The 57671-nt window shown below is 70.7% G+C and carries 47 protein-coding genes, 1 tRNA gene and 1 riboswitch (1 of these 49 running past the window's edge); of the genes, 28 read left to right on the top strand and 20 right to left on the bottom strand.

The window, feature by feature from the left end; all coding sequences use genetic code 11:
* From DN771_RS25390 to DN771_RS25375, 4 genes are all read left to right on the top strand, one after another.
* The coding region annotated (locus tag DN771_RS25390) for a cytochrome b5 domain-containing protein (protein ID WP_162942404.1) crosses the window boundary (this coding region is incomplete at its 5' end): on the top strand, positions 1-286 show 286 of its 1859 nt. Its footprint begins 1573 nt before the window's first position.
* 115 nt (positions 287-401) lie between these two features.
* Complete coding sequence (locus tag DN771_RS25385) at positions 402-2519, top strand: ABC transporter ATP-binding protein (RefSeq protein ID WP_117000372.1); 2118 nt, start codon at positions 402-404, stop codon at positions 2517-2519.
* 151 nt (positions 2520-2670) lie between these two features.
* Positions 2671-9015, top strand: a complete 6345-nt coding sequence (locus DN771_RS25380; protein ID WP_117000371.1) for a neuraminidase-like domain-containing protein — start codon at positions 2671-2673, stop codon at positions 9013-9015.
* Positions 9016-9037: 22 nt separating this feature from the next.
* Positions 9038-12553 (top strand): Tc toxin subunit A-related protein, encoded by a 3516-nt coding sequence (locus DN771_RS25375; protein ID WP_117000370.1) that lies wholly within the window; start codon positions 9038-9040, stop codon positions 12551-12553.
* A gap of 15 nt (positions 12554-12568) precedes the next feature.
* On the opposite strand, the gene DN771_RS25370 is transcribed toward DN771_RS25375, so the two are convergent.
* A complete protein-coding gene (locus tag DN771_RS25370; protein ID WP_162942403.1) occupies positions 12569-13138 on the bottom strand; it encodes an ester cyclase in 570 nt (189 codons plus the stop codon).
* A gap of 97 nt (positions 13139-13235) precedes the next feature.
* On the opposite strand from DN771_RS25370, the gene DN771_RS25365 reads away from it, so the two are divergent.
* The 5 genes from DN771_RS25365 to DN771_RS25345 all read left to right on the top strand — a co-directional run bounded on the left by DN771_RS25365 (position 13236) and on the right by DN771_RS25345 (position 18630).
* Positions 13236-16001 (top strand): ATP-binding protein, encoded by a 2766-nt coding sequence (locus DN771_RS25365; RefSeq protein ID WP_117000369.1) that lies wholly within the window; start codon positions 13236-13238, stop codon positions 15999-16001.
* 222 nt (positions 16002-16223) lie between these two features.
* On the top strand, positions 16224-16490 hold the full coding sequence (locus DN771_RS25360; protein ID WP_117000368.1) for a hypothetical protein: 267 nt from the start codon (positions 16224-16226) through the stop codon (positions 16488-16490).
* A 288-nt stretch (positions 16491-16778) separates the two neighbouring features.
* The gene (locus DN771_RS25355) at positions 16779-16979 is read left to right on the top strand and encodes a HypC/HybG/HupF family hydrogenase formation chaperone (RefSeq protein WP_162942402.1); all 201 of its coding nucleotides are present in this window, start codon (positions 16779-16781) and stop codon (positions 16977-16979) included.
* Positions 16976-17905 (top strand): DMT family transporter, encoded by a 930-nt coding sequence (locus tag DN771_RS25350; protein ID WP_117000366.1) that lies wholly within the window; start codon positions 16976-16978, stop codon positions 17903-17905. The genes DN771_RS25355 and DN771_RS25350 overlap by 4 nt, the downstream gene beginning before the upstream one ends.
* On the top strand, positions 17902-18630 hold the full coding sequence (locus DN771_RS25345; protein ID WP_117000365.1) for a DUF6390 family protein: 729 nt from the start codon (positions 17902-17904) through the stop codon (positions 18628-18630). Before DN771_RS25350 ends, DN771_RS25345 begins: the two co-directional genes overlap by 4 nt.
* Here DN771_RS25345 and DN771_RS25340 read toward each other — a convergent pair.
* From DN771_RS25340 to DN771_RS25300, 9 genes are all read right to left on the bottom strand, one after another.
* The gene (locus DN771_RS25340) at positions 18593-19063 is read right to left on the bottom strand and encodes a hydrogenase maturation protease (protein ID WP_162942401.1); all 471 of its coding nucleotides are present in this window, start codon (positions 19061-19063) and stop codon (positions 18593-18595) included. The genes DN771_RS25345 and DN771_RS25340 overlap by 38 nt on opposite strands.
* The gene (locus DN771_RS25335) at positions 19056-20390 is read right to left on the bottom strand and encodes a Ni/Fe hydrogenase subunit alpha (RefSeq protein WP_117000363.1); all 1335 of its coding nucleotides are present in this window, start codon (positions 20388-20390) and stop codon (positions 19056-19058) included. Before DN771_RS25335 ends, DN771_RS25340 begins: the two co-directional genes overlap by 8 nt.
* Complete coding sequence (locus DN771_RS25330; RefSeq protein ID WP_420810940.1) at positions 20387-21166, bottom strand: NADH-quinone oxidoreductase subunit B family protein; 780 nt, start codon at positions 21164-21166, stop codon at positions 20387-20389. Before DN771_RS25330 ends, DN771_RS25335 begins: the two co-directional genes overlap by 4 nt.
* Before the next feature lie 57 nt (positions 21167-21223).
* Positions 21224-22081, bottom strand: a complete 858-nt coding sequence (locus tag DN771_RS25325; protein WP_117000361.1) for an FAD/NAD(P)-binding protein — start codon at positions 22079-22081, stop codon at positions 21224-21226.
* Positions 22078-23229 (bottom strand): 4Fe-4S dicluster domain-containing protein, encoded by a 1152-nt coding sequence (locus DN771_RS25320; protein WP_117000360.1) that lies wholly within the window; start codon positions 23227-23229, stop codon positions 22078-22080. Before DN771_RS25320 ends, DN771_RS25325 begins: the two co-directional genes overlap by 4 nt.
* 123 nt (positions 23230-23352) lie before the next feature.
* Positions 23353-23425 (bottom strand) — tRNA-Gly (locus DN771_RS25315).
* Positions 23426-23494: 69 nt separating this feature from the next.
* A complete protein-coding gene (locus DN771_RS25310) occupies positions 23495-23713 on the bottom strand; it encodes a hypothetical protein (protein WP_117000359.1) in 219 nt (72 codons plus the stop codon).
* Between the two features lie 36 nt (positions 23714-23749).
* A complete protein-coding gene (locus tag DN771_RS30580; RefSeq protein WP_117000358.1) occupies positions 23750-24364 on the bottom strand; it encodes a hypothetical protein in 615 nt (204 codons plus the stop codon).
* A gap of 19 nt (positions 24365-24383) precedes the next feature.
* Entirely contained in the window at positions 24384-25169 is a 786-nt protein-coding gene (locus DN771_RS25300; protein WP_162942399.1) for an Fpg/Nei family DNA glycosylase, read from the bottom strand.
* A 46-nt stretch (positions 25170-25215) separates the two neighbouring features.
* Here DN771_RS25300 and DN771_RS25295 point away from each other — a divergent pair, with 46 nt between their 5' ends.
* Complete coding sequence (locus tag DN771_RS25295; protein WP_117000356.1) at positions 25216-25749, top strand: hypothetical protein; 534 nt, start codon at positions 25216-25218, stop codon at positions 25747-25749.
* Positions 25742-26500 (top strand): SDR family NAD(P)-dependent oxidoreductase, encoded by a 759-nt coding sequence (locus DN771_RS25290; protein ID WP_117000355.1) that lies wholly within the window; start codon positions 25742-25744, stop codon positions 26498-26500. The genes DN771_RS25295 and DN771_RS25290 overlap by 8 nt, the downstream gene beginning before the upstream one ends.
* A 112-nt stretch (positions 26501-26612) precedes the next feature.
* Here the strand turns inward: DN771_RS25290 and metX are convergent, their stop codons facing one another.
* Positions 26613-27833: a homoserine O-acetyltransferase MetX gene (gene metX / locus DN771_RS25285; protein WP_227462476.1), complete on the bottom strand. Its 1221-nt coding sequence runs from the start codon at positions 27831-27833 to the stop codon at positions 26613-26615.
* Between the two features lie 42 nt (positions 27834-27875).
* Positions 27876-27999: riboswitch (SAM-I-IV-variant riboswitch) on the bottom strand.
* Between the two features lie 91 nt (positions 28000-28090).
* Between metX and DN771_RS25280 the strand changes: the two genes are divergently transcribed.
* Positions 28091-29368 (top strand): saccharopine dehydrogenase family protein, encoded by a 1278-nt coding sequence (locus DN771_RS25280; RefSeq protein ID WP_117000353.1) that lies wholly within the window; start codon positions 28091-28093, stop codon positions 29366-29368.
* Positions 29369-29390: 22 nt separating this feature from the next.
* Here the strand turns inward: DN771_RS25280 and DN771_RS25275 are convergent, their stop codons facing one another.
* The 3 genes from DN771_RS25275 to DN771_RS30195 form a co-directional block, all read right to left on the bottom strand.
* Positions 29391-29879 carry a DUF4262 domain-containing protein gene (locus tag DN771_RS25275; RefSeq protein WP_117000352.1) on the bottom strand — a complete coding sequence of 163 codons (489 nt, stop codon included), beginning with the start codon at positions 29877-29879 and terminating at the stop codon, positions 29391-29393.
* 40 nt (positions 29880-29919) lie between these two features.
* On the bottom strand, positions 29920-31164 hold the full coding sequence (locus tag DN771_RS25270; RefSeq protein WP_117000351.1) for a lipase family protein: 1245 nt from the start codon (positions 31162-31164) through the stop codon (positions 29920-29922).
* Positions 31165-31283: 119 nt separating this feature from the next.
* Complete coding sequence (locus DN771_RS30195) at positions 31284-32015, bottom strand: hypothetical protein (RefSeq protein ID WP_117000350.1); 732 nt, start codon at positions 32013-32015, stop codon at positions 31284-31286.
* A 279-nt stretch (positions 32016-32294) separates the two neighbouring features.
* On the opposite strand from DN771_RS30195, the gene DN771_RS25260 reads away from it, so the two are divergent.
* Together DN771_RS25260 and DN771_RS25255 are read left to right on the top strand one after the other, a co-directional pair.
* On the top strand, positions 32295-33074 hold the full coding sequence (locus DN771_RS25260; RefSeq protein ID WP_117000349.1) for an SURF1 family cytochrome oxidase biogenesis protein: 780 nt from the start codon (positions 32295-32297) through the stop codon (positions 33072-33074).
* A gap of 9 nt (positions 33075-33083) precedes the next feature.
* Positions 33084-33827 carry a hypothetical protein gene (locus tag DN771_RS25255; RefSeq protein ID WP_117000348.1) on the top strand — a complete coding sequence of 248 codons (744 nt, stop codon included), beginning with the start codon at positions 33084-33086 and terminating at the stop codon, positions 33825-33827.
* 4 nt (positions 33828-33831) lie between these two features.
* Here the strand turns inward: DN771_RS25255 and DN771_RS25250 are convergent, their stop codons facing one another.
* Together DN771_RS25250 and DN771_RS25245 are read right to left on the bottom strand one after the other, a co-directional pair.
* The gene (locus DN771_RS25250) at positions 33832-34956 is read right to left on the bottom strand and encodes a GMC family oxidoreductase N-terminal domain-containing protein (protein WP_117000347.1); all 1125 of its coding nucleotides are present in this window, start codon (positions 34954-34956) and stop codon (positions 33832-33834) included.
* A gap of 8 nt (positions 34957-34964) precedes the next feature.
* Positions 34965-35666, bottom strand: a complete 702-nt coding sequence (locus DN771_RS25245; RefSeq protein ID WP_162942398.1) for a histidine phosphatase family protein — start codon at positions 35664-35666, stop codon at positions 34965-34967.
* 88 nt (positions 35667-35754) lie between these two features.
* On the opposite strand from DN771_RS25245, the gene purL reads away from it, so the two are divergent.
* From purL to DN771_RS25190, 10 genes are all read left to right on the top strand, one after another.
* Positions 35755-39471 (top strand): phosphoribosylformylglycinamidine synthase subunit PurL, encoded by a 3717-nt coding sequence (gene purL / locus DN771_RS25240; RefSeq protein WP_162942397.1) that lies wholly within the window; start codon positions 35755-35757, stop codon positions 39469-39471.
* A gap of 7 nt (positions 39472-39478) precedes the next feature.
* Positions 39479-40465, top strand: a complete 987-nt coding sequence (locus tag DN771_RS25235; RefSeq protein ID WP_117000344.1) for a phosphoribosylaminoimidazolesuccinocarboxamide synthase — start codon at positions 39479-39481, stop codon at positions 40463-40465.
* Positions 40462-41934, top strand: coding sequence for an amidophosphoribosyltransferase (gene purF, locus DN771_RS25230; protein WP_117000343.1), 1473 nt, complete (start codon positions 40462-40464; stop codon positions 41932-41934). The genes DN771_RS25235 and purF overlap by 4 nt, the downstream gene beginning before the upstream one ends.
* A 130-nt stretch (positions 41935-42064) precedes the next feature.
* Entirely contained in the window at positions 42065-44245 is a 2181-nt protein-coding gene (gene purD / locus DN771_RS30190) for a phosphoribosylamine--glycine ligase (protein WP_205528767.1), read from the top strand.
* A gap of 42 nt (positions 44246-44287) precedes the next feature.
* Complete coding sequence (locus DN771_RS25215) at positions 44288-45025, top strand: alanyl-tRNA editing protein (protein WP_117000342.1); 738 nt, start codon at positions 44288-44290, stop codon at positions 45023-45025.
* A 77-nt stretch (positions 45026-45102) separates the two neighbouring features.
* Positions 45103-45759 (top strand): TetR/AcrR family transcriptional regulator, encoded by a 657-nt coding sequence (locus DN771_RS30185; protein WP_193615411.1) that lies wholly within the window; start codon positions 45103-45105, stop codon positions 45757-45759.
* Positions 45759-47489 carry an ABC transporter ATP-binding protein gene (locus tag DN771_RS25205; RefSeq protein WP_117000341.1) on the top strand — a complete coding sequence of 577 codons (1731 nt, stop codon included), beginning with the start codon at positions 45759-45761 and terminating at the stop codon, positions 47487-47489. The genes DN771_RS30185 and DN771_RS25205 overlap by 1 nt, the downstream gene beginning before the upstream one ends.
* A complete protein-coding gene (locus DN771_RS25200; RefSeq protein ID WP_117000340.1) occupies positions 47486-49474 on the top strand; it encodes an ABC transporter ATP-binding protein in 1989 nt (662 codons plus the stop codon). The genes DN771_RS25205 and DN771_RS25200 overlap by 4 nt, the downstream gene beginning before the upstream one ends.
* Positions 49475-49516: 42 nt before the next feature.
* Positions 49517-50848, top strand: coding sequence for an MFS transporter (locus tag DN771_RS25195; RefSeq protein WP_117000339.1), 1332 nt, complete (start codon positions 49517-49519; stop codon positions 50846-50848).
* A 29-nt stretch (positions 50849-50877) separates the two neighbouring features.
* Positions 50878-51324 (top strand): ester cyclase, encoded by a 447-nt coding sequence (locus tag DN771_RS25190; protein WP_162942396.1) that lies wholly within the window; start codon positions 50878-50880, stop codon positions 51322-51324.
* Between the two features lie 15 nt (positions 51325-51339).
* Here the strand turns inward: DN771_RS25190 and DN771_RS25185 are convergent, their stop codons facing one another.
* Complete coding sequence (locus DN771_RS25185) at positions 51340-52011, bottom strand: dihydrofolate reductase family protein (RefSeq protein WP_117000337.1); 672 nt, start codon at positions 52009-52011, stop codon at positions 51340-51342.
* A gap of 110 nt (positions 52012-52121) precedes the next feature.
* Here DN771_RS25185 and DN771_RS25180 point away from each other — a divergent pair, with 110 nt between their 5' ends.
* The gene (locus tag DN771_RS25180) at positions 52122-52607 is read left to right on the top strand and encodes a winged helix-turn-helix transcriptional regulator (protein WP_117000336.1); all 486 of its coding nucleotides are present in this window, start codon (positions 52122-52124) and stop codon (positions 52605-52607) included.
* 6 nt (positions 52608-52613) lie between these two features.
* Here DN771_RS25180 and DN771_RS25175 read toward each other — a convergent pair whose 3' ends face one another.
* Positions 52614-53111, bottom strand: a complete 498-nt coding sequence (locus DN771_RS25175; RefSeq protein ID WP_162942395.1) for a MarR family winged helix-turn-helix transcriptional regulator — start codon at positions 53109-53111, stop codon at positions 52614-52616.
* Positions 53112-53181: 70 nt separating this feature from the next.
* On the opposite strand from DN771_RS25175, the gene DN771_RS25170 reads away from it, so the two are divergent.
* Entirely contained in the window at positions 53182-54216 is a 1035-nt protein-coding gene (locus DN771_RS25170; RefSeq protein ID WP_117000334.1) for an LLM class F420-dependent oxidoreductase, read from the top strand.
* 123 nt (positions 54217-54339) lie between these two features.
* Positions 54340-54780, top strand: coding sequence for a hypothetical protein (locus DN771_RS25165; protein ID WP_117000333.1), 441 nt, complete (start codon positions 54340-54342; stop codon positions 54778-54780).
* Positions 54781-54789: 9 nt separating this feature from the next.
* Here the strand turns inward: DN771_RS25165 and DN771_RS25160 are convergent, their stop codons facing one another.
* The gene (locus tag DN771_RS25160; RefSeq protein ID WP_117000332.1) at positions 54790-55074 is read right to left on the bottom strand and encodes a DUF4031 domain-containing protein; all 285 of its coding nucleotides are present in this window, start codon (positions 55072-55074) and stop codon (positions 54790-54792) included.
* Between the two features lie 26 nt (positions 55075-55100).
* On the opposite strand from DN771_RS25160, the gene DN771_RS25155 reads away from it, so the two are divergent.
* Positions 55101-55775, top strand: a complete 675-nt coding sequence (locus tag DN771_RS25155) for an HD domain-containing protein (RefSeq protein ID WP_205528766.1) — start codon at positions 55101-55103, stop codon at positions 55773-55775.
* Positions 55776-55808: 33 nt separating this feature from the next.
* Here DN771_RS25155 and DN771_RS25150 read toward each other — a convergent pair whose 3' ends face one another.
* Complete coding sequence (locus DN771_RS25150) at positions 55809-57044, bottom strand: NAD(P)-dependent malic enzyme (RefSeq protein ID WP_117000331.1); 1236 nt, start codon at positions 57042-57044, stop codon at positions 55809-55811.
* Between the last annotated feature and the right edge of the window lie 627 nt (positions 57045-57671).

The following is a 57671-nucleotide window of genomic DNA, read 5'->3' as shown; positions in this document are numbered from 1 at the left end:
ACCTGTGAGGGAGGCGTGTGAGCGGGCCGGCATCCCCTGGCAGCGCCCCCGGAACCTGATCTTCGATCGCTTCCCGAAGGTCATCAAGCACTACCTGTTCTGCCCGGCCAAGGTCACCCCGGCCGCGCCGGCAGTGGCGCCACCTGCACCCGGCAACGGACCAACACCGCCGCCCGTACCCCCGACACCGGCCGAGCCGGCCGCTCCGTCCCGCCTGACTGTCCGCAGCCAGCTCGGCGAGTTCGTCCGCTACGCCGCCGGCGGTTTCCGTGGCGTCGGAGTCTGACCTCCGATGCGACACGACACGACACGCCACAACCCCTACGCCCACCCACGACGCCCACACCACTCACGAGGAGATGACTGACATGCCACCTGGCCCCGGCCCCGGCGGTCCCGGAATGCAACAGATGATGCACGGATTCGACGGCGAAGACGAGATCACCAAACAACAGATCAAGCGAGGCACGCTGCGGCGCATCGTGAGATACGCCCGGCCCTACCGCTGGCAGCTCCTCGTGTTCGTCCTGGCCGCGGCGGTCGATGCCGTGATCACCGTGGCGATCCCCATCCTGCTCGGCGTCGTCATCGACCGCGGCGTCATCCCCCACAAGCTCGACGTCGTCGTGTGGGTCGCCGCCCTCGTGGCCGGCCTCGCCATCCTCGACGCCGGGATGCAGTTCATCCAGCGTTGGTACACCGCACGCGTCGGCGAGGGGCTCATCTACGACCTCCGCACCGAGGTGTTCACCCACGTCCAGCAACAGCCGATCGCCTTCTTCACGAGGGCCCAGACCGGCTCGTTGGTCAGCCGGCTCAACGGAGACGTGATCGGCGCGCAGCAGGCACTGACCTCGACACTCGTGACCATCGTGTCGAGCACGCTCCAGCTGATCCTCGTGCTGGGCGCGATGCTGTACTTCTCCTGGCTGGTGACCGTCATCGCACTGGTGCTGATCCCGATGTTCGTGATCCCGGCTCGACTGGTCGGCCAGCGGCTCCAACGCCTGACCCGGGAGTCGATGCAGCTCGACGCAGCGATGGGGTCGACGATGACCGAGCGGTTCAACGTCTCGGGCGCCATGCTCGCCAAGCTCTTCGGCCGGCCGTCGCAGGAGGCCGAGCTGTTCTCCCAGCAGGCCGGCAAGGTTCGCGACATCGGTGTGGTGCAGGCCATGCACGGCAGCACGCTGTTCATCGTCTTGACGCTCCTCGCGTCGCTCTCCACGGCGATGGTCTACGGGCTGGGCGGCTCGCTGGTCATCCACGACGTGTTCGAGGTCGGCACGCTGATCTCGCTCGCCATGCTGCTCGGCCGGGTGTACGGGCCGATCACCTCTCTGTCCAACGTCCAGGTCCACGCGCTGACCGCGATGGTGAGCTTCGACCGGGTCTTCGAGGTGCTCGACCTGAAACCGCTGATCGAGGACCGGCCCGACGCCGTGCCGCTGGCAATCGCCGCACCGGGAGACACGTCCGCGACCGCTCCCGAGATCGTCTTCGACAACGTGTCGTTCCGGTACCCAACGGCGTCCGAGGTCTCCCTCGCCTCGTTGGAGTCGATCGCCCTGACCTCGCCCGAACACACCGATGCCAAGCAGGTGGTGTTGCGCGACGTCAGCTTCACGGCACCGGCCCGGAAGATGACCGCCCTGGTCGGACCATCGGGCGCCGGCAAGACGACGATCACCCATCTCGTCTCCCGGCTCTACGATCCCGAAGCCGGCGCCGTGCGCATCGCCGGGTCGGATCTCCGGGACGTCACGCAGCAGTCGATCCACGACACGGTCGGCGTCGTCTCCCAGGACTCGCACCTGTTCCACGACACGCTCCGGGCGAACCTCGAGTACGCCCGCCCAGGAGCCACCGAGGCCGAGCTGATCGAGGCCTGCCGCGCCGCCCAGATCTGGGACGCCATCGCCGCCCTGCCCGACGGCCTCGACACGATCGTCGGGGACCGCGGCTACCGCCTCTCGGGAGGCGAGAAGCAGCGCGTGGCGATCGCCCGCCTCCTGCTCAAGGCACCGGCCGTCGTCGTGCTCGACGAAGCCACCGCCCACCTCGACTCCGAGTCCGAGCTCGCCGTCCAGCAGGCGCTGCGAACGGCCCTGTCCGGGCGCACGTCACTGGTCATCGCCCACCGGCTGTCGACGATCCGCGAGGCGGATCAGATCCTGGTGATCGATGACGGACGGGTCGTCGAGCGCGGTGGACACGACGAGCTGCTGGCGGCCGGAGGGCTGTACGCCGACCTCTACCGCACGCAGTTCTCCCGCCAGTCCGGAGGCACCGATCGTGCTGATCACCCGGAGCGTGCGGATCACGCGGAGCGTGCTGAGCACCCGGATCGTGCTGAGCATCCCGATCGTCCGGATCGTCTCGATCGTCGGGACCGTCCCGATCATCCGGAGCGTCCGGGTCAGCACCATCCGCCGCACCCGCCACGAGGGGATCACCGTCCCCCGGTGCCGAACGGCCCCCGCCGCGAGCCGGCGCCCGTCGGGCTCCGCAACACGTAGTCCGGCCGGGCGGCGGCGAATATTCGATCGCGACGTCGGGAGTGCATCGGTACCGTGCGAGCCAGCTCCCAACGGACGGCAGGTCAGTCGCCGACTCCTCCTCCCGCCCGCGTCCCGGTGACATCGGTGCGAGCGCGACGAGGAGGATTCGATGGCTGAGATCACGGGCCAGGTGCGCACGACGAACGGGCTGGCGGCACCGGGCCTGGCATTCACGTTCGTCCGCGAACGGTTCGGGGCGGACCCCGAACCGCTCGCCGAGGTCGTCACCGCCGACGACGGCACCTACGTCGTCACCGACGTCGAGGTCGACAGCGGCTCGACCTTGCTCGCCCGGACCATCCGTGTGGGTGGCGACGAGATCACGCTGACTCCGTTGAGTCCGCACCAGGAGCTCTCGGCGATGCACCTCGTCGTGCCGGTCGCCGCGGCGTCGGTCGCATCGGAGTACCGGCGGTTGATGGATGCCGTCGCTCCGGCGTTGCAGGGTCGCTCGCTGGCCGGGGCTCAAGAGCGAGAAGGTCGGCGTGATCTCAGCCTGTTGCGCCGGGAGTCGGGATGGGACGCCCGCCTCGTCGCCGTCGCCGCCCTGTCGGCGCGCCTGAGCGAGCCGGCGGACGGCCGGCCCGCCACCGGGATCGGCGACGAGGCGGTCTATGGGCTCCTTCGAGCGGGGCTCCCATCGAGCGGCCCTGCGCTGGCCCGGGTGCCGGCCGCCGCCGTGCGTGCCGCCCTCGACAAGTCGGCGGCCGCCGGCGTGATCGATCTCGACGAAGGCGCACGGGCCGATGCCGTCGCCGCCTTCGAGACGTTCGCCCGCACCGAGCTCCTCGCCAGGCGGCCGGCCGGCGGCACGTCGACGATGGCCGAGCTGCTCGACGCGACCGGGCTCGCCGACGACGGCGACGACTCGGCGCGATCCCGGTTCGAGCGCATCGTGCTCGACAGCGGCAATGCCGAGCCGCTGTGGCGACGCGTCGCCGCCGCCGGCTTCAACGACGAGTCGATCCGCACGTTGCGGACGCAGTCCAAGCTGGCGTTCCTCACCACGAACAACGCCCCGCTGATGACTCGCCTTGCCGCAGACGTGGGGCCTGACGCCAGCCTCGGGGCCGCGCTCGTCGCCAATCGCTTCGACGCCGACACCACATGGGCGGCCGCACTCGAGGAGGCCGGCGGGGCGGCCGCGGTTCCGGCGGCGTTCGCCGGCACGGCCGACCCGGTGGCGTCGTACTCCGGCGAATTGGCGCGTCGCGTGCGGGTGGCATACCCCACGCATGTCGTCGCCGGGATGGTCGAACGCGACGAACTGCCGGTGGGAGCCGGCGAGCTCAATGCCGCAGTGGCGACCACGCTCGCGCGGGCGGCCGACTCCGGCTTCCGTCTCGGGGTGACCCACCTCGACTCGTTCATCGAGGACAACGCCGCGGTGCTCGACGGCGTCGAGCCGGACGAGCGCCCGGCCGTGGCGTCGGCGATCACAACGCTGCAGCGGGCGTACCAGCTGTCGCCGAGCAACGCCGCGATGAAGGTCCTGATGCAGCAGGGCCTCACGTCGGCGTACGACATCGTGGCCATGCCGGAGCAGTCGTTCGTCGATCGCTACGGCTGGCTGTTCCCGTCCGAGCGCGAGGCCCGGCTGGTCCACCGCAAATCGGAACAGGTTTCGGCGGTGCTCTACAACTTCACGTCGATGACCAAGCAGGTTGCCGCGGGCCCGGCCCTCGCGCTCGTCTCGGGCTCCGCCGAGCGGCGCGAGGAGGCGGTCGCCAACATCCGCCGCGCACTGCCCGCGACGCCGACCATGGAGTCGCTCTTCGGCTCGATGGACTACTGCGAGTGCGACCACTGCCGTTCCGTGCTCGGGCCGGCCGCCTACCTCGTCGACCTGCTCAAGTTCCTCGATCCCGACCCGCTGGTGTGGGAGGGCTTCACCGCCGACTGGGCCAAGCGGCACGGCGGCGAGCCGTATCCGCACGGCACGCCGTACGAGGCCTTGATGCAACGACGGCCCGACCTGGCCCGGCTGGCCCTGTCCTGTGAGAACACCAACGTCGAGCTGCCGGTGATCGACCTCGTCATCGAGATCCTCGAGTTCCTCGTAGCGTCCCCGCCGGGGGTTCCCGACGCCGCTCGCGACAGCGGGGCGGTCGAGTCGGCGGACGTGATGGCCGAGCCGGAGTTCTCGATCGACGCGGCCTACGACCGGTTGCTGGGCGCGGCGTACCCGGCGGTCCTGCCGTTCGACCGGTGGCACGAGACGGTGCGCGGCTACACCGGCTGGCTGGACGAGCCGCTGGCCGACCTCCTCGAGGCGTTCGACGCGGGAAGCGGGGACGACGCCCGCCGCTACGCCGCGGCCGTCGAGCGGCTCGGGCTGAGCGTCGCCGAGGCCGACGTCCTGACCGCGCCCGATCCCCTCGCGTCGTGGTGGACCCGCGCCGGCTACGCCGAGGGTGCCGACCAGGAGGCGAGCGCCGCCGCCACATTGGGGCGCGCCAAGCAGCTTGCCCGACGGCTGGGCGTGACCTACCAGGAGCTCGCCGACCTCTTTGGCACCGGGCTCGTGAACCCGGGGCTCGCTGCCCTGGGGGTTCTCACCACCGCCGGGGTCAGCGTGGCCGATGCCGTCGTCTGGCGCGCCAACCGGTCGTTGATCGCCACCGACCAGCCGGTCGCCGAGCCGGGGCAAACCGCGTGGCTCACGGTCCGGTCGGTGCAGGATCGCCTCGACACCGTCACACGGTCCTACGGGCTCACGGGTGATCGCGCCGCCGACGAGTGGCTCGCCGCCCTTCCCGGTGGTGTGTTCGACGATGTCGTCGTGCTCGTCGATCCCGACGCCTCGTGCGACTTCGACCGCACGATCGTCGGCTCGGCGACGACCGGGACCGCGGTGCCTCCCGAGCGGCTGGCGGAGATCTACGTCAAGCTCGACATCTTCGTGCGCTTGCGCCGGGTGACCGGCTGGAGCATCGCCGATCTCGACGCGGCTCTCGCCGCCTTCGTCCCCGGAGGCACGGCGGGAACGGCACCCTTCGGGCGTCCGATGCGAACGGCCCTCGCGCGCCTCTCGCAACTGAGACAGGTGGAGCAGCTGTTGGGCAGCGACGAGCGCGACCGCCGGCGGCTCGTGGCGTTCTTCGCCGACCTCGACGTCAGCGGGCCGCGCCCGTCGTACCACGAGCTGTTCCTCGGCCGTCCCGTCGGCCAGCAGGACCCCAGCTTCGTCGCGCCGCTCGGCGACGCCCTGTCCACCACGTCGATCGGCACCGGAGACGCCGCCCTCGTCAGATCGCACGTACCCGCGCTCCACGGGGCGCTCGGCATCCGGGCCGACGACCTGCAGGCGATCTGCGACCGAGACGGTCCGGCCTGGGACGATCTGCCCTTGACCATGGGCGCGGTGTCATCCCTGGCCCGCTACGCCTTCCTCGCCGGCTCGCTCTCGTGGCCGGTGGCCGACGTGCTCACCCTGCGGCGTCTGAGCGGCGTCGATCCCTTCGCGGCCCTCGCCGACGATCCGCTGGCCGTGATCGCATCCGGCGCGACGCCCCAGTCGCCGAACGCCACCATCGAGTTCCTCCGCCTCGCCCGGCGAGTGGCCGACTCGGGGCTGACGCCCGGCGAGCTCGCTGACCTGGCGGAGCACCGGCTCGATCCGGCCGATCCGACCAACGACGAGGCCGAGACCGAGTCCCTGCTCGGCCCACTGCTCGCCGCCATCGGCGAGACACTGGCCAAGCTCTCGGTCGGCTCGAGCCCGGGCGAACCGCCGCCGCCGTCACCAGCACCCGGCGTCGAGCAGGCGGTCGCCGCCAACATCGCCGCGGTGCTCGGCCCGCGCGGCGGACTCGTCGCCGCACTGGTCCACGGTCCCGACGCGCTCCGCGACCCTTCCGTCGCCGACGGCTCGGCACCGCTCGTCCATGGCTTCATCGCCGGCGCCGGGGCAGGCGCCGATCCGACCCGGGCCCGGCGCGCCAACCTGCTCCTCGGAAAGGTCCTGGTGCTCGCCGACCGGCTCGACCTCACCGCCCACGAATGCAAGGTGCTCGGACTCGACACCCTTCCGCTGTCGCCGATCGACGGTTCATCGCCGTCGTTCGCTCCGCTGTCCGATGCGATCCACCTCGCCGAGTTGCGGCGCGCGATGCGCGCCCCGCACGACGCCCTCGCCGACGCCGTGGCCGCCGCTCGTGGCGGTGATCTCGACGGGACCATCTCGGCGTTGGCGAGGGCGAGCCACCGCAGCCCGGAGGTCGTCACGGCCACCGTCGGTGTGCTCGGCATCGGCGCCGCGTCACTCGCGACGCCAAGGGGCATCGAGCAGGTGTGGACGGTGCTCGCACTGACCGGACGACTGGGGGTACCGGCCGCCACCTTGGCGGGCTGGCTCGCCGTCGTCGATCCAGCCACTCCGCCACATGACCGCCGGCGGATCGCCCGCGAGGTGAAGGACGCCGTCCGGGCCCAGCTGGGCCCGGTGCGATGGCGCGACGTCGCCAAGCCCGTGTCGGACCGCCTCCGCCGCCGGCAGCGTGACGCACTGGTCGCCGCCGTCCTCCACGCCCGGGATCTCGACACGGTCGAGGAGCTCTACCAGGAGCTGCTGATCGACCCCGGGTCCGAGCCGGTGCTGCGGACCACTCGCATCCGCCAGGCGATCGCCTCGTGCCAGCTGTTCATCCAACGGTGTCTCCTCAACATCGAACCGGCCGTCCATCCGTCGGCGGTCGACGCCGACCAGTGGGAGTGGATGAAGCGGTACCGGGTGTGGGAGGCGAACCGCAAGATCTTCCTCTACCCGGAGAACTGGCTCGAGCCCGAGTTCCGCGACGACAAGTCCCACCTGTTCGCCGAGCTCGAGAGCACGTTGCTCCAGAGCGACGTGACCGCCGACGTCGTCGAGGACGCCTTCGCGGTGTACCTCCGAAAGCTGGAGGAGATCGCCCGGCTCGACGTCGTCGGCTTCTGCATCGACCAGGACGCCCTCGATCCCGGGTCGACGACGCTCCACGTGATCGGCCGCACCCACGGCAGCCCGCACCAGTTCTTCTACCGACGCATGCAGCACGGTACGTGGACACCGTGGGAGCCGGTCGGAGTCGACGTCGACGGCGATCACATCGTTCCCGTCGTCTGGCGCGATCGGCTGCACCTGTTCTGGGTGACGTTCCTGCAGAAGGCCGACGTCGCCGATTCCGACCCGATGGGCGGCGATCGGTTGATCGCCGCCCAGCGGTTCGACGCCGCCGACTTCGGCATCGGATCGGCCGGCAATGTCAACGTGATCACGTCGGCGGCCAAGCCCTCGCCGAGCCTCGCCGAGGCCAAGGTCTCGGACGTTCGCAAGGGGACGTCGACCGACGGCGTCAACCGCGTCATCGACGTGCAACTGAACTGGAGCGAGTACCTCGACGGAACGTGGTCACCCACCACGTCGGGCGGGTTCGGCCGGGTGCCTCCGCACCGCACGAACGGGATGTTCGACCCCGCTCGCACCTTCGTCCACGGCTCGGTCCTCTGGGCCGACGGCGAGGAGGTGGGCGTGCAGATCCACCTCACCGGGGCGATGACCCGCACGTTCCTCCTCCGCGGTCGCAACAGCGTGCCCGAATCGGGGACGTCCGCTCCCCCACCCGGGACGCCGTACAACGCCGGTACACCGTCTGTGAACCGTTACAACGGGGCGGGCACGCTCACCGTGACGTTCGCCCAGAAGTTCTCGTCCGTCGACGGCGCCGCCGAGACGGCGGCCAGCTCGACGCTCGGCATCCTCGGCAACTGTGGTGGCTACAGCGTCCTGCCGGCCGCCAACGGGATCACCGTCGGCTCCGGGGACATCGGCTCGCTGGTGAGCCCGTTCTTCTTCCAGGACGCCCGACGCACGTTCTTCGTCGAACCGTCGCTGCTGGAGACGACCACCGACTCCTGGGAAGAGTGGATCGTGCCCGACCCCGAGCCGGGCATCGTGTTCGACCCCGCCATCATCGAACGCCACAGCGTGGTGCCGTTCGTGCCCGAGCGGGTCGTCCCGGTGGGCCCCGATGACGGCGACCCCCTCCTCGACCCGTGGGAAGGCCTCGTCCGCAGCCGGCCACGCGACTTCCTCACGTCGCCCGACGTCGGCATCGTCTTCGACGACACCGTGCTCGGCTCGCGGGGCGGCGTCGACCTCACGGTCGTGTCCGCCGTCGAGGGGCGGCACCGCATCGCGAACGGCATGGGCGCCACGGGCATCGTCGACAACGTGACGATCGCCGACCAGGCGATCCCCATCGTGACCGGACGCGTCGCCGACACGATCGTCGGCGACGCGGGACCGGATTCGCTCGTCGCCGACCGGGTGGTCCTCGTCGACGACGTCTCGTTGTTCAACGCCGGGCTCTCGGCGTCGTCGGGCGCGCTGCGCATCGTCGGGCGCAACGGGCTCGTCGCCAACGACACCGACCTCGACCCGGGCATCTCCTTGGTGCGCCGGCCCATCCGCTGAGCATCTTCGAGAGGTACCGACCATGACCTACGAGATCGATCCGACCGCCAGCTTCCACCTCGCCGACGACGCCTACGCCACGACGCTGATCGACGCCAACCGGTACGCCCGCTGGTTTCCCCGGGAGTCGTCGCACACGGAGCAGCGCCGGACCGTGGTGCGCGAGCGCAACCTGACCTATCGCTTCTCCCCTCACTATCACGCCTGGGCGACCGAGCTCACCCGGCGACTCATCGGCCGGGGGGTCAAGGGGCTGCAGGCGGCCGATACCGAGCACCAGCTACGCCTCGTGCTGTCGGCTGCTGTCGCCGGTTCGCTCGGCGGGGAGGGTGGGGCGGACGTCACGGTCGCCGCCGGCGAGACCGTGACGATTCCTGACGACGTGCGGCTGACGCTCGTCGGCCAGGGACCGGTGCACGTCGCCGGTCGCCACCTCGTGTCCGGCGAGCGACCGATCATCCCGGCGGTCGGCGCCGAGGTCGTCGTCCCGGCTGGGGTCGTGGTGACGCGCGCCGATCGCCGCGCCGTGCTCCTCCGGGCCGACATGACGGCGACCCTCCGCGACGACGCCCCGCGCCCGACGCTGCTGCGCGAGATCTTCTCGTCCTACGCGCCGAACGCCGCACTCGTGCCGGACACGGCACTCTCGCCACATCCGGCCGACGATCTCGACTTCACACCGGGCGGGGCGTACTCCGTCTACAACTGGGAGCTGTTCTTCCACGTCCCGTTCACGATCGCCGTCCATCTCAGCCGGAGCGGCCGGTATGCGGAGGCGATGCAGTGGCTGCACCTGCTCTTCGACCCCACCGACACGTCCAGCCAACTCGCGCCCGAGCGTTACTGGAAGGTCAAGCCGTTCCAGACCACCGAGGTGGAGCGGATCGAGCAGGTGCTCGTCAACCTGTCGACCGGTGACGACCCGGTGCTCGAGCGCGACACGATCAATGCCATCCAGGCGTGGAAGGACGCTCCGTTCCGCCCTCACGTCGTCGCTCGTTTCCGCCAGTCCGCCTACATGTTCAAGACCGTCATGGCCTACCTCGACAACCTCGTCGCGTGGGGGGATTCTCTGTTCCGCCAGGACACGGGCGAGGCGATCGACGAGGCGCTGCAGCTCTACGTCCTCGCTGCCGTCATCCTCGGTCCCCGACCGCAACCGGTGCCGTCGAAGGGCAGCGTGCGCACGCAGAACTACGCCACCCTGCGCAGGGAACTCGACGAGTTCGGCAACACGATGCGGACCGTGGAGGGCTCGTTGCTGTTCGACCTCGCGCCACGACCGACGAGTTCGACATCCGGCTCGGGACTGACCGCCGTGCGCAGCATCGGCCGCAGCCTCTACTTCGGCGTCCCTCGCAACGACCGCCTGCTCGGGTACTGGGACACCGTCGCCGACCGGCTGTTCAAGATCCGCAACAGCCTCAACCTGCAGGGCGTCTTCCGTCAGATCCCCGTCTTCGAGCCGCCGATCGATCCGGCGTTGCTCGCGCGTGCAGCTGCGGCGGGCCTCGACACGTCCGCGATCGTGGCGGGCACGGCGCAACAGCTCCCCCGCCTCCGCTTCGCCCTGCTCCACCGCCAGGCGACCGAGCTCGCCCAGCAGGTGGCGGCGCTCGGGACGAGTCTGCTCGCCACGATGGAGAAGGCGGACGGCGAGGAGCTCTCGCTCCTGCGCGTCCGGCACGAACGCACGCTCGCGACGTTGACCAAGCAGGTGAAATACGGACAGCTCCTCGAGGCGACGAAGACGCGCGAGGCGGTCGTGGCCTCGCTCGACACGGCGATCACCCGGTACGCCTTCTACGAGCAGCAGCTCGGGCGCTCACTCGGCGACATCGAGGTTCCCGAGCTCGATGAGCTCGATCTTCAGCAGCTCGCCGCGTACAACCTGCGAGCCGCCGAACCGACCGTGGCGCCGCGCGACGTCCCGATCGACATCGCCACCGACGTGATCGACGAGGCCGCGGGGCGGCTGCTCAACCGCTTCGAGGCCGCCGAGCTCGACCTGCTGACAACGGCCAGGACGATCCAGGACGTCATCAAGATCGCCCAGCTCGCCGGCCAGGCGTCGTCGATGATCCCCGACTTCGGGGTCAAGTTCCACTTCTGGGGCCTCGGCGGCGACTTCGGCTTCGGTGGGACGCAGCTGGCGAAGTTCGCCCGCTTCGCGGCCGATGTCGCCCTCACGGTGGCCGACCAGATGAGCTTCGGCGCCGGCGTCGCCGCCAAGGTCGGCGGCTACGCCCGGCGCGAGCAGGACTGGGCCCACCAGAGCAATCTCGCGGCCGGCGAGATCAGCCAGGTCTTCAAGCAACTCCGCGCGGCCCAACTGCGCGAGGCGGTCGCCGAGCGGGAGTGGCACAACCACCAGGTCGAGCTGGCCCAGCTCGAGGAGGTCGAGCAGTTCCTCAACAGCGAGGGCGCCCACATCACCGGACGCGCCGCCAACAAGGCGCTCTACACGTGGCTCAAGCGAGAAGTGCGCGCCCTGTACTCGCGCACGTTCGCAGTCGCCACCGAAGCGGCGGCCAAGGCGCAGCTGGCATTGCAGCACGAGGTCGGCCGGTCGGACCTGACCTTCGTCGGGACGGACTACCTCAGCGGCAACGAGGGGCTCCTCGCCGGCGAGAAGCTGTTGTTCGACCTCACGCGCATGGAGCTCGCGTACCACGAGCACAACGAGCGCGAGCTGGAGATGATCAGGCACGTCAGCCTCGCCCAGCTGGACCCCTTGGCGTTGCTGCGCCTGCGGGCAACGGGCACGTGCCGCTTCGACGTGCCCGAGGAGCTGTTCGATCTCGACGGGCCGGGCCACTACTTCCGGCGGATCCGCGCTGTGTCGATGAGCATGCCGTGCGTGACCGGTCCTCACACGAGCGTCAACGCGACGCTTCGGCTCGTCTCGAGCGCGATCCGCCGCACCGACACCTCCGAGCTCGAGGAGCAGCGCGGACCCGCCGAAGCCGTGATGATGTCGACGGGCGCGGACGATCCCGGAGTGTTCGACGCGTCGGGCGCCGATCACCGGCGCTTGCCGTTCGAGCTTGCCGGCGCCGTGTCGTCGTGGCAGATCGACCTGCCTGGGCTGGGTCCGCAGGGCTACCGGACGTTCGACTACGACACGATCACCGACGTCGTCCTGCACATGAAGTTCACGGCGAGAGAGGGCAACCGGGCACCGGCCCTCGCCCGTCTCAAGGCGCTGACAGAAGGGGCCAAGGAAGCGACGCGCGTCCGGCTGTTTTCGCTGCGCCACGAGTTCCCTGCCGCATGGGCGACGTTCAAAGCGACGCCCGGTGACACTGCGCCGATCACGGTGACGCTCACCCGCAGCATGTTCCCGTACTGGAGCGCGAAGCTCCGGACCGAGATCGAGACGGCGATGCTCTACCGGCCACCCGCCGTCGTCGGCGACGAGCCCGTCCAGGTCGAGATCGGCGACGCCGGGATCCCAGAGTTCGACGAACCGTGGACCGTCACGGTCGAGCGCGAAGCCACCAGGGACCTCTGGCTCCTCGCCACCTGGACGACATAGGGCCCACCGGATAGATCAGGCGGGGACGGCGCCGAGCTGTTGCATGAGCGAAAGCATGTCGGCGACGCCCCAGTGCTCACACAGGAGACCGTCGCCGTCCATTCGCATGATGTCGATCAGTTCGATCTCGACGTGCTTGCCCGTCGGTGGCACACCCAGGAACTCACCATCGTGTGTCCCGGTGGCCCGCACCCGTATCGCGGCCTTGTCGCCGTCGACGATCAGGTCTTGGACGTCCATCCGGAGGTCGGGGAACGCCGAGAGCAGCATCTCGAAGTACTCCAGCGCCCCGGCCTTGGTCGGAGCGAGGCCTGGAAGCTGTTCGTGTTCGATGAAATCGTCGGCTACGAGTTCCCCGAACCCTGAGATGTCGCCTCCAGTGATGCGCTCGTAGGCGCCCCGTATCGTCGCCGCGTAGTCCATGTCTGCACCCGTTGCTTCCGTGATGAGTCCGATGAGTTCGATCCAGCCCTCGAAGGCCGTGCCGGTCCGATGGCCGACGACTCGCAACGTGCCGCACGGAGCGCCGTCCTCCGTGTGTCGCAGGATCAGGACGATCTCCCGTGCGGTGCGGGCCGCCGGCATGGTTGCACTATCGGCCGATCGGCGACCCGCAGCATCCGATGATCGTCGTATTCCTTGTCTCCAACACGGCGCGTAGTCTGGGCCGACTGGAGGCGGGATGGGCAGCGTGTTGCGAGAGCGCGAGAGCGCGAGCGAGGCCGTCGCCGCACTACTCGATTCGGCGCGAGCTGGCCGCGGCGGGGTGCTGTTCGTCGAGGGTGATGCAGGCCTGGGCAAGTCGAGCATCCTCGAGTCGGCGAGGGAACGGGCACAGCCTGATCTGCGCATCGGGCTGGGCCAGGGAGACTCGATGGAGATGTCGATGCCGTTCGGCGTGCTCGATCAGGCACTGTCGATGCTCGACGGCCCGAGCCTCCTGCGGGATTCCGACGCTCCGGTCGGGCGGCCCCAACAGCTCTATCGGCTGTTGCGGTGGCTCGAAAAGGGTGGACAGGGCGTCCTGTTCGCGCTGGACGACCTGCATTGGGCCGACTCGGACTCGCTGGAGCTGCTGTCGCTGCTCTCACGGCGAATCGGTTCGCTCCGTGTGGCGATCATCGCAACGATGCGGAGTTGGCCCGAAGACGCCCAAGCGGTCGCCGCGAGCCTTGTCGGCGCGGGGATCGCACGGCGAGTGCGACTCGCCCCGCTCAGTCGTGGGAGCGCGTCGGCGATGCTCATCGAACGAGCCGGGCGTCCCGTGTCGGACGCCGCGGCGGCCAGGGCCTGGGAGCTCTGCGCCGGGAATCCACTGCTGGTCGAGCAGGTCGCATCGGCGATCGGCTGCGGGGCCATCGATGCCTCCGCCCACGAAGCGTGGCCCCCCGTCGGGGCCGACGCGCTGTTGCTCAGCCGATTCGCCGGTCTCCCCGCGATCGCGTTGAGCTACGTCCGCGCTGCCAGCGTGCTGGGCGTCCGCTTCCATCCGGGCGTGGCGGCCGAGGTGGCAGGGCTCACCGAGCGCGAGGCCGATCGTGCCGTCGAGGCCCTCGGTCGGAGCAGCCTGATCGGGCACGTCGCTCCGGAGGGCGTGCGGTTCGTGCACCCGCTGTTCGCGCAGGCGCTGTACGACGACCTTCCGGGGCCGGTTCGGGCTCGTCTGCACACCCGGAGCTTCGAGGTGCTGTCTCGGCGCGGCCTCGAAGCAGAGGCAGCCGAACATGCGCTCCGAGCGGGCTTACGAGATGCCGACGTCGTCGGATCGCTCGAACGGGCCGGGCGGGCGGCACTGAGGGTCGGTGCCCTCGGGACCGCCGGCGCCCAGCTGACCGCTGCAGTCGAGCTGGCCGGCGACCGGGCGGAGTCCAACCTGCTGATGGCCCAAGGAGCGGCACTGCTGGCTTCCGGCGACCCGAATGCAGCCTCTGACGTGTATCGGCGTGTCCTCTCCCGCGTCGAGGACGACCCAGCGGTGCGGCCGACAGCGCTCCGGATGCGGGGCCGGGCGCTCTACGCCGCGGGCGACCACGTCGCAGCCGCGGCATGCTTCACCGACGCCATCGATCTGCTGTTGCGACGCGACCCGCTGGCCGCGACGGAGACACTCATCGACCAGGCGATGAGCATGCACATCGTGATGGGGCCCAGGGGCTGCCTCCCGCTCGCCACACGTGCGATCGAGCTCGCGGCCGGCGCGGACGACCGCCTCCGACTGCGTGCCGAGGCGGCACACGGGTACTTGATGGTGATGGCCGGCGATCCCGCCGGCCTCGAGGCTGCCGCGACTGCGGCCCGCGCAGCGCACGCGAACCCTCGACCCGAGTTGGCCGACCCCGCATGGTCGTGGGGTCTCGCCACCGTGCACGCCCATGCCGCGAAGTACCTGGAGCAGTTCGACGTCGCTGTCCGGGGCTTCCGATCGGCCCGCGTCGCCGCGGAACAGCTCGGTGCGGCGGAAGCGCTCACCATGTCGTTGATCGGCGAAGCGGAGGTGGCGGCGCGCACCGGACACCTCACCGAGGCGCTGGAGCTCAGCAATCGTGCAAGCGAGCTCACCGATCTCGTGCCCCTCGGAGCCACCCACAACGCGGTCGTCCGATTCTTCACGCTCCTCCACCTCGACCGGGCCGACGAAGCCGACGACTGCCGCCGACAGCTCGAGGCGCTGCTCGACGACCGCGACGAAGGCATCGTCCGTATCTGGGTGTTGCATCTCCAGGGGATCACCCACCTCGGCCTCGGCAGGCCCGAAGCGGCGGCCGCGGCGTACCTGCGGGCCGAGCGGCTCTCCGAACAGCTCGGAATCGGCGAGCCCTGCGTCGTTCCATGGGCAGGGCGCGCCGCCATCGCTCACGCCCGCGCCGGACGCGACGCCGACGCCGCCCGGGTGCTGGACCGGTTGGACGACTGCGCAACACGCCTACCGTGCCGCTACCCAGCGGTGGCCGCCACATTCGGTCGCGCCGAGCTCGCCATCCACCACGCAGACCACCTGACGGCCGAAAGCCACTACATCGAGGCGCTCACCCTCCACGACGACGCCGAGCTCCCGATGGAACGCGCATCCACGCTCTTGGCCTACGGCGACATGCTGCGCCGCAACGGCGCGCCGTCCCGCGCGCGAGCAATTTTCGCCGAAGCCCTCCGCACGGCCGAGGCGGTGAGCGCGCCCGCCCTCGCCCGCTACGCACGCGAGGGCTTGTCCTCGACCGGCGGGAGGCGGCGGCGCACGTCCCCAGACGGACGGCTCACCCCCCAGGAGCTCAGAATCGCTCGACTGATGAGATCGGGGAACAGTCGCCGCGAGATCGCAGAACGCCTCACGGTGTCGGAAGCGACCGTCCGCACGCACCTGCAGCACATCTACACGAAGCTCGACATCCACTCAGCACGCGAACTCATGACCGCCAGCACCGACCAGCTCGCCGGCAACGAGATCGACTGACCCTCGCGCCTCGTCCACGAGTCGAGCCGGGCACGAGGCGCTTGCAGCCTGCAACGCTCCGCCAAGAAATACGACGTTCGTCGGACGACACAGGACCTGGTGGATGCGCACAGTCACACCACGCAAACCGCCTCGGCCACAACGGGAACGGTGACGTCGCATCAATCCTGCGGCGGGGGCCGCTCCCCGCAATGTGGTCGTCACCCAGTCAAGGGGGTCACCATGCCGACCGTCATCGGGCACCACGACATCTCGAAGGGCAAAGATCATTGGCTCGCCTCTCCGAAGCGGGAGGAGATCTTTGGTCCCCTCGGTGTCACCAACATCCGAACGTTCGTCAACCCGGAGGACCCGGGCCAGGTTGCGGTCCTCATGGACGTTGCCGACCTCGATGCGCTCATGGCCGCAATGGGCAGCGAGGAAGCGGCCGAGGCGATGGCTCACGACGGCGTCGTGCCGGAATCGCTGGTGATCCTCGTCGAGGAATAGACGTCCCCGTCCATCGGAGTACACGCGTGCTCCTCGAGCAGTTGACGTCGCGCGGGCGTCGAGTCCGACTCATACGGTCGGGATGCCCCACCTTGTTCATCGCGCTCGCGGCGCCGAAGCCAATCACACTGATGCCGCTCCGAAGGCCTCCGGTGTCGGCTCCGGACGGAGCGACCCGTCTCACCGTCAGGATCCACTTGAGACGGTCGAGCCGTAATGGGATGGGACGTTTGGCACTGGTCGCCCTCGCCACGGTTGTGGCTGAGTGGAGCGCGAAAGGAGCTGTGCATGTGCCTCGGTGAGTACGCGACGGTCGTCGACTTGCTCGACGACGCCCACGCCGCGGTCCGGTTCGCCGACGGGACCATGCGCGACGTCTCGCTCGCGGTGCTGGCCGTCGACGGTGTGAGCGTGGAACGGGGTGACACTGTCGCCGTCTCGATCGGCATGGCGTTGCACCTCGTGGATCACGCGGAGGAGTCGCAATGATCTGGAGAGGAGCGGGCAGGGGTCGGGGCATCGGACTCGCCTTCGGAGCGGCCGGGGTGAGTGGGTTCGCCGTGTTCGTCAATGGACTGGCGGTCCGGCGCTTCGATGACGCCACCGTCTACACGACGGCGAAGAACCTCGTTGCCGGGGCATTGCTCGCCGCCGTCCTGGTCGCGACGGCACGAACCTCGCGAACGGCATCGGACCTCCGCGACGTCGCCCGGCGGGCCTGGCCGACGCTCGCCGTGATCGCCGTCGTCGGCGGCGCCGTGCCCTTCGTGCTCTTCTTCGAAGGTCTGGCGCGCGCCACCTCGACGAATGCGGCCTTCATCCACAAGACGCTCGTCGTCTGGGTGGCGATCGGCGCCACGGTCGTGCTGCGCGAACGCGTCACCGCCGTGCACGCCGCGGCGATCGGGCTGCTCGTCGTCGGCCACCTCGTGCTCACCGGCGGGATCCGTGCTGCCGGGTTCGGCTCGGCCGAGCTGCTGGTGCTCGTCGCGACGCTGCTGTGGGCGTTCGAGGTCCTGCTCGTGAAGCGCGTGCTGGTCGCCGTCCCGGCGACAATCGCGGCGACGGCACGGATGGCGGGCGGCAGCGTGGTGCTCGTCCTGTGGCTCGCCGTCACCGATCGCCTCGGCGCGCTCGTCGCCCTCGACGCCCACCAGGGGCTCTGGGTGCTGCTGACCGGGTCCACCCTCGCCGCCTTCGTCGCCACCTGGTACACGGCCCTGGCGCTCGCCCCTGCGGTCGACGTGACGGCGGTGCTGGTGTTCGGTGCGGTCGTGACCGCGCTGCTCGACCGAGGCTTGCGCGGGATCCCACTGGCGGCGGACCCCTCCGGCTATGTCCTCATCGCGCTGGGGGTGGCGGCGGTCACCGCCCGCGCCCTGCTCCGGCCGACCGGCGAACGGGCGCCGGCATGAGCGCCGCGGCCGGAACGATCACGTCCGGGCCGATCCGGTTCGCCCGGTTCGCGTTCCCTCCGAACCGGCTCGGGTACTGCGGCCCGGGCGACGGCGGCGAGCTCGCGCACTACACCCGCGGTCACGAGGATCCGGGGCTGCACGAGATCGCCGCCGAGTTCGAGGGTGCCTACCCGTACCTGCAGCTGCTCGCCGGCTCGAACCGCCGGGGCGATCCCCTCGACGCCGACGTGGTCGAGGCCTACTGGATCGGCAACGAGTTGCTCGACCACGTGCCGCTCCACGACTTCGGGACCTCGATCGACGAGCGCTTTCGGCGACGGATGGGCAGCTCGTGGCGACACGTCGACGAGAGCATCCCGGCTGGGCTGGCGAACCACGCGTACCACGTGCTGCGCGTCATGCCGTGGGCGGGGCTGATCCGCGCCGGGATCGTCGACGAGCCCCTCCGCATCGTCGACCGCTGCCGGATCAGCTGGGCCGAGGTGGTTGAGGGCGCGGGGGACGATCGGATCCTGGTGCGGCGGACCCCGCTCGTGTGGTCGGGCAGCCGGCTCGTGTACGGCGAGCCACTGGTCGAGGCGGTCGACAGCCCGATCCCTGTCGCCACGGGCGACGTCGTCGCCGTGCACTGGGACTGGATCTGTGAGCGGCTCGACGCCCGCCAGCTCGCCTGGCTGCGCCACGTCACGGATCGGCAGTTGCGCGAGCTGCACGCCGGCTGATCTGCGCCACGGTCCTCGTCGCGGCCCGCCGCACCGCGGGGTGGAGCCCGTCGCCGAACCCGAACGACGCGCCCTCGATCCCGACGATCGACAGCTCGGCCGGCATCCGTCCGAGGGCCCGGGCGAGCTCGACCGCCGCACCGACGTCGATGACGTGCGTCGACGCGGAGCCCGGCGCGAGGAGATGATGCGCCAACGCATCGGTCTGCGTGACCCGACCGGGGCGCCCGGCAGGGGCTCCGGCATCGACCACGACGACGCGGTCGTCGGGGTCCCAGTGCATCGGCAGATCGAGCACCGAGCCCTCGAACACCACGGCGTCGACACCGGGGAGCCCTGCGGCGGCGACGAGATCGCACACGACCGGACCCACGGCGTCGTCGCCGCGGTCGCGGTTGCCGACGCCGATCACGAGCAGCGTGCGCTCAGGCACCAGCGATCCCGCCACGATCGATCGAGAACCGCAGGAAGTGGGTCGCACACGAGATGCACGGGTCGTAGTTGCGGATCACCTGCTCGCAGCGGTGCCCCAGCGTGTGATCGTCGAGATCCAGGTGCGAGGCGACGAAGTCGCGCAGGTCGGCCTCGATCGCATCCTGGTTCTGGCTGGTCGGCGGCACGATCACGGCGTCGCGGATCGTGCCCGCGGCGTCGATCTCGTAGCGGTGGTACAGCGCCCCGCGGGGCGCCTCGGTGCACCCGTGACCGACGCCGGCGACCGCCGGCACGTCGAGGAACGGGCGGGCCGGCGGCGCGTACGAGCGAACGATCCGCTGCGACTCCTCGACCGCCCACAACGTCTCCAGACCGCGAACCAGGATGCTCCGGAACGGGTTGGTCTCGACGGGTGCCACGCCGAGCTCGTCGGCGACGGCCCGGATCGAGCCGGGCACCAGGTCGGCGCAGTTCATCCAGCGCGCCAGCGGGCCGGTCTGGTAGCGGCGGCCGGTGTGCTCGTCGCCGTCGAGCACGGCGTGGAGCGCGGTCGAGCGGGCGACGTGGTACTCGTGCAGCCGCTCGCCGAACTCGGCCACCGACACGTCGAGCCCGCGGTTCGACACGATCCGGCCCTCGTTGAAGGGGTACTCGGCCTCGTGGCGCAGCGACACGTACTCGGTGTCCGCAGCGAGCCGCCCGGGGATCGTCGGGTACTCGAACGTCGCCACCCAGCGCAGCAGGGCCAGCGCGCCGGCGTGCGCCCGTTCGAGGTCGGGCAGCAGGCTGTCCAGCTCGGCGCGCGTCGGGGCCCGGTAGAAGCCGCCGAGCCGGACGTTGACCGGGTGGATCGGCCGGCCACCGACCACCTCCATGATCCGGTTGCCGGTCTTCTTGAGATGCAGCACCTCGGCCATGAGCTCGGGGTGCTGCCGGGCGATCTCGATGCCCGAGTCGACGCCGACGAAGTCGGGCGCGTGGAGGAACGCCATGTGCAGCACGTGGCTCTCGATCCACTCGCCGCAGTACAGCAATCGCCGCAGCTCGCGGATCGCGCCCGCCGGGTGCACGCCGGCGAGCGACTCCATCGCGTGGGCGCTGCTCATCTGGTAGGCGACCGGGCAGATGCCGCAGATGCGGGCGGTGATGTCGACCGGCTCGGTGTAGTTGCGGCCGCGCAGGAACGCCTCGAACATCCGCGGGGGCTCGTAGATCTCGAGCTCGACGCGCTCGACGACACCGTCGCGAACCGAGACGTGCATGGCCCCTTCGCCCTCGACACGGGTGAGGGTCGGCACGTTCAGGTTGACGGTCTTGTGGGTCATCGCGAGACCTCGACGGGGGTGTCGACCAGGGCGAATGCCGTGGTGTTGAACGTGTGCAGCAGGCGGTCGATGCCGTCGCTGTCGAGGCCGAGCGCGGCGAGCTGGTGGCGGAGTGCGGCGACGTTCGGGCTCTCCATCGGGCCGAAGCAGCCGTAGCAGCCGCGGTGGAACGAGGGGCACAGTGCGTTGCAGCCCGCCTGGGTGATCGGGCCGAGGCACGCCGTGCCGTGGGCGACCATCACGCAGGTGGTGCCGCGGGCCTTGCACTCGGTGCACACGCTCGTCGTCGGCAGGCGCAGCGCGTGCCGGTTGAGGAGGGCGGCGAGCGTCTGGAGCAGCTGGCCGCGGTCGATCGGGCAGCCCCGGAGCTCGAGGTCGACGGGCACGTGGGCGGCGATCGGGGTCGACGTCGCGAGCGTCTCGACGTACGCCGGGTGGGCGTACACGATCGAACGGAACCCGTCGACGTCGCGACCGTTCCGAAGGGCCTGGATGCCGCCGGCCGTCGCGCAGGCGCCGATCGTGACGAGCAGGCGCGACTGGGAGCGGATCTCGCGGATCCGCTCGGCGTCGTGGTCCGTGGTGATCGAGCCCTCGACCAGCGAGACGTCATAGGGGCCCTGCACGACTGCGGTGGTGGCCTCCGGGAAGTAGGAGATGGCGACCCGGCCGGCGACGGCCATCAGGTCGTCCTCGCAATCGAGCAGGCTCAGCTGGCAGCCGTCGCACGACGCGAACTTCCAGACCGCGAGCGACGGCGGCTCGCCGCGGTCGATGCTCGCGGGCCAGTCGATCGGCACGGTACGGAGCTCGTGTTGCACGTCAGCGGCTCCTCATCGCTCCGCCACTGCGAGGGCCGCGGCGACCGAGGGGTAGCGCACGACCGGTCCGTCACGGCACACGATCGTCGAACCGAGCTGGCAATGCCCGCACAGCCCGTTGCCGCACTGCATGTTGCGCTCGAGCGTCAGCTGGATGTCGCGGGCGGCGACACCGCGATCGATCAGCGCTTCGGCGACGAGTTGCATCATGACGTCCGGCCCGCAGGTGAGGGCGCCGGTGCGGGCGGGCTCGAGGTTCTCGACCATCGTGGCGACGACCTCGGGCACGAAGCCCACCGGGCCACCCCAGCCGTCGGCGGCTCGGTCGATCGTGGCGACGACGCGGATCCCGCCCGCCCGCCACGCCGGGTACTCGTCGGCGTACAGCAGCAGCTCGGGGCTGCGCGCCCCGATCACCGCCACGACCTCGCCGAAGCGGTCGCGGTGCCGGAGCAGCTCGTAGATCGCCGAGCGCAGCGGCGCGACGCCGAGCCCCCCGGCCGCGATCACGACGTCGCGTCCGTCCAGCGCGAGGTCCCACGGCCGGCCGAACGGTCCGCGGACCCACAGCTGGTCGCCCGGCTGCAGGCGGGTCAGCGCGGTGGTGATCGCGCCGGCCCGGCGGATCGTGTACTCGTGAGCAGCGAGGTCCGTGGTCGCCGACGAGATCGAGATCGCGGCCTCGCCGATCCCGAACGCACCGACCATGCCGATCTGGGCGGGAAGGAAGGCGCGGGGTGGCTCACCAAGTGGTGCGACCCGCAGGGTCACGACGCCGGGGAACTCGGTGCGGGCCTCGAGCACCTCGTGGACCTGCGGGACGAGCAGCGGGTCCACCGCGCCCGGGGTGGCTGCGTGGACCGATGTCATGACCGGGCCCCCACCGGCGGCGCGAGCGCGTCGACCTCGGCGGTCAGGTCGATCCCGACGGGACACCAGGTGATGCAGCGCCCGCAGCCGACGCACCCGGACTCGCCGAACTGGTCGTGCCAGGTGCCGAGCTTGTGCGACAGCCACTGCCGGTACCGCGACATCGGCGATGCGCGATGCGGACCGACGCCGAGGTGCGAGTACTCCATGCTGAAGCACGTGTCCCACACCCGCGTGCGCGTCGAGCTCTCCCCGTCGAGCGCGACCACATCCTCCATGTCCGTGCAGAAGCAGGTCGGGCACACCGCCGTGCAGTTGCCACAGGTCAGGCAGCGCTCGGCGACTGCAGCCCAGTGGGGGTGCTCCACGTCGAGAACGAGTTCGGCCGCATCGTCGCGAAGCTCGCGCCCCATGGGCGGTGCGTCGGGGTCGAGCTCGAGCTCGACCCGGCGCACGAGGTCGTCGGGCGCGATGTGCAGACCGAGTTCGTCGACCAGCTCGCGGCCTCGATCGCTCCCGCAGCGCACGAGGTACGTCACGCCGGCCGCTGGATCCTCGAACTCGGTGAGCGCCAGGTCGTACCCGTGGTCCGCGGCCCGCGCGTACCCTGCGCTCTCGCAGAAGCAGGTGGCGGCGGGGCGGGCGCAATCCACGGCGACGAGGAACAGTCCGGCCCGACGGGCGAGGAACGCCGGGTCGGCGTGGGGCCCACCCGTCTGCGTGCCCTCCAGGATCTCGAGGGCGCGCAGGTCGCACGCCCGCACCCCGATCACGGCCCGGCTCACCGCGTCTGTTCGGAACGGTTCGACGATGATCGACCCGTCGCGCCGGTGCATCGTCCACACCGGGCTGCGCGGCGGGTGCACGATCGACTTGAGCGAGTCCGGACCGAGCCCGTAGGCGAAGCGCAGGTCGCTCCCGGTCGGCACGAGCCGATAGGTCGCCGCCTCCTGCTCGTCGGTGACGCCGATCGGCAGATCCCCCGCCGAGGTGATCGGGCGCAGCCGGATCGCACCGTCGGCGACGACAGGACCAATGACCTCGTCGAACTGTCGTGTCATCGCAGCGACCAACCGATCGAGCCCACCGGCGCGCATCACCCAGGGACCGGTCGCGCTGGGGAAGCGATCGACTCGCGTGTCATCCACACATGCATCGTCGGCCCCCGCGTCGCTGGCCGCCAGAGTCTTTGGTCGCTTCCGCGAGAGCGTCGGCGCTCACAAGCAGCCCGGGAACGTAAGAACCCCCTGCTCGGCAGGGGGTTCTCTCCGAGCGGACGACGAGATTCGAACTCGCGACCCTCACCTTGGCAAGGTGATGCTCTACCAACTGAGCCACGTCCGCGTGGGACCCTCAGAATAGCAGCCGGTCTCGCCGACCGGGCAGACCGATTTCGGTCGATCCGAGGGCGTGCTACCGGCCGCCGCCGAGGTCGACGCGCAGGGTGAGCACGCCGTCCTCGAGCGTCGCTTCGGCATCGCCGACGATGGCGAAGTCCTGGAAGTCGAGCTGGGCCTGGGCGAGGAACTGCTGCCGTTCCTCGCCGGCGACCGGTGGGAGGGGCCGGCGTTTCACCGCCGCCGCACGCTCCCGGAAGCGCTCCAACATGGCGTCGACATCGAGTGTGGCCATGGGTTCGATCGTACCCAGCGGCTTCCGCGACGAGGCTCAGTCGTCGCCGGCTTCGCCGTCGCCGCTTCCGCCCTCGGCGGCGTCGACGGTTGCCTCGACGGTGGCGTCGCCCACCTCAGGCTCCACCGGCACACTCGGCTCCACCGGCTCCACCGGCACACTCGGCTCCACCGGCTCCACCGGCACGCTCGGTTCCACCGGCTCGGCCGGGACGCTCGGCTCGACGGGCTCGACCGGGACGCTCGGCTCGATGGGCTCCACCGGGACGACGGGCTGTTCCGGTTCGACGGGGGCGATGGTTTGTTCCGACACGGGGGCCTCCTCCTCGGGTGCCGGCACCGTCTCCGATGGCGCGGCGCCCGACGTGGGGTCCGTACCCACGGCGGCTGCGAGCGAACCACCGGCGAGCGGTTCAGCGCCGGCGGGGCGGGCGCTGTCGAGGGCGTCGGCGCGTCGATCCTCGTCGCTGCGGCGCCAGGACCGGTCACCCATCACCTCCAACGGCCCGAGGGCGGCGTGATCGCGGCGGGTCGCTCTCACGAGCGAGATGCCGAGGAGCACGAGCGCCAAACCGGCGACGGCCAGGATCGCCGCGAGGGCGTAGATCAGCGGCGCCGTCGAGGCGAGGAGCGGTCCGGAGCGGGCGAGCACGGCGCAGATCTTCGCAGCTTCACCTCTGGTGCGCCGAACACCACACGGTGGTCCGCCCACCGATCGTGGCGCGCATCAGCGGCGCGCCATCACGGGGACAGGGCATGTCGGCTCGACGGGCATCCGGCGACAGCACGCCGGTGTGGCTGCCGCCGCGCCGGAGCATCACGGGCAGCCGCCGCTTGATGGCCGAGTGGAGCGCGGCGACCTCGTCGTCGTTCAAGGATCGGGCCGCCCGCCTGGGATCGACCCCCGACCACCACAGCACCTCGTCGGCGAGCATGTTGCCGAGCCCGGCGATCGCCTCTTGGTCGAGCAGCACGGCCTTCACGGGCGCCATGCGACGAGCGAGCACGGCGGCGAGTTGACGGCGAGTGAGGCGCAGGGCATCGGGACCGAGGCGGCCGATGTCGGGTTCGAGGACCACCCTGCCGAGCCGCCGGGGATCATGGAGTCGTAGCCGCACCGGCCCGCGGCCGTCCGCCGGCTCGACCTCGAGCACCCAGCGGTCCCACCGCGGGTGGTCGTTGCCGCTGCCGTAGGCGAGCTCGCCGATCGTGCTCACGTCGTCGACCAGCCAGCGACCCGTCATACCGAAGTGGACGCCGACCCGACCGCGGTCGGTGACGATCACGAGCTGCTTGCCCCGCCGGTCGAGGGACTCGATCTCGGCGCCGGTGATCAGATCGTCCACACCCGGCCCGACGACCAGGTCGTCGGTGCGGAGCACCCGGCGGACGACGGCGCCCGACAGCAGGTCGGCGACACCGCGCCGCGCCAGCTCGACTTCCAGCACTTCGGGCACGGTGCGAGTGTGGCGCGTCGGGAGGGCGATACGACACACTCGGTGGGTGCTCGTCGCCATCAGTCCGACCGACATCCTCGGCCTCGCCGCCATCATCGCGGTGTGCGTCGGGATGCTCTACCTGGCCAGTCGCATCGAGCCGCACTGGGTGTCCAAGGACGACTCGAGGTTCCTGTCCACCGCCCAGGAGCTCGACCAGTGGGGCACGGCGTTCGGGCGGCGCCACGAGGTCCGCGTCAACATCGACCCCGACGACAACGTGTTGCACCTCAGCCGGCGGTCGATGCTGCGACCGACCTCGGGCGTGTGGACGATCTCGGCCAAGGTGCCGACACCGCCACGCGGACGTGTGATCTACCTGCTCAAACGCGTCGGTGAGGCCCCGCCGACGAAGAGCCGCCTCGGTGGCCGGTCGGCCACCGTCGAGCCCGACACGGGTCAGATGGCGCTCCGACTCCCCGCCAAGAGCCGCGTCGTGCCAATACTCGACGCCATGCTCGACGGCACCCCCCGGCCGGGCCAGGACCCCCACGACGACCCCCACCACGACCCCATGGACGAAGGACTCACCGATGGCTGATACGACCGATCTGACCGGGCGCGTGGCCCTCGTGACCGGGGCCAGCTCGGGACTCGGTCGCCGATTCGCCACCGTGCTGGCCGCTCACGGAGCGGCCGTCGCCATCACGGCCCGGCGCACCGACCGGCTCGACGAGCTGGCCGCCGAGATCACCGCAGCCGGCGGCAAGGCCGTGCCGCTCGCTCTCGACGTCACCGACGCCGCGGCCATCGTGAGCGTCGTCGAGGCCGCCGAGGCCGCCCTCGGGACGGTCGACATCCTCGTCAACAACGCCGGCATCCCCGATGCCCAGTACGCCACGAAGATGTCACTCGAGCTCATCGATGCGGTCCTCGACACCAACGTCCGGGCGCCCTTCCTGCTGTCGGCCGAGGTGGCCAAGCGCCTCATCGCCGCCAAGCAGCCGGGGCGCATCGTCAACATCTCGTCGTTGAGCTCGTTCCACTACGCCGGCGAGGGCGCGGCGCTCTACTCGGTGTCGAAGGCGGCCGTGAACCGCATCACCGAGGCGCTCGCCGTCGAGTGGTCGAAGTTCCACATCAACGTCAACGCCATCGCCCCCGGCGCGTTCGCCTCGGAGATGATGGACGGGATGATCTCCCGGCTCGGCGACTTTCCCTCGCAGTCTCCGCGCAAGCGCCTCCCCCAGCCGTCCGGCCTCGACAGCACGCTGCTCTACCTCGTCGCCCCGGAGTCGGAACACGTCACCGGCACCGTCATCAAGGTCGACGACGGCCAGGGCTCCCGCTGACCCAACCTGACGGGAGGGTAAATACCCCACCGAACCGTCCGGTATCTACCCTCCGGTCGGACGAGCGACAAGCGGGCGGCCCTCCCCCGCGCACGCCCTTCAGCGCACCGCGCTAGGGCAGTTTGCGGTGCTCGAGGAAGTCGGCGAGCGGTTCGGCGAACTGGTCGAGGTTGATCAGGAAGGCGTCGTGGCCGTGCGGCGACACGATCTCGTGGTAGCCCGCCGGCACGCCGACCGACGCCAGCATCTCGGTGATCTGGCGCTGCTGGTAGGCCGGGTACAGCATGTCCGAGGAGATCCCGATCGACAGGCACGGCGCCTGCACGCGTGACATCGCCCCCTCGAGGTGCCAGCGGCCGCGGGCGACGTCGTGGAGATCCATCGCCTTGCCGATCACCAGGTAGCTGTTGGCGTCGAAGCGGTAGCCCAGCTTGGTGCCGTGGTGCTCGAGATAGCGCTCCACCTCGAACTGCTGCCACAGCCCGAAGCGATCGCCGAAGCGTGAGCGCTGGGCGATGTTACGACCGAAGCGATCGGTGAACACGTTGTCGCTGCGGAACGTCACCTGGGCCACCATGCGGGCGATCGCCAACCCGTCGCCCGGGCCATCGCCCGGCTCGGCGTCGTAGTAGTCGCCGCCGCGCCAACGGGGGTCGAGGGCCAGCGCCCGACGTCCGATCGCGCCCCAGGCGATCTGCTGCGCGGTGGCCTGCATGCACGTGGCGATCGGGACGAACCCGCCGACACGTTCGGGATACATGACCGCCCACTCGAGGACCTGCATCCCGCCCATCGATCCGCCGATGACGGTGTGCCAGACGGGGATGCCGAGGTGGTCGGCGAGCCGAGCCTGGGCCCGCACCATGTCACGGATCGTGATCACCGGGAACCGTGAGCCGTACGGGCGGCCGTCGTCGGGGTGGGGCGACGACGGGCCGGTCGAGCCCTGGCAACCGCCGAGGACATTGGGGCACACGACGAACCAGCGGTCGGTGTCGATGGGGCGCCCGGGCCCGATCATCCCGTCCCACCAGCCGGGTGTGGCGTGGCCCCGGCCGGCCGGGCCAGCGGCGTGGCTGTCGCCCGTCCAGGCGTGGCAGAGCAGCACGGCGTTCGAGGCGTCGGGAGCCAGCTTGCCGAACGTCTCGTAAGCGATCGTGACATCGGTGAGCGTCGCCCCGGAGTCGACGGCGAAGCGACGGCCTCCGTCGACGGTCGGGTCCGACGACGCGAACGTGAAGAACTGCCGGTGCCCCGGGTTGTCGCCGGGCTGCCATGCGCCGGTCGCCGGCACCGGGTCGGTCACGTTTGCCATCTCATCCAGCCATCTCATCCAGCCATCTCGTCGGTCTGTGTCGTCGTCGGCATGCGAGCGGCTGGAACGCCGGTTTGCCGGACCTGCCGGCCACATCCCGCCACGGCGAGCCGTGGTGGAGGCACCTTGGAGCGTTCGTCCAGGTTGCCGGGCCCGGGCATCCGGGCCGCTCGTAATGCTGGCGAGAGCGTATCAATGCCGACCCGCCACTTCGCGGCTCGTTGTCGACGCGGTCGTCCTCTCATGGCCAGAAGGTGAACGACTACCCTCGGCACATGCGAGTCCTGGTGGTCGGCGCGGGAGGGGTCGGATCGGCATTCGTGACGATCGCCTCTCGGCGCAAGGTCCTCGAACACATCACCGTGGCCGACATCTCGCAGGCCCGGGCCGACTTCGCCGCCAGCACGGCAGCCGGCAACGAGCGCGGGGACCGCATCACGGCGACCACCGTCGACGCCTCGTCGTCCGAGCAGGTCGCCGAACTGGTCAGGGCCTCGAAGGCCGACGTCGTGCTCAACGCCTGCGACCCCCGCTTCAACCCGGGCATCTTCGACGGGGCCTTTGCCGCCGGTGCCCACTACATCGACATGGCGATGCACATGTCCGAGCCGCACCCGGAGCGACCGTTCAGCGAGATCGGCGTGATGCTCGGCGACGCCCAGTTCGCCGTCGCCGACCAGTGGGAGGAACGCGGGCAGTTGGCGCTCGTGGCGATGGGGGTCGAGCCGGGGTTCTCCGACGTGGTCGCCCGCTTCGCCAGCGACCACCTGTTCAGCCGCATCGACGAGATCGGGGTCCGCGACGGCGCCGACCTCGTCATCGACGGCTACGACTTCGCCCCGACGTTCTCGATCTGGACGACGATCGAGGAGTGCCTCAACCCGCCGATCATCTACGAGCGCGAGCGCGGCTGGTTCACCACCGAGCCGTTCAGCGAGCCGGAGGTCTTCACGTTCCCCGAGGGCATCGGGCCGCTCGGCTGCGTGAACGTCGAGCACGAGGAGGTCGTCCTGATGCCCCGCTGGCTCGACGTCGGCCGCGTGACGTTCAAGTACGGCCTCGGCGACGAGTTCATCGAGGTGCTGCGCACCTTGCACAAGCTCGGCTTGGACGGCACCAAACCGGTGGCGGTGCCGGCGCCGGATTCGGCCGACCGGGTCAGCCGCGTGTCGCCCCGCGACGTCGTGGCCGCCGTGCTGCCCAACCCGGCCGAGTTGGGCAAGGACATGAAGGGCCGCACGTGCGCCGGCACGCTGGTGACGGGCGCCGGGCTCGACGGGAAGCCCCGCTCGACGTACCTCTACCACGTCGTCGACAACGCCTGGTCGATGCGCGAGTTCGGTCACCAGGCCGTCGTCTGGCAGACCGCCGTGATGCCGGCCGTGGCCGTCGAACTGCTGGCGACGGGGTCGTGGTCCGGCGCCGGCGTCCTCGGCCCCGAAGCGCTCCCGTCCGAACCGTTCCTCGAGCTCCTCGACGAGCAGGGCGTGGAATGGGAGTGGGAGGACTACCCGTACGCGCCGGGCCGCTATCCCGAACCCGTCGAGCGGTAGACGGCGCCGCCGGGCGCGGCCCTCAGGCGAACGTGCCGATCACCGGCTGGGCGAAGCGGAGTCGCTGGTCGAAGCCGGCCTCGTAGGGCATGAAGCCGTTGCGGTCGGGATAGATCAGCTGGTTCATGGCGAAGGGCTCGCCGCGGTACCAGGACGCCGCCACGTCGAACAGCCCACCCCACTGCTCGAGGTCGACCGGGACGAAGCAGGCGCGCAGCTCGTTGTCGAGCAGGCCGACCACCTCGGCGCCGACCGGGATCTCGGTACCGCCGCGCAGCAGATCGGCGACGAGGCCGATCAACCCGCGGGCGGCCACGGGCGTGAGCCCGAAGACCACGACGTCGGCGAAGCCGGTGTGGTCACCGAAGCCGATCGTGTACGTGTAGCCCGCCCGCGGCGGATCGGCGTCCGGATCAGGAGCCACGGGCTCGACGGCGAAACCGTCGGTCTCGATCATCCACTCGATCTTCTCGGCGTGGGGGATGTGGAAGTCGGGGAGCTCACCGGCCATGGCGACGCGACCCTATTCCGAGCGGCTGCCGGCGGCAGGGTCAGCAGGTGGAGCTCGGCTCGAGCGTCCGGTCGGCGAGCCCGCGCAGCCACGCGACGCCGTCGCGATACGCGGCGTCGGCGCTGTCCACATGGCCACCGCCGGCCAACACCCGCCGCTCGATCAACTGCCCGACCGTGCAGAGCCGTTGCATCATCGCCTCGCTGTGAGTGGGGGGCACGCTGCGATCACCGTCGCCATGGAACAGCAGGATCGGCGCGCCGACGGCGACGTGCCCCGTGTTGTTGACGGCGAGGAGCGAGGCGAACGGCTCGACGGTCGTCGGGTCGGCGACGACGTACGGAGGCCCGGGCATCGACGGAACCGACTCGTCGAAGCAGTGCTCACCGAGGAGATGGAGCAGCTCGATGCCCGACGGGCTGAGCACGGTCGGCAACTGGTCCTCGAGCTCGGGATGGCCGGCGACGAGCCCGGCGACGATCGACACGGTCAACGCGCCGTACTCGGAGCGCTCGGATCCTGAACGCGCGAGCGTGCTGATCTCGGTCGCCGGCGCACCGAGCACGACGCCAAGTATCGACAGCTCGGGCGCCCACTCGCCCGCCAACTGCGCGGCGAACATCGCCGCGTGCCCACCCTGGGAGAACCCGACGAGGCCGACCGCGTCGCCCGCTCCGATGTCCGGGAGCTGACGGGCCGCGAGTCCGGCGTCGAGCATGCTGCGCCCTTCGCTGATGCCCACGAGGTAGGGATGGATGCCGGGGCCACCGAGGCCCTCGTAGTCCGTGGACACGACGGCGAACCCGGCGGAGGCCGCGTTCTCGACGCCGAGGAAGTCGGTCGCGTAGAAGTCACGATCGGCGTCGACGGCACGCGACGGCGCGCACGCGTCGGCCAGCCCGGTGGTGCCGTGGCCGTGCAGGAGCAGCGGACGGCCGCCGGCGGGCACCGGCGAGGCCGGGTCCAAGGCCGCCAGACCGGTGACGACCGTGGACGCTCCAGCGACGGTCTCCGACAGGTACATGATGCGGAAAACCGTGGCGTCGCCCGCCCCGGTGCTGGCCCGGACGAGCTGGTAGCGCAGCAGGTCACCGTGCCGTCCGTCGGGGATCGGATCCGGGATCGAGTAGAACTCCACGTCTCCGGGCATGAACTGAACAGGATCACGTCGCAGGTCGCTGCCGTCGATGGGCGCGGCAACTCCTGCGGTGCCGACGAACGTCGCGGTGGCGAGGATGGTGGTAGCCGACGCGACGACGACTCGAAGACCGCGGCGGACGGTCACGCACGATGTCTAGCGCAACCGTCCGCTGCCGCCACTACCGGGACAGCAACTGGCCCCGGGCCTTGCGACCCGGGGCCAGCCGTTTCAGATGCGGCCGCCGCCGACGGCCACATCCGGATTCACCGCTTCGACGGCGGCCGGGTGGCGAAGATCGCCGCGCCGCCGGCGAGGAGGAGTGACGCTGCGACCAGCACCAGGGGAGCAGTGGATCCGCCGGTCTCGGGCATCTGTCCGAGGGGCGGGGCCAGGGTCACCGTCGGCCGCCCGGGGCTCCCTCCGCCGGGAGTGGTCGGCACGACCGGTACCACCGTCGAGTTCGTCGGAGGCACGGTCGGCTCGGTGGGAGGCGTCGTCGGCTCAGTCGGCGGGGTCGTCGGCTGAGTTGGCGGCGTCGTCGGCTCCGTGGGAGGCGTCGTCGGCTCGGTGGGCGGGGTCGTCGGCTGAGTTGGCGGCGTCGTTGGCTCCGTGGGAGGCGTCGTCGGCTCGGTGGGCGGCGTCGTTGGCTCCGTGGGAGGCGGCGGGTTGAGCCCGCCGTAGAGATCGACATGGCTGATGTCCCGCTCGTTGCCCTGATCGTTGAACTCACGCGAGGTGAGCACGGTGCCGGGTTCGAGCGAGCCATCCCACAGCTTGTCGTCGTTGTTGCCGGCCTTCGTGTAGGCGGCGACCCAGAAGTCGAAGCCGTAGTCGGCCGGATCGGGAATGGTGAACGTGGGGGCGTCGACCGAGATCTCCACGTGGTTCGCACCGGGGGGATGGGGACTGTCGGCCGCGACACGGAGCGGGAGCACGACAGCGAAGGCCGCCGTGACCAGGGCCGTGATCGCCGCCACGATCTTCGACCGTCTCATGATTTCCTTTCCGCCAGCGCGCGCGTACCCGTCGCGGGGTGCGGCAGCTCGCTGGAGAAGACTCTCGAGCGCTGGGTCCGCCGTATTCGACCCTTTCCACCGCGCTCGGTCTCTTTCTCGATCACAATGTTACTGGCGGTAGCGTTGTCGCGTAGGGTCGTTGGACCCTACGCGACGCCAACCAAGGACCCGACCGGTGCACATCACCCACACACCAGTCCGTGACCGACCCAGGCCGACTTGGGGCGACGCCGGGACACGGTTACCGTCGGCGCTGCGATGTACCGCTTCCTCCTCCGGCCGAAGTGGCTGCTGTTCCACTTCCTCGTGCTCGCCGGGGTCGTCGTCATGGTCAACCTGGCGTTCTGGCAGCTGCGCCGGCTCGACGAACGGAAGGACTTCAACGCCCACGTGTCGGCCAACATCGATGCCGCGCCGGTGGGTCTCGCCGACCTGGTCGCCATCGACGCCGAGCCGGGGGATCCCGCACTCTTCGATGCCGAGTGGCGGCCCGTCACCGCGTCAGGCGAGTACCTGGTCGACGAACAGTTCGTGGTGGTCAACCGGTCACAGAACGGGATCGCCGGGCTCATCGTCGTCACGCCGCTCCGCCTCGCCGACGACCGCATCCTGCTCGTCGAGCGAGGCTTCGTGCCACTGAGCGAGGAGGATGCGATCGCGTCGCTCCCGCCCCCCGAGGGCGAGGTGGAGGTGCTCGGCCGCCTGCGCCGCAGCCAGCAGCGCGAGAGCGTCGGGCTGGCCGATCCCGGCGAGGGCGACCTCGCGCAGGTGCAACGGATCGACATCCCGCGGCTCTCCGCCCAACTCCCGGGCGACCCCGTCCCGATGTACGTCGAGCTGATCGCCTCCGACCCGCAGGAGCGGGCGGCGCTTCCGGACCCGCTCCACGAGCCGACGCTCAGCGAGGGCTCGCACCTCTCCTACACGGTGCAGTGGTTCATCTTCTCGCTGTGCGCCGTCGTCGGATGGGTCTTCGCCGTGCGCCGTTCGATCGCCACGCGCCGCGCCGAGGAGATCACGCCCCCCGACGCGACGTAGCGTTCCGGCGTGTCCGAGTGGTGGCAGCGCAACATCATCGAGCCGCGCAAGCTGGCGTTGCTGCTGTGCTGTGCCGCCTTCGTCGTCACCTTCGCCACCACCCGGACGATCACCCGGTTGATCCGCTCGGGACGCGGACCGTTCAAGGACAACGTGTCGTCGTCCGGACTGCACGTCCACCACGCCGTGCCCGGCCTGATCCTGCTCGTGGTCGGGGCGATCCTGGCGATCGGAGCGCCCCCGGCGCCGCCGTGGCGTGAGATCGCCGGGGTCCTCGTCGGCGTCGGAGCCTCCCCCGTCCTCGACGAGTTCGCCCTGATCCTCCACCTCGACGACGTGTACTGGTCGGCCGAGGGCCGGGTGTCGGTGGAGATGATCAGCCTGGCCACCGCGGCGATGGGCTTCGTCCTCGTCGGCGCCGTGCCGTTCGGCGTGAACGACGTCGGCGGCGCCGAGCTGACGTTCCGCGGTGGAGCCCTCGTCACGATGGTCGTCAACGTCGCCCTCGTCGTGGTGGCCGTGATGAAGGGCAAGTACAAGCTGGCCCTCATCGGAGCGTTCGTGCCGGTGGTGTCGGCACTGGCGGCGATCCGGCTCGCCCGGCCGAAGTCACGGTGGGCCCGTCGTTACGGCGAGGTCGAGCTCGCCCGAGCGACTGAGCGGGCCGCCCGGTTCGACGCCCGCTGGGATCCGATCGGCGACCGCCTCGCCGACCTCGTCGCCGGCCGGATGGAGGGCCCGCCGGCGTCGTGAACGATCAGGACGCCAGCGTCGACGCCACCCGGCTGGCGAGGGCGACCGTCGGCGCGTAGAGGCCCGACGCCGGCAGCTCCAGGGCCGACGAGTCGGCCACGTACAGGCCCTCGTGACCGGCGACGGCGCCGTCGGTGTCGACCACCGCGCGGCACGAACCCGCGGCGTGGAAGTACCCGACGGCGTCGGTGATCCTCCAGCCGGCGACGACCCCGCGGAACGGGCGCGAATCGAGCAGGTTGACCGCCAGCGTGACCGCCTCGCCGAGCGCCGTCGCGTCGTCCGGATCGAGCGGGTCGAACGACAGACGCACGTCACCGTCGATCGTCACCCGTCCCCGCCGCCGGTGCCGGAGAGCGCCGACGACCAGGGCGCCCCGGCCGGGAGCCCCGGCGCCGACATGGTTGAGCGGCACGATCTCGGTGCCGGACCGCCGCAGCACCGCCCCGGTGACCAGGCGGTCGTCGCCGACGACCGCCGACCGATCGAGCAGCAGATCGATGACGCGCGACGGGTGATCGGCGAACTCGCCCATCCCGGGTGCGACCACACCCGAGCGCATCAACAGCACGGGCGAGTGCACGGCGCCGGCACACACCACCACGGCGTCGGCGTCGATGACGCCGCCGTCGGCCAGCGTGACGCCCACGGCGCGCGATCCGTCGAAGCGGATCGCGCGGACCTCCGCTCCGCTCACGACGTCGAGGTTGGTCCGTTCTCGCACCGGTGCGAGGTAGATGTCGTGGGCGCTGAGCAATCGCCCCTGGCGCCGGGCCAACACGGCCGGCCGGGCGTCCGGCGACGCCGCGAGCAGTGCTCTGTCCACCGGGCCGAGCTCGGCGTCAGTCACCGTGTCGGCGGGGAGCAGGTCGAGCCCGTCGCCCGACAACACGGCGCCGTTGACCCGGCTCGAGCCACCGAGCCCCCGCCCCTGCACGTACGCCTGGAGGGACGGCCACACCCCGCTCGCCACCGCCAGGTCGGCGAGTGAGCTCGCCCCGTCAAGGCGTCCGCCCTGGCCGTCTCCCGCCTCGACGAGGGTGACGTGGTACGTGGCGACGTCGCTCAGCCGGGCCGCGACGACGCAGCCGGCGGTGCCGCCGCCCACGACCAGCCAACGCTTCTGCATCGCCGTCGTCAGGGCGCCATGCCCTCGATCAGGTGGGCCGAATCGTTGTAGCGGTCGACCCGCCAGTGATCCCAGGGCATGTACGTGAGCCCGGTGAGCGACGCGTTCGACGTCCACAGGTCGAACCCGCCCGCCACCGGCGCCCCGACGGCGTGGCGGACCGCGGCGTCGACCACGCCACCATGGGTGCCGACGAAGATCACACGACCCGGGTGGTTGGCGACGACCCGGTGCAACGTCTCGACGACGCGCGCGCTCAGTTCGGCGATCGTCTCGCCGCCTGGGAACACCGCCTGGGTCGGGTCCCCCGGCCACTCGGGCCGGCCGTACCGCCGGACGAACTCGTCGAAGCTCAGCCCGTCGCACTCCTCCCCCGGATCCAGCTCGCCGAACCCCTCGTCGACGATCGGCTCGCCGAGACCCGTGGCCGCCCCGACGATCGACGCCGTCTCGATCGCCCGGCGGAAGTGACTGGACATCAGCACGGCACCCGCCGCCTCGCCCGTGGCCTTCAGGCGTCGACCCAGCGCCTCCACCTGTTCCCGGCCCGCTCCGCTCAGTCCCCGGCACGAGCGCGGGCCGCCGACGAGGCGGTTGGCGTTGGCGACCGACTCGCCGTGTCGGATCAGCACGAGCGACGTCAACGCCTCGGGCGGATCCGTGTTCGGCGGCGAGTCGTCAACGGGCTCCAGATCGTCGTCATCGGTCACCTCGTCAACGCTACGTGGCGACCGCCGCGGCCTGAACAATCTGTTCAAACTCGCGGGCCGAGCGGGCCCATCCTCTAGGGTCACAGCAGTGCCCCCGGGTCCCCAACCGGCGTCCAGCCGGCTGATCATCCGATCCATCCACGACGACCCGCGCGGGGTGGCGATCCGGGACGCGGCAGCCCACCACGGCATCGACCTCGGCGGTCCCGTCGGGGTGGCCGACATCGTGTTCGTGGCCGGCGAGCTGTCCGACGACGACCGCCGCGAGCTGGCCGCCTTCCTCGCCGACCCGTTGCTGCAGACGGCGTCGTGGGAGGCGCCGTCCGCCGGTGACCCGGCCACGTCGCCGGACTCGGCGACGGCCTACGAGGTGACGTTCCATCCGGGGGTCACCGACGGCGCGGCCGACGCCCTGATGCAGGCGGCCGCCCACCTCGGCGTGAAGGTCACCGCCGCCGCCTCGGGGCGCCGCATCGAGTTCCCCGCGGGGACCGATCACGACACGCTCGACGTACTGCTCCGGCGAGTGGTGGCCAACCCCGTGATCGAGCGCTGGGCACCCGGCCGCATCGAGCCGGCCTTCGCCCCCACCGAGTCGATCGCGCCTCAGGCAGCCGTGGTCCCTATTCGCAACCTCGACGAAGCGGGTCTCGCCGCACTCAACGTCGAGCGGGCGATGGCCCTCGATCCGGCCGAGCTGCTGGTCATCCAGGCGCACTTCGTCGACCTTCGCCGCGACCCCACCGACGTCGAGCTGGAGACGCTCGCCCAGACGTGGAGCGAGCACTGCGCCCACAAGACGTTCCGCGCGGCGATCACCGTGCGCGACGCCGACGGCGCGACAAGCGAGATCGCCCCACTGCTGCGTCAGTTGCGCGACGCCACCGACCGCGTCGACGCGCCGTTCGTGCGCTCGGCGTTCGTCGGCAACGCCGGCATCGTGTCGTTCGCCGAGGGCGAGTCGCTCGCCCTCAAGGCCGAGACGCACAACCATCCGTCGGCCGTCGAGCCGTTCGGCGGCGCCAACACCGGCGTCGGCGGCGTGATCCGCGACGTGATGGGGGCCGGGCACAAGCCCTTCGCCGTCACCGACATCTTGTGCTTCGGCCCCGCCGACACGCCCGACGGCGACGTCCCCGACGGCAGCCTGCACCCCCGGCGCATCATCGCCGGCGTCGTCGACGGCGTGGCCGACTACGGCAACAAGATCGGCCTACCCAACGTGGCCGGCGCCGTGCTGTACGACCCGGCGTTCACCACCAACCCGCTCGTGTTCGCCGGCTGCATCGGTGTCGCCGACGACGACCCGAAGGTGGCCGTGCAGCCCGGTCCGCACCCCGGAGACCGGGTGGTGGTCATCGGCGGCGCGACCGGTCGTGACGGCATCCACGGCGCCACGTTCTCCAGCCTGGCGATGGACGCCAGCACGGGCGAGGTCGCCGGGGCGAGCGTGCAGATCGGCGATCCGGTCACCGAGAAGCTCCTCATCGACGTGCTCGACGAATCCCGCCACCTCTGGACGGCGATCACCGACTGCGGCGCCGGCGGCCTGTCGTCGGCGGTGGGCGAGATGGCCGCCGAGCCGGTAGGCGAGCATGGGCTCCAGGCGATCGGCGCCGACGTCGATCTGCTCGACGTGCCGCTGAAGTACCCCGGCCTCGAGCCGTGGGAGATCTGGCTGTCGGAGGCCCAGGAGCGCATGGTGCTCGCCGTGGCCCCGGCCGACGTCGACGAGCTCAGGGCCGTGTGCGCCCGGCATCGCGTCGACCTCGCCGACATCGGCGAGTTCACCGGCAGCGGGCGTCTCGTCGTCCGCGTCGGCTCGCAACCGGTGCTCGATCTCGACGTCGGCTTCCTCCACGACGGCCGCCCGCAGCGGCGGATGACGGCCGAGGCGAACGTGCCGTCAGGTATCACGAGCGGCCGCGTCGTCGACGACCCAGGGGCGACCCTGCTCGCCCTGCTCGCCCACCCCAACATCGCGTCGAAGGCCGACGTCGTGCATCGATACGACCACGAGATCGGAGGCAACACCCTGGTGCGGCCGCTGGTCGGCGACGACGATCACGGCCACGCCGACGGTGTCGTCCTCGCCCGCCCGGGCAGCTCGCACGGCGTCGCCGTCGGCATCGGCGTCAACCCGTGGCACGGCGTGCACGACCCCAAGGCGATGGCTCACGCCGCGGTGGACGAGGCGATCCGCAACGTGGTCGCCGTCGGCGCCGATCCCGATCGCGTGGCGCTGCTCGACAACTTCTCGTGGGGCGACCCTCGTGACGAGGCGACGCTTGGCGGGCTCGCCGCCGCGGTTGCCGGCTGCTGCGACGCGGCGCTGGCGTACGAAGCTCCGTTCGTGTCGGGCAAGGACTCGCTGAACAACACCTACACGGGTCGGGACGGGCTGCGCCACGCCGTGCCGCCCACACTGGTCATCACCGCCGTGGCCCACGTGCCCGACGCCGCGGCGTGTGTCACCACCGAGTTCACGGCAGCCGGCAACGTGCTCGTGCAGCTGGGTCCGACCGGCGAGCATTTCGCCGGTAGCCATCTCGATCTGATCCACGGCGTGCACGGCGAACCGTCGCCCGAGGCCGGCGTCGTGGCCCAGCCCGACGCCAATGCGCTCGGCCGCTATCGCGCGCTGCACGCGGCGATCCTCGACGGCACGGTGAAGTCGTGCCACGACGTCAGTGAGGGCGGACTCGCCGTCGCCGTCGCCGAGATGTGCATCGCTTCGGGCCTCGGCGCCTCGGTCACCGTGCTCGCCCACCACGACGTGGAGGCGGCGCTGTTCTCCGAATCCTCGGGCCGCCTCGTCGCCGAGGTCGCGGCCTCCGATGCCGATGCGTTCGTCGCCCGCTTCGACGGGATCGGCGGGGCCACGGTCATCGGCACCGTCACCGGCGACGCCATGCTGACGATCACCGACGTCGCCAGGATCGCCGTCGCCGATCTCACCGCCGCCTTCACCGGCCGCGGGCAGGACTCGTCGACGATCTGGGCACGAAATGACGCAGATCTGACCCGATCGGTGCCCAGACCGTCGGGGGACACGATCCGTGCCCAGACCGGCGCGAGCGGTTCGGCTCCGACCGCCGTCGTCATCGCCGGGCCGGGAACGAACCGTGATCCGGACGTCGCGTTCGCCCTCGAACTGGCCGGGTTCGAGCCGCAGATCGCCCTCGTCGACGACTTGCTCGACCGGTCCGACCCGTTCGCCGACGCCCAGGTGATCGTCGTCGCCGGTGGGTTCAGCTACGGCGACGCCCTCGGCGCCGGGCGCATGCTCGGCCTCGACCTCACCGCCGCCCACGGCGGCCGCCTCGGCGACGCCCTGCGCCGCGCCGTCGCGGCCGACACCCCGGTCCTCGGCATCTGCAACGGCTTCCAAGTGCTCACCCGCACCGGCCTCCTACCCGGCGCGCTCGGGCACAACGAGTCGGGCCACTTCGACTGCCGCTGGGTCACACTCGACGTGGCGTTCAACTCGAGGTCCGTGTGGACCCGTGACGCCGTCATCATCGACTGCCCCATCGCCCACGGCGAGGGGCGCTACGTGCATCCCGACCCAGCGGCCCTCGACGCCGCCGGCCAGGTGGCGCTCCGCTACGCCGGCGCCAACCCCAACGGGTCGGTCGACGACATCGCCGGCGTCAGCGACGAGACCGGCCTCGTGCTCGGCCTGATGCCCCATCCCGAGAACCACGCGGTGGCCCAGCAGCACCCGCGGCACCGGCTCCGCCCCGGTACCGACTCGACGCTCGGGCTCACCCTGTTCCGGTCGGCGAGGAGTTACCTCGAGTGAGTGGGCGATGATGCCACCGGCGTTCACCGCCATCGATCTGCCGCTGGACGACCGGCGAGACGGCAAGGTGCGCGTGTCGTACGCCCTGCCGGGCGAGCCGGCCCGGCGCCTGTTCGTCACCACCGACCGCATCTCGGCCTTCGACCGGGTCATCGCCGGCATCCCCTACAAGGGCCAGGTCCTCAATCAGCTCGCCGCCTGGTGGATGGAACGCACGAGCGACATCATCGCCAACCAGCTGCTCGCCGTCCCCGACCCCAACGTCACGATCGCCCGCGACACGACGCCGCTCGCCGTCGAAGTCGTCGTACGCGGCGCCATCACGGGCGTCACGTCGACGTCGTTGTGGCAGCAGTACGCCGACGGGGCCCGCACGATCTACGGCTACCACTTCCCCGACGGCATCCGGAAGAACACGATGCTGCCCGAGCCCCTCGTCACGCCCACCACCAAGCCGCCCGCTGGCTCGGGCGCCCACGACGAGCCGATCACGTGGGCCGAGGTGGTGGACCGCGGCCTCGTCGAGGGCCGCCGCTGGGAGCGGATCACCGAGGCCGCGCTGGCGATCTTCCGGGCCGGCCAGGAGACGGCGGCGGCGGCCGGGTTGATCCTCGCCGACACCAAGTACGAGTTCGGGGTGCTCGACGACGGCACCGAGCACGGCGCCGTGCTGCTGATCGACGAGGTGCACACACCCGACTCGTCGCGCTACTGGGTCGCCGACACCTACGAGGAACGGCTCGCCGCCGGCGAGGAGCCCGAGAGCCTCGACAAGGAGCCGCTCCGCCAGGCCCTGTCCGCAGCGGGGTACCGTGGCGACGGCGACCCGCCGGTGTTGGGCGACGAGGTCGTGGAGGCCACGAGTCGTCGTTACATCGATGCGTACGAACGCATCACGGGGACCACGTTCGAGCCGGGTGCCTACCCCGTCGCCGAGCGCATCGCCACCGATCTCCACCGTCTGATCACCGCCGGAACCGAGGACCTGACATGAAGCGACTCGATGTGACCGCCGCCCACGGCCCTGCCGGGGGGTCGCCGTCCGACGACTCCCCGAAGGAGGAGTGCGGGATCCTCGGCATCTCCACGCCGCACGGCGACGGCGTCGCCCAGTTGGCCTTCTTCGGGCTCTTCGCCCTCCAGCACCGCGGGCAGGAGGCCGCCGGCCTGGCCGTCAGCGACGGCCAGCGGGTGCGCATCCACAAGCAGCCCGGATTGGTCTCGAACGTGTTCACGCGGGAGGCGCTGGCGCCGCTCGTCGGCTACCACGCCATCGGCCACACCCGGTACTCCACGACCGGCGGCAGCAACGACCGCAACATCCAGCCGTTCGTCGTCGAGACGATGCACGGCCCCCTGGCGCTCGCCCACAACGGCAACATCGTCAACACGTCGAGCCTCCGCGACGAGCTGCTGTCACGGGGCTTCGGCCTCACGGCGACCAGCGACTCCGAGGTGATGACGTTGATGCTCGCCGCGGCCGGCGGGCAGACCTGGGAGGACCGCATCGAGCGGACGCTGCCGGCCTGGAAGGGCGCCTTCTCCCTGGTGCTCGTCACCGGCGACCGGGTGCTCGCCGTCCGCGACCCGTGGGGGTTCCGTCCCCTGTCCGTGGGGCGCCTGCCGAGCGGAGGGCACGCCGTCGCCAGCGAGACCTGTGCCCTCGAGACACTCGGCTGCGTCGAGGTGTCGGAGGTGGCGCCGGGCGAGATCGTCACCCTCCAGGGCGCGGAACTGCGCCGCCGCCAAGCGCTCACCCCGGCTGCCAAGCAGGCTCGCTGCACGTTCGAGTTCGTCTACTTCTCCCGCCCCGACTCCGAGTGGGACGGGCGCAACGTCCACGCCGTGCGCGAGCGCCTCGGCGTCAAGCTGGCCGACGAGTCGGGCGTCGAGGCCGACGTCGTCATCCCAGTGCCGGACTCGTCGATCCCCGCCGCCATCGGGTACTCCAGAGCGAGCGGCGTGCCGTTCAACGACGGGCTGATCAAGAACCGCTACATCGGCCGGACGTTCATCGAGCCCAGCCAGGAGATCCGTGAGCGCGGCGTGGCCCTCAAGTACAACGCACTCGCCCAGAACCTCGCCGGGCGCCGGGTGATCATGCTCGACGATTCGCTCGTCCGGGGGACGACGGCGGGTCCGCTGGTGAAGCTCGTCCGCGACGCCGGCGCCACCGAGGTGCACGTGCGCATCACGTGCCCGCCGATCGTCCACGCCTGCCACTTCGGTGTCGACATGGGCCATGACGGCGACCTGATGTCGGCCCGGCTCGACGTCGACGAGATCCGCGAGCACATCGGCGCCGACAGCCTGGCGTTCCTGTCGCTCGAGGGGATGATGCAGGCGATCGGCTACGAGGATCCCGCCACGTCGGGCTACTGCAACGCCTGCTTCACCGGGGACTACCCCATCGCCGTCGCCGATGCCCAGGCGAAGCTGGCGTTCGAAGGGGTCCTGGCGTGACCCCGACCGCTGCCGGCCATGCCCCCGCGGCACCCACCCCGACCTGGGGCGGGATCGTGACGGAAATCGACACGATCGGGCCCCAGATCGCCGAACGGCACGATCTGGCCCCAGATTGTGAGGTGGAGCGATGAACGTGCTCGTGATCGGGTCCGGGGGGCGCGAGCAGGCGATCGCCTGGGCGTGCCGCCGGCACGGGCACCACGTCACGCTGGCGACCGAGCTGCCGCCCGTCGACGGCCCGCAGCCCGACCTGGTGATCCCCGGACCGGAAGCGGTGCTCGTCGCCGGCATCGCCGACGAGTGCGCGAGGCGGGAAGTGCCCTGCTTCGGCCCGACCGCCGAGCTGGCTCGCCTCGAGTCGTCGAAGGGCTTCGCCCGGCACCTCTCCACCTCCCTCGGCATCCCCGGACCAGCCTTCGCCCAGTTCGACCAGGGCGAGGCCGACGAAGCCAAGGCGTGGATCGAGCGCCTCGACCAGCCGGTCGTCGTCAAGGCCGACGGTCTCGCCGGCGGCAAGGGCGTCGCCATCCCCGACACGTTCGACGAGGCCCTCGTCGCCGTCGACATCGTCGCGGCCACCGGGCCGTTCGTGCTCGAAGAGCGCATGACCGGCCCCGAGCTGTCCCTGCTGGCACTGTGCGACGGCTCCACCGCCGTCGCCCTGCCCCTCGCACAGGATCACAAACGGATCGGCGAGGGCGACACCGGTCCCAACACCGGCGGTATGGGCGCATACGCGCCGGCCCCGGTGAACGTCAGCGCCGACGAGCTCGTCGCCACGTTCGTCCAGCCGATCCTCGACCACTACGCCGAGGCCGGCACGCCGTACGTCGGCGTGATCTACGCCGGGCTGATGCTCACGCCCGACGGGCCGCGTCTCGTCGAGTACAACGTGCGCTTCGGGGATCCCGAGACCCAGGCGGTGCTCCCGCTGCTCGAGTCGGACCTCGCCTCGCTGGCCCTCGCCGCGACCACGGGTACGTTGGGCCTCGAGCCGCTGCACGTGCGCGACGGCGCGGCGTGCAGCGTCGTGGCTGCCGCGGCCGGCTATCCGTCGGCCCCCCGCACGGGTGACCCGGTGTTCCTGCTCGGCGACGAGTTGGGCGACGACGCCATCGTCTTCCCCGCCGGCGTCCACGAGGGGCGCACGTCCGGTGGCCGGGTCCTCACCGTCACCGGGCTCGGCCCCGACCTCGCGGCCGCCCGCGCGGCGGCGTACGACGCCATCGAGAAGGTCGCCTTCCCCGGCATGCAGTTCCGCCGCGACATCGCCTGGCGGGCGCCGGGGGCCGCGCTGACGTCGTATGCGGCGGCTGGCGTGGACATCACCGAGGGCAACCGCGCCGTCAGCCAGATGAAGGCCGCCGTCGAGCGCACCCACGGCGCCGACGTCGTGCGCGGCGTCGGCAGCTTCGGGGGCGCGTTCTCGGCGAAGGCGATCGCCGCCATGACCGATCCCGTGCTCGTGGCCTCCACCGACGGTGTCGGCACGAAGGTCGAGCTTGCCGCCCAGCTCGGCCGGGTCGGCTCGGTCGGCCACGACATCGTCAACCACTGCATCGGCGACGTGCTCGTGCAGTCGGCCCGGCCGCTGTTCTTCCTCGACTACATCGCCGCCAGCAGGCTCGACGCCGACATGGTGGCCGCCGTCGTCACCGGCATGGCCGAGGCGTGCGAGGCGGCCGGCTGCACGCTGCTCGGCGGCGAGACGGCGGAGATGCCCGGCGTCTACGCGCCGGGAGCGTTCGACGTGGCCGGCACGCTGGTCGGGGTGGCCGAGCGAGATGCGCTGCTGCCACGCGACAACGTCGTCGTCGGCGACCTGCTTGTCGGCATCGGGTCATCCGGGCCGCACACGAACGGGTACTCGCTGCTGCGCAAGGTGTTCGAGTGGATCCCGATGGACGTCACGCCGGCCGGCCTCGACCGGCCGCTCGGCGACGCCCTGCTCGAGCCCCACCGCAACTACCTCGGCGTGCTGACCGACGCCCTCACGACCGGAGCGGTGAAGGCCCTCGCCCACATCACCGGCGGCGGCCTGATCGAGAACGTGCCGCGCGTGCTGCCGCCCGGCGTCGGCGCGACGATCCAACTCGGCTCGTGGCCGGTGCCGCCCCTGTTCGAGCTCGTCCGCGAGCTCGCCCCCGGGCTCGACGACGTCGAGCTGCACCGCACGCTGAACATGGGCATCGGCATGGTCGTCGTGTGTGCCGTGGACGACATCGACATCATCCAGGCGACGATCCCCGAGCCCACCTGGGTCATCGGCGAACTGACCGCCGGATCCGGCGTCACGCTCACCCGCTGACGACGGGCGATCTGACGGCGGGGCGCCGCTACCGTCGGCACCATGGCCGTCTACCTGTGTCACCAGCAGCCCGACCTGTACGAGCACGACGCCGTGGTCGTCGACGCCGCGCCAGGCCGGGTGCTGCTCGACCGATCGGCCTTCCACCCGGGTGGTGGCGGCCAGGTCAGCGACACCGGCTGGATCGAGCACGCCGGTGGTGTCGTCGCCGTGACCGGGGTGGAGGTCGAGCACGCCGACGGCGGCGGTGACGGCGACCGGCACTGGCACCTCCTGGCCGACGAGGTGGAGCTGTCGGGACCCGTGGTCGTGCGGGTCGACGCCGACCGCCGGTCCCTCGTCGCCCAGCTGCACACCGACTCCCACATCCTCAACGCCTTCGTCTTCGAGCGCTTTCCCGGCACGCTGGTCACCGGCGCCCAGATCAACGCCGACGGCACCGGCCGCATGGACTTCGATCTGTCCGACGTCGACAACGACGTGCTGCGCGGCCTCGACGCCGACGTCAACGCCGTCATCGCCCGCCAGCTCGCCGTGACGAGCGTGTACGTCGACGCCACCGAGGCGTCGACCACGGCCGGGCTCGTGCGCAGCCTCTCCGTCGCCCCGCCGCCCACGCCCGACGGCCGGCTCCGCCTCATCGACATCGAGGGCATCGACCGGCAGGCGTGCGGCGGTACACACCTCTCGAACACCGGACAGTCCGGCACGTTCCGCATCACCAAGGTGGAGAACAAAGGCAAGCGCAACCGCCGCCTGCGCTTCCAGCTCGATCGCTGACCGGTCTCCGAGATAGTGCCAGGCACTATCTCGGAGAGTGAGTGAGCACGCACTCAGTCGCGCTAGCCTCGCCTGGCGTGACCCCGAAGCGACGATCGCGTGCCGCTCCCCTCCCGCCCGACGAGCGGCGTGCCGCCCTCATCCGAGCCGTCGTGCCGCTCCTCGGCATCCACGGGCGCGACGTCACGTCGCGCCAGATCGCCGAGGCCGCCGGCGTGGCCGAGGGCACGATCTTCCGGGCGTTCGCCGACAAGGACAGCCTCATCGACGCGGCGATCGACCACGTGCTCGACATGACCCCGTTCGTCGACCGCGTCGAGTCGATGGCCCCGGCGCCCACCATCGACGAACGTGTCGCCGTCATCATCGGCCTGTTGCGAGACCGGTTCGAGGCCGTGTTCAAGGTGATGTTCGCCCTCCGCCACGCCGGCCAGCCGGCCCCGGATCGTCGAGGGCGCGGACCCCGGCGCCCCGCTCCTGGCGACAGCGACCGGCTCGATCTCGCCATCGCCGCCCACCTCGCCGCCGAGCCCGGCGGCTTGCCCGCGGGCACCGACGCCGTCGAGCTCGCCCGCTGGCTCCGGGTGACGACGCTCGGCGCCACCCATCCACTCATGTCTGGCGGCCACCCGCTGCCGACCTCCCGGATCGTCGAGCTCGTCCTGCACGGCATCGCCGGCGTACCGGCGACGGCTCCTCACTCGACCGCTCTCTCCCAAGGAGCAGACCGCTGATGCTCGTCTCGCTCATCCGCGACTCCATCGGCCCCTACCGCCGCCAGGTGGTCGCCCTGCTCGTGCTGCAGGCGATCGGCACCATCGCCGCGCTGATGCTGCCCAGCCTCAACGCCGACATCATCGACAAGGGCGTGGCCACGGGAGACACCGGCTACATCGTCGCCACCGGCGGCCGCATGCTGCTGCTGACGATCGTGCAGATCGCCGGCACCATCTCGGCGGGCTACTTCGGGGCCAAGGTGGCGATGGCGGCCGGGCGGGACCTTCGCGCCAAGATCTTCCACCACGTCGGCTCGTTCTCGGCTCGCGAGGTCAACCAGTTCGGCGCCCCCTCGCTGATCACCCGCACCACCAACGACGTGCAGCAGGTCCAGCTGCTGATCGTGATGACGTGCACGCTCCTCGTGCAGGCACCGATCATGGCGCTCGGCGGCATCGTCATGGCGATGCGCGAGGGCTTCGCGTTGTCGTGGGTGCTGCTCGTGAGCATCCCCGCCCTGTTGCTCAGCATCGCATTCATCGTCAGCCGGATGATCCCCGGGTTCCGCAAGGTGCAGGAACGCACCGACGAGATCAACCGCGTGCTGCGGGAGCAGATCTCGGGCATCCGCGTCGTGCGGGCGTTCGTGCGCGAGCGCAGCGAGCGGGCGCGCTTCGCCACCGCCAACGACCAGTTGACCGACGTCTCGCTCGCCGTCGGGCGTTGGCAGGCCGTGCTCTTCCCGACGGTGATGCTGATCTTCAACGTCTCCAGCGTCGGCGTGATCTGGTTCGGCGGCCATCTGGTCAACGACGGATCGCTCCAGGTCGGGTCGCTGTCGGCGTTCATCACCTATCTGATGCAGATCCTCATGTCGGTGATGATGGCCACCTTCGTCGCCGTGATGGCGCCCCGTGCGGCCGTCTGTGCCGAGCGCATCCGCGAAGTGCTCGACACGTCGACGTCCGTCAGACCGCCGGCCACACCGGTGACCGACGTGACCGAGCACGGCACGGTCGAGCTCCGCGACGTTTCGTTCCACTACCCCGGCGCCTCGGCGCCGGTGCTGCGCGGGGTCTCGTTCCGCGCGGCACCGGGCCGTACGACGGCGATCATCGGCAGCACGGGCGCTGGCAAGACGACCCTGATCAACCTCATCCCCCGCCTGTTCGACGTGACCGGCGGCGCGCTCCTCGTCGACGGCGTCGACGTCCGCGACCTCGACCCCGACCTCCTGTGGGGCCGCATCGGTCTCGTGCCCCAGGCGCCATACCTGTTCTCGGGGACGATCGCGTCGAACCTGCGCTACGGCAAGCCCGACGCCACGGACGAGGAGATGTGGGACGCCCTCACGGTGGCCCAGGCCGCCGACTTCGTGCGCGCCAACCCGGACGGGCTCGAGGCGCGGATCTCGCAGGGCGGCACCAATCTGTCCGGCGGTCAACGCCAACGCATGGCGATCGCGAGGGCGTTGATACGCAAGCCGGAGATCTACCTGTTCGACGACGCCTTCTCGGCGCTCGACCTCGGTACCGACGCCCGGCTCCGGGCCGCCTTGCGGCCGCGGACCCGCGACGCTGCGGTCATCATCGTCGCCCAGCGCGTGTCGACGGTGATCGATGCCGACGAGATCGTCGTCATCGAAGACGGAGTCGTCATCGGTAAGGGGCGGCACGCCGAGCTCCTCGAGACCTGCCCCACCTACGTCGAGATCGTCGACTCGCAACAGTCTGAGGAAGCGGCATGAGCGGGAGATCAGCCGCACGCTTGCCCGACGCGGCGCGCGACATCCCACGTCGGGGACCGATGATGGGCATGGGCGCGCCCACCGAAAAAGCGCTCAACTTCACCGGGTCGCTCAAGCGCCTCGGGAGACGTCTGCGGTCGGACCGCTTCGGCATCACCGCCGTGCTGCTGCTCTGCGCGTCGAGCGTGGCGATGTCGGTCGTCGGCCCGAAGATCCTCGGCCGGGCCACCGACATCATCTTCCGCGGCCTGATCGGCGGCCGGCTCGACCCCGGTCAGACGAAGGACCAGGCGGTGGCGGCGATGGAGGCGCGCGGCGACGGCCGCCTGGCCGACGTCGTTCGCGGGATGGACGTCGTCCCCGGCCGGGGCATCGACTTCACCGATCTGCGCAACGTGCTGCTCGTCGCCCTCGGCCTCTACGTCGTGGCGTCGCTGTTCGCCGGCCTGCAGGGGCGCCTGCTCAACCGATACGTCAACCGCGCCGTGCAGTCGCTGCGGCGCGACGTCGAGGACAAGATGCACCGTCTCCCTCTGAGCTACAGCGATCGCCAGCAGCGTGGCGAGATCCTCAGCCGGGCCACCAACGACATCGACAACATCCAGCAGACGATGCAGCAGACCCTGAGCCAGGTGCTCACGTCGCTGCTCACGCTGATCGGCGTGCTGACGATGATGTTCGTGATCTCGTGGCAGCTCGCCCTGATCGCCGTCGTCGCCGTGCCCACGGTGATCCTGTCGACGCGGGCGATCGCCAAGCGGTCGCAGCCGCAGTACATGGCGCAGTGGGCCCACACCGGCAAGCTCAACGGTCAGATCGAGGAGGGCTTCAGCGGGCACTCGCTGGTGAAGGTGTTCGGCCGCCAGAAGGAGGTGGACGCCCGCTTCGACGAGGAGAACGCCTTGATGTTCGAGGCGAGCTTCCGCGCCCAGTTCATCTCGGCGGTGATCATGCCGGTCACGATGTTCATCGGGAACCTCAACTACATCGCCGTCGCCGTGGTCGGCGGGCTCAAGGTCGCGTCGGGGTCGATGTCCCTCGGTGACGTCCAGGCGTTCGTGCAGTACTCCCGTCAGTTCACCCAGCCGCTGACACAGGTGGCGTCGATGATGAACGTGCTGCAGTCGGGCGTGGCATCTGCCGAGCGGGTCTTCGAGCTGCTCGACGCCCCCGAGGAGCGGGCCGACGCCGACCCGCCCGCCCGCATCGAGGCCGTCGAGGGGCGCGTCGAGTTCGACCACGTGTCGTTCAGCTACGTCCCGGAGCGTCCCCTGATCGACGACCTCTCGCTCGTCGCCGAACCGGGACAGACCGTGGCGATCGTCGGGCCGACCGGCGCCGGCAAGACCACGCTGGTCAACCTCATCATGCGCTTCTACGAGCTCGACGCCGGACGGATCACGCTCGACGGCGTCGACATCGCGTCGATGACCCGGGACGACGTTCGCAGTGAGATCGGCATGGTGCTGCAGGACGCCTGGCTGTTCGGCGGCTCGATCCGCGACAACATCGCCTACGGCAACGCCGACGCCACCGAGGCCGACATCCTCGAGGCCGCCCGCATCAGCTACGTCGATCGCTTCGTCCACTCCCTCCCCGAGGGCTACGACACGATCATCGACGACCAGGGCAGCAATCTCAGCGCCGGCGAGCGCCAGCTCGTCACGATCGCCCGAGCGTTCCTCTCCGACCCGGCGATCCTGATCCTCGACGAAGCGACCAGCTCGGTGGACACCCGCACGGAGGTGCTGGTGCAGCACGCGATGAACGCCCTGCGGACCGATCGGACGAGCTTCGTCATCGCCCACCGCCTGTCGACGATCCGCAACGCCGACACGATCCTCGTGATGGAGAACGGCAGCATCGTCGAGCAGGGCGACCACGACAGCCTGCTCGCCGCCGGCGGCGCCTACGCCCGCCTGTACAACGCCCAGTTCACCGGCCCCGCCGTGGACGAGAGCTCCGGGCTCGTCGCCGCCGACTGATTTCGATTCGACGCCCCCTGGTCGCGTCGTGCACCATCTGCCGTGGTCGCGAGTGCAGCACGGGACGACGGCTGGGATCGCCCCGGTGTGTTCGCGCCCGTCCACGACCATCGGCACGACCACCCCACGGGAAGTGCCCGGGCCGCGCTGTCGTATCCGACGTTCCGTCGCATGTGGAGGGCGTCGTTCGCGTCGACCGTCGGGACGTGGATGCAGAACGTCGCCCTGCCGGCGTACATCTACGAACGGACGGGCAAGGCGGCCGTGGTCGGACTGCTCGTCTTCGCCCAACTCGGCCCGCTGCTGCTCCTGTCGATCCCGGCGGGAGTGATCGCCGACCGCTTCGACCGCCGCCGCTGGCTGGTGTTGATGCAGGTCGTCCAGCTCGTCTTCTCGGCCGCCCTGGTGCCGCTCGCCGCCATCGAGGCCCCGGTCTGGTCGCTCATCCTCGTCGCCCTCGGCGTCGGCATCGGCAACGCCCTCAACGCCCCGGCGTGGGGGGCGATGCTCCCGCTGCTCGTGCGCCGCGAGGATCTCGCCGGCTCGGTGGCCATGAACTCGGCGGCACTCAACGGCTCCCGGGTCATCGGGCCGATCCTCGTGGCCCTGCTCACACAGGTGGGCGTCACGACGGCCGAGGTGTTCGCGGTGAACGCCGCCACGTACCTGTTCGTGATCGCCGCGCTGCTCCGCACCGAGCTCCCGCCACCCATCCTGGTGACGCCCGAGCGCGGCTGGCGCCAGCTCACCGCCGGGCACCGGCTGGCCCGGGCGAACCCCGCGGTCAACATGATCCTCCTCGCCCTCACGAGCTTCTCGTTCGTCTCGTTGGTGTACATCGGGCTGTTCCCGGCCGTCGCCGACGGCAACTTCGGCATCGACGAGGACAGCCCGCTGTACCAGTGGCTCTACGCCGTGTGGGGCCTCGGGGCGTGTCTCGGCGCCCTGGCCATCGGCACGGTCTTCACCCGGCACGACAAGCGCACGCTGATCCGTGTCGGCTTCGGCGCGTTCGGCGTGTGCCTCGCCGTCTTCGCCCTCGTGCGCGAACCGATCGGGGCGTTCCTCACCGCCTTCCCCCTCGGCTTCGCCTACTTCGGCACCACGACGTCGATGAACACGGTGATGCAGAGCAGCCTCGCCGACAACGAGCGCGGCCGCGTGTTCGCCCTCTGGTTCATGGCGTTCGGGGGCACGGTGCCGCTCGGCAACCTCGCCTTCGGCCCGCTGATCGACGCCATCGGTGCGAGGTGGGTCCTGCTCGGCGGCGCGGCGTGGGCGCTCTGGCTGGCCAAATGGTGCGACGTCGCCGGCGCAGAACGACGCGCGGCCGTGCGGGCGGCGAGTACCGTCGCGCCGGTTGCCGGCGACTGATCCACTCCCCTGTGGGGAACGAACCTGCCATGACCACTCCCGACCACCCGTCCATCCCGAACGAGAACAAGGGGATCGTGGAGCGCTTCCATCACCGCCTCTGGGGCGACGGCGACGCGAGCGTGATCGACGAGGTGGTCGCGCCGGATGCGGTCACCCATTGGGGCGACTCCGAGAGCAACACGATCGAGGCGATGCGGGCGGACGTGGAGCGGTACTTCGCCGGATTCACCGATGTCAGCACCGGCATCGACGACCTGCTCGGCGACGACGACAAGGTGGTGCTGCGATGGAGCACCACCGGTCGGCACACCGGCCCGTACGGCAAGGTGGCCCCGACCGGCAAGACGATTACGATGGAAGGCGTCGACGTCTACCGCCTCGCCGGCGGCCGCATCGTCGAGGCCTGGAGCATGTGGGACGGCCTCAGCGTCTACCAGCAGCTCGGACTGGTTGCCGACGACGTCGGTCCGTAGGACCCACGCCGTCGCTCAGGAATCGTCCGTGGCCCGCCGTGTGAGGGTGAGGTGGGTCACGCCGCTCGGCGACGACACCGCCTCGATGGCGTAGTGCTCGTCGAGCGTCTCGAGGCCGTCCCACAGCCGGACGCCGCGACCCAGGAGAAGCGGCACCTGGACGATGTGGGCCGTGTCGATCAGGCCGGCGGCGAGGAAGTCACGCACGATGGTGGCGCCACCACCGACGCGCACGTCGCGGTCACCCGCGGCCTCGCGGGCGAGGGCCAAGGCGTCCTGCGGGCTGGCGTCGACGAAGTGGAAGACCGTGCCGCCTTCCATCTCGATCGGCGGGCGTGTGTGGTGGGTGAGCACGAACACTGGTGTGTGGAACGGCGGGTTGGGTCCCCACCAGCCCCGCCACTCCTCCTCGGTGCCGACCTGCTCCCACGGTCCGGTCGAGGCGCTGAACTTCCCCCGTCCCATGATCTCGGCGCCGATCCCCGGCTCGTGCCGTTCGGCGAAGGCGTCATCGACACCCGCCGAACCACCCGGCTGGCCGACCATCGAACGCCAGAACCGGGTGGCGAACATCCACTCGTGAAGTCGCTCGCCGGCGTGGCCGAACGGCGCGTCGAGCGCGATGCCCTCGCCGGTACCGAAGCCGTCGAGCGAGATCGAGAAGTTGTGAACACGGACCTGTGACATGGCTGCCTCCTCGTGGCAAGTGATTGCAATGTGCAACTCGTTTCGACTATCCTTGCCAGAAGCAGTTGTCAATTGCAAGCACTTTTCGTCGGCACCCGAGGAGGACCCCGATGGACACCACGCCCCGCTCCGGCTGTGCGATCAACGCCGCGGTCGAGGTGCTCGGCGACCCTTGGGCGATGCTGGTGCTGCGCGACATCATGTTCGGGAACCGCCGGCACTTCCGCGAGCTGCTCGCCGGCTCGGAGGAGGGCATCGCGTCCAACATCCTCGCCAGCCGCCTCAAGCAACTGGTCGCCGCCGGCCTCCTCAGCCGCGACGACGCCCGCCGGGGCCAACGGGCCGCCTACTCGCTCACCGAAGCCGGGATCCAGGTCCTGCCGGTGATGGTCGCCCTCGGCAACTGGGGCCTCGCCCATCGCGACGGCGAGCGCCGCCTCCGGGTCCGCGCCGAGGTCCTCCGCGACGGCGGCCCGGAACTGATCGCCGCGATGATCGACGAACTGCGCGAGGTGCACCTCGGCGTTCCGCGGCCGGATCCCGATGCGCCACGCGCGAGCGAACTGCTCGCCGCCGCTTACGAGGCGGCCCTCTGACGGCGGTCAGCCGTTGGCGCGGGCGTTCGTCCCGGTCCCCGCCTCGACGTCGACGTCGGTCTCCGCCTCGGCGAGCCAGCTGAGCTTCGGCGTGAGCACGGTGCGCAGGAGGCAGCCGAGCTGCCGGCACTCGTCGTCGTCGAGCGGAGCGAGGAACTCCCCCTCGGCTGCCGCCGCCAGCTTGGCCGTCTTCGCCAGCAGCTTGCGGCCCTCGGCCGTCACCACCAGGACGTAGCGCCGGCGATCGCGCGGGTCGCGGGTGCGCTCGAGCACGCCGCGCGCCTCCAGGGCGTCGACGGTGTTGACGATGAGCGTGGGGTCGGTGCTGAGCCGCCGGGCCACGTCCTGCTGGGACAGCTCCTCGGCCGACGTGAAGGCGAGCACGAGGAACTCCCGGTACGAGAGCCCCATCTCGGTGAGCACCGAGTCGAGCCCTCGCTGCGCGAGCACGCCTGCCTTGAAGAGCAGGTAGCCGGTGCTCGCCATGACGTCGGGAACGGTCACGACCTCCACGATACGAGAAACTTGCCCGTCGTGACGATTATCGAGATTTCGATGATCTATCATGTCGACCATGACAGATGCGACGAATTACCCGTACACCCGCGTCGGCCTGCAGATCCCCAACTTCACGTATCCCGGCGTGGCCGACGCCGACCTCTTCGAGACGGTGGCGACCGTCGCGACCACGGCCGAACGAGCGGGTGCCGACTCGGTGTTCGTGATGGACCACTTCTTCCAGCTGGCGATGCTCGGCTCGCCGGACCGCAACATGTTCGAGGCCTACACGCTGCTCGGCGCCCTCGGCGCCCGCACGTCGACGATCCGCCTCGGCACGCTCGTCACGGGCGTCACCTACCGCCAACCCGCGGTGCTGGCGAAGCAGGTCACGACGCTCGACGTCATCACCCGCGGCCGGGCGCTGCTCGGCATCGGCGCCGCCTGGTTCGAGCTCGAGCACAACGCGCTCGGCGTGGACTTCCCACCCCTCCGTGAGCGCTTCGAGCGACTCGAGGACGCCATCCGCATCTGCCGGGCGATGTTCACCGAGGACCAGAGCAGCGTGACCGGCACCCACTACCGCACCGACGGAGCGTGGAACCATCCGGCGCCCATCCGGGCCGGCGGCCCGCCGATCATGCTCGGCGGATCGGGCGAGAAGGTGACGTTCCGGCTCGCTGCCCAGTACGCCGACGAGCTGAACATCATCGCTCCGATCTCCGAGCTCCCCCGCAAGCTGGAAGCCCTACACGGCCATCTCGAGACGACCGGCCGGCCGAAGGACGCCGTCCGCACGAGCACCTTGCTCAGCCTCGTCGTCGGTGACGACGACGCCGACGTCGATCGGCAGCTGGCGGTCCTGCTCTCCAACCAGGGCGTCCCCGACCCGACCGGCGTGCTCTCCAATCCCGATGCGCGCGCCCAGCTCACCCAGCGCGTGGTCGCCGGGACCGCGGACGCGGTGAGCGAGCAGTTGGCCGCGATCGTCGCGGTCGGACTCGACGGCCTAATCGTCAACCTGCCCGTCGACGGGCACGATCCGGCCTACACCGAGCGCGCCGTCACGCTGGTGCGAGGCGCCGTCCACGCCGCCGTCGACCGCGTCTGACCGGCCGCGGCTCGTCGCCGCGACGCAGTCGAGCGGGCGGACGAGGAACTCTGCGACACCCCATCCGTACGATCGGGCCACCGACATCTCCCAGTACACACCCCCGAGCACTGGGAGGGGCTGATGCCCGAACTCTTCTGCCGTCGCGGCGACGCCGTCGTCGAACGCCGCGTCCCATCGATTCCGGTCGCCTGCCCGGCCGACGCCCTCGGCGTCCTCGCCCAGGCCCGTCACCAGCCGGACCGGCCACAGGTGCTGGCGCTCGTCCTCGAGGACCGCCACACGATCGCCATGCTCGCCGTCGAGGAGGCCGAACACCCCGACGCCGTCATCGACGTCGTCGAGCTGCTCGCCGAGTCCCTGGCGGCGGCCGACCGGCCGGGCGAGCTCGTGCTGGCCACGATCCGACCCGAACCCGGACCGCTCCCCGGCGACGCCGAACGCTGGATGGAGATCAGCACGATCGCCGAGAACGCCGGCAGTGAGCTCCTCGACTGGTTCGTCATCTCCGGTGATGTGGCGTGGTGTCCTCGAGACCTGTTCGGCGAGCCACCCCGATGGTGACCGGCGCGCTCAGCGGGCGGCTTCGCGGGCTCGGCGTTCCGCCGGCGACAGCCGCAGGCCCGCCGCGCGCAGGCGCCGCAACAGCTCACGACTGGGCACCTCCACGGCCCCGGCCTCCACCATCCCGGCCCGGTACTCGTCGGGGATGTCGTAGTGGTCGCCCTGGAACGCCCGGCGCGGGATCCCCCGGGCCTGGGCGAACTCGTGCAGTTCGTCGTACGACACATCCGACACCATGTGGCACCACTTGCGCCCCAGGTGCCACCACAGCGGATCGTCGATGAGCACGGTCACGGCGACAGCCTGCCAGGCTGGGGGCCGTGAGCGACGAGATCGAGCTGCGCCTCGCCTGGGCGTGCGTGGCCGCGCGAGGTGATCCCCCGGCGCCGACCCATCGCGTGGTCGAGGTGTTCGACGACGTCGTCGGTCGCCATCGCCAGGCACATCGCCGGTACCACGGACTGCGGCACGTCGTGTGGGTGGTGCGCCACGTCCACGAGCTGGCCGCCCGAGCGACCGGATCGGGAATCGTCGACGTGACGCGCGCCGTCGCCGCGGCCTTCTTCCACGACGCCGTCTACGTCCCGACGGCGTCCGACAACGAGGAACGGAGCGCGCTGCTCGCCACCCGCCAGCTCGCCGCGCTCGGCTGGGCCGCCGGCGAGGTCGCCGCCGTGGCCGACGACATCCGCGCCACCGCCGGCCACATCACGCCCGACGACGCCGACGCACCACCCGCCGATCTGACGCGTGCCGTGCTCCTGGACGCCGACTTGGCGGTGCTGGGCAGCGACGCCGCGGCGTATCAGGCGTACGCCACCGGTGTTCGCGCCGAGTACGCCCACGTCGACGACGCCGCCTGGCGGGTGGGACGCGGCGCCGTGGTGCGCACGCTGCTCGAGCGACAGCGGCTCTACCTCACCGACGCCGGCGCCGAGCGATGGGACCAGCTCGCCCGGGCCAACCTCACCGCCGAGCTGGCGACGCTGGCCTGACCCGGTCACGGCCGGGTCAGGCCAGCGTCTGCGTCAGACCTTGCGGGCGGAGTCCATCACGTGGGCCCGAACGGCGGCAGAAACCCGATCGGCAACGCCCGGCTCGAACGCTCCCGGGATGATGCGGTCGGGCCGCGGGTCGGTGACGATGCCGGCGAGCGCCGAAGCGGCGGCCAGTTTCATCTCGCGGGTGCAGGCACGCGCGCCCGAGTCGAGCAGACCGCGAAAGAGCCCTGGGAACGCGAGCACGTTGTTGATCTGATTGGCGAAGTCGCTGCGACCGGTGGCGACGACGGCCACGTTGGACGGCACGTCGGACGGCATCACCTCGGGGACCGGATTGGCGAGCGCGAACACCGCGGCGCCATCGTTCATCGTCGCCAGCGCGTCGATGCCGAACGCCCCTGGGCCGGAGAGGCCGATCACGACATCGGCGCCGCGGATCGCCTCGTCGACGTCGCCGCGGCGTCCCCACCGGTTGCCGATGTCGACGAACCAGCGCTTGGCCTCGGTGACGTCGCGCCGTGAGCCGTCGAGGATGCCGTTGCGGTCGACGCCGATCACGTCGCCGATGCCATACGCGTGCAACAGCTCGGAGCACGCCCGTCCCGCAGCGCCGACTCCGATGATCGTCACCGTCATGTCGGCGAGCGGCTTGCCGACGACCTTCGCCGTGTTGATGAGGGCGGCGAGCACCACGATGGCCGTGCCGTGCTGGTCGTCGTGGACGACGGGGATGTCCACCTCCTCCTGCAGCCGGCGCTCGATCTCGAAGCACTGCGGCGCGGCGATGTCCTCGAGGTTGATGCCACCGAACGTCGGGGCGATCGCCTTGCCGATGGCCACCATCTCGTCGACGGTCCGCGCGTTCACGCACACCGGGTAGGCGTCGACCCCGCCGAACTGCTTGAACAGCACGGCCTTGCCCTCCATGACCGGCAGCGCGGCCTCCGGCCCGATGTCGCCGAGCCCGAGCACCGCGGTGCCGTTGCTCAACACGGCGACGGCGTTGCCGCGGCCGGTGTAGCGCCACACGGCATCGGGTTCGTCGGCGACGGCCTGGGAGACGCGACCGACGCCCGGCGTGTAGACGAGCGACAGGTCGTCGGGACCGTCCACGGCCGTGCGGGACTGGACGACGAGCTTGCCGCCCACGTGCACCGGGAACGCCGGATCGGCGAGCAACGGATCTGCGGTCAGCGGATCAGCGGCCAGGGCCGCGCTCGTCAGCGGTGGAGTGTCGGTATCGGGTTCGCTGGTGATTGACATGGGTCCTCACGTCGTTGGGTGGACGGGACCGGATGCCGGTGAGAGAAGAAGTCGCCCTTCGCGCACCGGAGTCCGGTGGGAATGGGCGGGGCCGAGCGGCCGGGTCAGCGGCGGCGCGTTCCCCGCCGAACCCGTACCGGAATGAGTACAGGTGCGGGGCGGCGTGCTGCTACGACTGCTGCGGCCACAGCGGCGGAGCCGGTGGCAAGAGCGGCGACGACCGCGGCGAGCACGAAAGCAGTGTACGCAGGTCGTTCGCGCAATGCCAAGCAATACCTGCGATTTCGCGGGCCGAGCCGACCACGCGTTCTGGCAGATGAACGTGAGCGATGACAAGCGCGACAGCCCCAACCAATCCAGTTCGTGACGCTGATCACCGACGAGCTCACAGCACGTGGCGTCGTCGAACCTTCCCGGGTCTACGAGCCACCCTACGACGGGGTCGCACCTGAAGGCCCCGAGGCGATCTTCGTGGAGTCAGATCCGCGTCGCAGACGGCCCGGAAACTGTGTGACACCAATCATGAGCGCCTTCGGCGCTCGCCCGACATGGGAGAGTTGATGTTGCTCCGGGTTGCGGTCTGGTCGCGGGGTGGGCCTTGATCTGCGGTCGCGGTTGGGGCTCTGA

The sequence above is a fragment of the Desertimonas flava genome, from assembly GCF_003426815.1.
Classification (GTDB): domain Bacteria; phylum Actinomycetota; class Acidimicrobiia; order Acidimicrobiales; family Ilumatobacteraceae; genus Desertimonas; species Desertimonas flava.
The sequence above is the reverse complement of the archived record's forward strand: the minus strand, read 5'-3'. Positions and strand labels throughout refer to the sequence as shown.

Bases quoted from the DNA above. Each gene is read 5' to 3' on its own strand.
- DN771_RS25385 (WP_117000372.1), top strand. From the start codon at position 402: ATGCAACAGATGATGCACGGATTCGACGGCGAAGACGAGATCACCAAA.
- DN771_RS25380 (WP_117000371.1), top strand. From the start codon at position 2,671: ATGGCTGAGATCACGGGCCAGGTGCGCACGACGAACGGGCTGGCGGCA.
- DN771_RS25375 (WP_117000370.1), top strand. From the start codon at position 9,038: ATGACCTACGAGATCGATCCGACCGCCAGCTTCCACCTCGCCGACGAC.
- DN771_RS25370 (WP_162942403.1), bottom strand. From the start codon at position 13,138: ATGCCGGCGGCCCGCACCGCACGGGAGATCGTCCTGATCCTGCGACAC.
- DN771_RS25365 (WP_117000369.1), top strand. From the start codon at position 13,236: ATGGGCAGCGTGTTGCGAGAGCGCGAGAGCGCGAGCGAGGCCGTCGCC.
- DN771_RS25360 (WP_117000368.1), top strand. From the start codon at position 16,224: ATGCCGACCGTCATCGGGCACCACGACATCTCGAAGGGCAAAGATCAT.
- DN771_RS25355 (WP_162942402.1), top strand. From the start codon at position 16,779: ATGTGCCTCGGTGAGTACGCGACGGTCGTCGACTTGCTCGACGACGCC.
- DN771_RS25350 (WP_117000366.1), top strand. From the start codon at position 16,976: ATGATCTGGAGAGGAGCGGGCAGGGGTCGGGGCATCGGACTCGCCTTC.
- DN771_RS25345 (WP_117000365.1), top strand. From the start codon at position 17,902: ATGAGCGCCGCGGCCGGAACGATCACGTCCGGGCCGATCCGGTTCGCC.
- DN771_RS25335 (WP_117000363.1), bottom strand. From the start codon at position 20,390: ATGACCCACAAGACCGTCAACCTGAACGTGCCGACCCTCACCCGTGTC.
- DN771_RS25325 (WP_117000361.1), bottom strand. From the start codon at position 22,081: ATGACATCGGTCCACGCAGCCACCCCGGGCGCGGTGGACCCGCTGCTC.
- DN771_RS25310 (WP_117000359.1), bottom strand. From the start codon at position 23,713: ATGGCCACACTCGATGTCGACGCCATGTTGGAGCGCTTCCGGGAGCGT.
- DN771_RS25290 (WP_117000355.1), top strand. From the start codon at position 25,742: ATGGCTGATACGACCGATCTGACCGGGCGCGTGGCCCTCGTGACCGGG.
- metX (WP_227462476.1), bottom strand. From the start codon at position 27,833: ATGAGATGGCTGGATGAGATGGCAAACGTGACCGACCCGGTGCCGGCG.
- DN771_RS25280 (WP_117000353.1), top strand. From the start codon at position 28,091: ATGCGAGTCCTGGTGGTCGGCGCGGGAGGGGTCGGATCGGCATTCGTG.
- DN771_RS25275 (WP_117000352.1), bottom strand. From the start codon at position 29,879: ATGGCCGGTGAGCTCCCCGACTTCCACATCCCCCACGCCGAGAAGATC.
- DN771_RS30195 (WP_117000350.1), bottom strand. From the start codon at position 32,015: ATGAGACGGTCGAAGATCGTGGCGGCGATCACGGCCCTGGTCACGGCG.
- DN771_RS25260 (WP_117000349.1), top strand. From the start codon at position 32,295: ATGTACCGCTTCCTCCTCCGGCCGAAGTGGCTGCTGTTCCACTTCCTC.
- DN771_RS25250 (WP_117000347.1), bottom strand. From the start codon at position 34,956: ATGCAGAAGCGTTGGCTGGTCGTGGGCGGCGGCACCGCCGGCTGCGTC.
- DN771_RS25235 (WP_117000344.1), top strand. From the start codon at position 39,479: ATGATGCCACCGGCGTTCACCGCCATCGATCTGCCGCTGGACGACCGG.
- purF (WP_117000343.1), top strand. From the start codon at position 40,462: ATGAAGCGACTCGATGTGACCGCCGCCCACGGCCCTGCCGGGGGGTCG.
- purD (WP_205528767.1), top strand. From the start codon at position 42,065: ATGAACGTGCTCGTGATCGGGTCCGGGGGGCGCGAGCAGGCGATCGCC.
- DN771_RS25215 (WP_117000342.1), top strand. From the start codon at position 44,288: ATGGCCGTCTACCTGTGTCACCAGCAGCCCGACCTGTACGAGCACGAC.
- DN771_RS25205 (WP_117000341.1), top strand. From the start codon at position 45,759: ATGCTCGTCTCGCTCATCCGCGACTCCATCGGCCCCTACCGCCGCCAG.
- DN771_RS25200 (WP_117000340.1), top strand. From the start codon at position 47,486: ATGAGCGGGAGATCAGCCGCACGCTTGCCCGACGCGGCGCGCGACATC.
- DN771_RS25190 (WP_162942396.1), top strand. From the start codon at position 50,878: ATGACCACTCCCGACCACCCGTCCATCCCGAACGAGAACAAGGGGATC.
- DN771_RS25185 (WP_117000337.1), bottom strand. From the start codon at position 52,011: ATGTCACAGGTCCGTGTTCACAACTTCTCGATCTCGCTCGACGGCTTC.
- DN771_RS25180 (WP_117000336.1), top strand. From the start codon at position 52,122: ATGGACACCACGCCCCGCTCCGGCTGTGCGATCAACGCCGCGGTCGAG.
- DN771_RS25170 (WP_117000334.1), top strand. From the start codon at position 53,182: ATGACAGATGCGACGAATTACCCGTACACCCGCGTCGGCCTGCAGATC.
- DN771_RS25165 (WP_117000333.1), top strand. From the start codon at position 54,340: ATGCCCGAACTCTTCTGCCGTCGCGGCGACGCCGTCGTCGAACGCCGC.
- DN771_RS25150 (WP_117000331.1), bottom strand. From the start codon at position 57,044: ATGTCAATCACCAGCGAACCCGATACCGACACTCCACCGCTGACGAGC.